Source organism: Ktedonobacteraceae bacterium (assembly GCA_035653615.1).
Taxonomy (GTDB): Bacteria; Chloroflexota; Ktedonobacteria; order Ktedonobacterales; family Ktedonobacteraceae; genus DASRBN01.
In genome coordinates this window covers 115,343-173,013 of record DASRBN010000038.1, presented here as the reverse complement: position 1 = coordinate 173,013, position 57,671 = coordinate 115,343, and the positions used below count along the sequence as shown (strand labels likewise).

At 55.1% G+C, this 57,671-nt stretch carries 44 protein-coding genes and 2 tRNA genes (2 of these 46 running past the window's edge); 20 read left to right on the top strand and 26 right to left on the bottom strand.

What is annotated here, in order from left to right:
- From VFA09_23655 to VFA09_23635, 5 genes are all read right to left on the bottom strand, one after another.
- Positions 1 to 410, bottom strand: the 5' portion of a protein-coding gene (locus VFA09_23655; GenBank protein ID HZU70286.1) for a ChbG/HpnK family deacetylase. The gene continues 310 nt to the left of window position 1, outside the view; the window shows 410 of its 720 coding nt (coding positions 1-410); its start codon is at positions 408 to 410; its stop codon lies off the left edge, out of view.
- 3 nt (positions 411 to 413) lie between these two features.
- Entirely contained in the window at positions 414 to 1,580 is a 1,167-nt protein-coding gene (locus tag VFA09_23650; protein ID HZU70285.1) for a hypothetical protein, read from the bottom strand.
- A gap of 22 nt (positions 1,581 to 1,602) precedes the next feature.
- Entirely contained in the window at positions 1,603 to 4,179 is a 2,577-nt protein-coding gene (locus VFA09_23645; protein HZU70284.1) for a glycosyltransferase, read from the bottom strand.
- Between the two features lie 163 nt (positions 4,180 to 4,342).
- Entirely contained in the window at positions 4,343 to 6,193 is a 1,851-nt protein-coding gene (locus tag VFA09_23640) for an ABC transporter ATP-binding protein (protein ID HZU70283.1), read from the bottom strand.
- A 129-nt stretch (positions 6,194 to 6,322) separates the two neighbouring features.
- A complete protein-coding gene (locus VFA09_23635) occupies positions 6,323 to 6,955 on the bottom strand; it encodes a polysaccharide deacetylase family protein (protein HZU70282.1) in 633 nt (210 codons plus the stop codon).
- A 464-nt stretch (positions 6,956 to 7,419) separates the two neighbouring features.
- Between VFA09_23635 and VFA09_23630 the strand changes: the two genes are divergently transcribed.
- The 3 genes from VFA09_23630 (at position 7,420) to VFA09_23620 (ending at position 11,442) form a co-directional block, all read left to right on the top strand.
- Positions 7,420 to 8,109 carry a sigma-70 family RNA polymerase sigma factor gene (locus VFA09_23630; protein ID HZU70281.1) on the top strand — a complete coding sequence of 230 codons (690 nt, stop codon included), beginning with the start codon at positions 7,420 to 7,422 and terminating at the stop codon, positions 8,107 to 8,109.
- Positions 8,106 to 9,482 carry a DUF5667 domain-containing protein gene (locus VFA09_23625; GenBank protein ID HZU70280.1) on the top strand — a complete coding sequence of 459 codons (1,377 nt, stop codon included), beginning with the start codon at positions 8,106 to 8,108 and terminating at the stop codon, positions 9,480 to 9,482. The genes VFA09_23630 and VFA09_23625 overlap by 4 nt, the downstream gene beginning before the upstream one ends.
- A 208-nt stretch (positions 9,483 to 9,690) precedes the next feature.
- Positions 9,691 to 11,442, top strand: coding sequence for a methyl-accepting chemotaxis protein (locus VFA09_23620; GenBank protein HZU70279.1), 1,752 nt, complete (start codon positions 9,691 to 9,693; stop codon positions 11,440 to 11,442).
- Between the two features lie 117 nt (positions 11,443 to 11,559).
- Here the strand turns inward: VFA09_23620 and VFA09_23615 are convergent, their stop codons facing one another.
- Positions 11,560 to 11,925 carry a hypothetical protein gene (locus tag VFA09_23615; GenBank protein ID HZU70278.1) on the bottom strand — a complete coding sequence of 122 codons (366 nt, stop codon included), beginning with the start codon at positions 11,923 to 11,925 and terminating at the stop codon, positions 11,560 to 11,562.
- A 394-nt stretch (positions 11,926 to 12,319) separates the two neighbouring features.
- Between VFA09_23615 and VFA09_23610 the strand changes: the two genes are divergently transcribed.
- Positions 12,320 to 13,078, top strand: coding sequence for a transglycosylase SLT domain-containing protein (locus VFA09_23610; protein HZU70277.1), 759 nt, complete (start codon positions 12,320 to 12,322; stop codon positions 13,076 to 13,078).
- A 105-nt stretch (positions 13,079 to 13,183) separates the two neighbouring features.
- Positions 13,184 to 15,319: a thioredoxin domain-containing protein gene (locus VFA09_23605; protein ID HZU70276.1), complete on the top strand. Its 2,136-nt coding sequence runs from the start codon at positions 13,184 to 13,186 to the stop codon at positions 15,317 to 15,319.
- A 39-nt stretch (positions 15,320 to 15,358) separates the two neighbouring features.
- On the opposite strand, the gene VFA09_23600 is transcribed toward VFA09_23605, so the two are convergent.
- A complete protein-coding gene (locus tag VFA09_23600) occupies positions 15,359 to 16,081 on the bottom strand; it encodes a universal stress protein (protein HZU70275.1) in 723 nt (240 codons plus the stop codon).
- A 420-nt stretch (positions 16,082 to 16,501) separates the two neighbouring features.
- Here VFA09_23600 and VFA09_23595 point away from each other — a divergent pair, with 420 nt between their 5' ends.
- From VFA09_23595 to VFA09_23555, 9 genes are all read left to right on the top strand, one after another.
- Positions 16,502 to 17,206 (top strand): hypothetical protein, encoded by a 705-nt coding sequence (locus VFA09_23595; GenBank protein ID HZU70274.1) that lies wholly within the window; start codon positions 16,502 to 16,504, stop codon positions 17,204 to 17,206.
- Between the two features lie 148 nt (positions 17,207 to 17,354).
- Entirely contained in the window at positions 17,355 to 18,152 is a 798-nt protein-coding gene (locus VFA09_23590; protein ID HZU70273.1) for a hypothetical protein, read from the top strand.
- A gap of 228 nt (positions 18,153 to 18,380) precedes the next feature.
- The gene (locus tag VFA09_23585) at positions 18,381 to 21,686 is read left to right on the top strand and encodes a CHAT domain-containing tetratricopeptide repeat protein (GenBank protein ID HZU70272.1); all 3,306 of its coding nucleotides are present in this window, start codon (positions 18,381 to 18,383) and stop codon (positions 21,684 to 21,686) included.
- A 155-nt stretch (positions 21,687 to 21,841) separates the two neighbouring features.
- Positions 21,842 to 23,923, top strand: coding sequence for a S8 family serine peptidase (locus tag VFA09_23580; protein HZU70271.1), 2,082 nt, complete (start codon positions 21,842 to 21,844; stop codon positions 23,921 to 23,923).
- Positions 23,924 to 24,028: 105 nt separating this feature from the next.
- Positions 24,029 to 24,472 (top strand): hypothetical protein, encoded by a 444-nt coding sequence (locus VFA09_23575; protein HZU70270.1) that lies wholly within the window; start codon positions 24,029 to 24,031, stop codon positions 24,470 to 24,472.
- Between the two features lie 6 nt (positions 24,473 to 24,478).
- On the top strand, positions 24,479 to 27,805 hold the full coding sequence (locus VFA09_23570) for an AAA family ATPase (GenBank protein ID HZU70269.1): 3,327 nt from the start codon (positions 24,479 to 24,481) through the stop codon (positions 27,803 to 27,805).
- A 203-nt stretch (positions 27,806 to 28,008) separates the two neighbouring features.
- Positions 28,009 to 28,653, top strand: coding sequence for a hypothetical protein (locus VFA09_23565; protein ID HZU70268.1), 645 nt, complete (start codon positions 28,009 to 28,011; stop codon positions 28,651 to 28,653).
- A 341-nt stretch (positions 28,654 to 28,994) separates the two neighbouring features.
- On the top strand, positions 28,995 to 29,252 hold the full coding sequence (locus tag VFA09_23560; GenBank protein HZU70267.1) for a hypothetical protein: 258 nt from the start codon (positions 28,995 to 28,997) through the stop codon (positions 29,250 to 29,252).
- Between the two features lie 14 nt (positions 29,253 to 29,266).
- Positions 29,267 to 30,190 (top strand): hypothetical protein, encoded by a 924-nt coding sequence (locus VFA09_23555; protein HZU70266.1) that lies wholly within the window; start codon positions 29,267 to 29,269, stop codon positions 30,188 to 30,190.
- Positions 30,191 to 30,477: 287 nt separating this feature from the next.
- Here the strand turns inward: VFA09_23555 and groL are convergent, their stop codons facing one another.
- From groL to VFA09_23540, 3 genes are all read right to left on the bottom strand, one after another.
- Positions 30,478 to 32,103, bottom strand: coding sequence for a chaperonin GroEL (gene groL, locus VFA09_23550; protein ID HZU70265.1), 1,626 nt, complete (start codon positions 32,101 to 32,103; stop codon positions 30,478 to 30,480).
- A gap of 33 nt (positions 32,104 to 32,136) precedes the next feature.
- On the bottom strand, positions 32,137 to 32,427 hold the full coding sequence (gene groES, locus VFA09_23545; GenBank protein ID HZU70264.1) for a co-chaperone GroES: 291 nt from the start codon (positions 32,425 to 32,427) through the stop codon (positions 32,137 to 32,139).
- Positions 32,428 to 32,523: 96 nt separating this feature from the next.
- Positions 32,524 to 32,760, bottom strand: a complete 237-nt coding sequence (locus tag VFA09_23540; GenBank protein HZU70263.1) for a hypothetical protein — start codon at positions 32,758 to 32,760, stop codon at positions 32,524 to 32,526.
- Between the two features lie 237 nt (positions 32,761 to 32,997).
- Here VFA09_23540 and VFA09_23535 point away from each other — a divergent pair, with 237 nt between their 5' ends.
- Positions 32,998 to 33,567, top strand: coding sequence for a biotin/lipoyl-containing protein (locus VFA09_23535; protein ID HZU70262.1), 570 nt, complete (start codon positions 32,998 to 33,000; stop codon positions 33,565 to 33,567).
- A gap of 10 nt (positions 33,568 to 33,577) precedes the next feature.
- Here the strand turns inward: VFA09_23535 and VFA09_23530 are convergent, their stop codons facing one another.
- Together VFA09_23530 and VFA09_23525 are read right to left on the bottom strand one after the other, a co-directional pair.
- Positions 33,578 to 33,883 carry a hypothetical protein gene (locus VFA09_23530; GenBank protein ID HZU70261.1) on the bottom strand — a complete coding sequence of 102 codons (306 nt, stop codon included), beginning with the start codon at positions 33,881 to 33,883 and terminating at the stop codon, positions 33,578 to 33,580.
- A 54-nt stretch (positions 33,884 to 33,937) separates the two neighbouring features.
- Positions 33,938 to 35,305 carry a M20/M25/M40 family metallo-hydrolase gene (locus tag VFA09_23525; protein HZU70260.1) on the bottom strand — a complete coding sequence of 456 codons (1,368 nt, stop codon included), beginning with the start codon at positions 35,303 to 35,305 and terminating at the stop codon, positions 33,938 to 33,940.
- A 237-nt stretch (positions 35,306 to 35,542) separates the two neighbouring features.
- Between VFA09_23525 and VFA09_23520 the strand changes: the two genes are divergently transcribed.
- The 5 genes from VFA09_23520 to VFA09_23500 all read left to right on the top strand — a co-directional run bounded on the left by VFA09_23520 (position 35,543) and on the right by VFA09_23500 (position 40,254).
- Positions 35,543 to 36,508 carry a hypothetical protein gene (locus VFA09_23520; GenBank protein HZU70259.1) on the top strand — a complete coding sequence of 322 codons (966 nt, stop codon included), beginning with the start codon at positions 35,543 to 35,545 and terminating at the stop codon, positions 36,506 to 36,508.
- 16 nt (positions 36,509 to 36,524) lie between these two features.
- Positions 36,525 to 36,764: a hypothetical protein gene (locus VFA09_23515; GenBank protein ID HZU70258.1), complete on the top strand. Its 240-nt coding sequence runs from the start codon at positions 36,525 to 36,527 to the stop codon at positions 36,762 to 36,764.
- An 84-nt stretch (positions 36,765 to 36,848) separates the two neighbouring features.
- Positions 36,849 to 38,519, top strand: a complete 1,671-nt coding sequence (locus VFA09_23510; protein ID HZU70257.1) for a methylmalonyl-CoA mutase family protein — start codon at positions 36,849 to 36,851, stop codon at positions 38,517 to 38,519.
- Positions 38,520 to 38,647: 128 nt separating this feature from the next.
- A complete protein-coding gene (gene murI, locus VFA09_23505; GenBank protein ID HZU70256.1) occupies positions 38,648 to 39,592 on the top strand; it encodes a glutamate racemase in 945 nt (314 codons plus the stop codon).
- Positions 39,589 to 40,254 carry a phosphatase PAP2 family protein gene (locus tag VFA09_23500; protein HZU70255.1) on the top strand — a complete coding sequence of 222 codons (666 nt, stop codon included), beginning with the start codon at positions 39,589 to 39,591 and terminating at the stop codon, positions 40,252 to 40,254. Before murI ends, VFA09_23500 begins: the two co-directional genes overlap by 4 nt.
- A 115-nt stretch (positions 40,255 to 40,369) precedes the next feature.
- Here the strand turns inward: VFA09_23500 and VFA09_23495 are convergent, their stop codons facing one another.
- From VFA09_23495 to VFA09_23430, 14 genes are all read right to left on the bottom strand, one after another.
- Entirely contained in the window at positions 40,370 to 41,059 is a 690-nt protein-coding gene (locus VFA09_23495; protein ID HZU70254.1) for a hypothetical protein, read from the bottom strand.
- A 312-nt stretch (positions 41,060 to 41,371) separates the two neighbouring features.
- Positions 41,372 to 42,754: a complex I subunit 1 family protein gene (locus VFA09_23490; GenBank protein HZU70253.1), complete on the bottom strand. Its 1,383-nt coding sequence runs from the start codon at positions 42,752 to 42,754 to the stop codon at positions 41,372 to 41,374.
- A gap of 19 nt (positions 42,755 to 42,773) precedes the next feature.
- Positions 42,774 to 43,925, bottom strand: coding sequence for an NADH-quinone oxidoreductase subunit D (locus VFA09_23485; GenBank protein HZU70252.1), 1,152 nt, complete (start codon positions 43,923 to 43,925; stop codon positions 42,774 to 42,776).
- Positions 43,926 to 44,011: 86 nt separating this feature from the next.
- Positions 44,012 to 44,455, bottom strand: coding sequence for a hypothetical protein (locus VFA09_23480; GenBank protein HZU70251.1), 444 nt, complete (start codon positions 44,453 to 44,455; stop codon positions 44,012 to 44,014).
- 9 nt (positions 44,456 to 44,464) lie between these two features.
- Positions 44,465 to 45,223, bottom strand: coding sequence for an NADH-quinone oxidoreductase subunit C (locus VFA09_23475; protein HZU70250.1), 759 nt, complete (start codon positions 45,221 to 45,223; stop codon positions 44,465 to 44,467).
- Entirely contained in the window at positions 45,214 to 45,582 is a 369-nt protein-coding gene (locus tag VFA09_23470; GenBank protein HZU70249.1) for an NADH-quinone oxidoreductase subunit A, read from the bottom strand. The genes VFA09_23475 and VFA09_23470 overlap by 10 nt, the downstream gene beginning before the upstream one ends.
- Before the next feature lie 107 nt (positions 45,583 to 45,689).
- The gene (locus VFA09_23465) at positions 45,690 to 48,266 is read right to left on the bottom strand and encodes a protein phosphatase 2C domain-containing protein (protein HZU70248.1); all 2,577 of its coding nucleotides are present in this window, start codon (positions 48,264 to 48,266) and stop codon (positions 45,690 to 45,692) included.
- A gap of 104 nt (positions 48,267 to 48,370) precedes the next feature.
- Complete coding sequence (locus VFA09_23460; protein HZU70247.1) at positions 48,371 to 50,197, bottom strand: serine/threonine-protein kinase; 1,827 nt, start codon at positions 50,195 to 50,197, stop codon at positions 48,371 to 48,373.
- 159 nt (positions 50,198 to 50,356) lie between these two features.
- The gene (locus VFA09_23455; GenBank protein HZU70246.1) at positions 50,357 to 51,787 is read right to left on the bottom strand and encodes an MFS transporter; all 1,431 of its coding nucleotides are present in this window, start codon (positions 51,785 to 51,787) and stop codon (positions 50,357 to 50,359) included.
- 105 nt (positions 51,788 to 51,892) lie between these two features.
- Entirely contained in the window at positions 51,893 to 52,708 is an 816-nt protein-coding gene (recO, locus tag VFA09_23450) for a DNA repair protein RecO (protein ID HZU70245.1), read from the bottom strand.
- Positions 52,709 to 52,765: 57 nt separating this feature from the next.
- A tRNA-Cys gene (locus VFA09_23445) sits at positions 52,766 to 52,836 on the bottom strand.
- Between the two features lie 23 nt (positions 52,837 to 52,859).
- Positions 52,860 to 52,931: transfer RNA gene (locus VFA09_23440), tRNA-Gly, on the bottom strand.
- A gap of 84 nt (positions 52,932 to 53,015) precedes the next feature.
- Positions 53,016 to 55,595: a helicase-associated domain-containing protein gene (locus VFA09_23435; GenBank protein ID HZU70244.1), complete on the bottom strand. Its 2,580-nt coding sequence runs from the start codon at positions 55,593 to 55,595 to the stop codon at positions 53,016 to 53,018.
- 1 nt (position 55,596) lies between these two features.
- Positions 55,597 to 57,671 carry the 3' portion of a helicase-associated domain-containing protein gene (locus VFA09_23430; GenBank protein ID HZU70243.1) on the bottom strand. 580 nt of this gene lie beyond the right edge of the window, so the window shows 2,075 of its 2,655 coding nt (coding positions 581-2,655); the start codon falls outside the window, past its right edge — the gene reads right to left on this strand; its stop codon occupies positions 55,597 to 55,599.

The following is a 57,671-nucleotide window of genomic DNA, read 5'->3' as shown; positions in this document are numbered from 1 at the left end:
TTCTGGCCTATGCCGGTAACGATTGATCGCACAGGCTCCTCGCGATGCACGTGCTGGTGCGAATCGAGATGGTCAGGTTCTCTGCCAACCAGGAAACGGAACGAGGCGAGTTGCCGCGCTACCTCGTCCTGCACTGCTCTGGCATCATCCATTGGAACCTCCTCGTACAGGGTCACCCATTCTCCATCCTGGTAAGCCCATTCGCCCAGGTCGATGTGCAGGCCGAGGCCCAATTTTGGTTGCCTGCGAGCGTAAGCAGCAGCCTCTTCTGCCCCTATGCGGTTAACCATCAGGCTGGCGCTCGTCACGATGCCATACTCGAACGCCTCGATGATGCCCCGGTTCACACCGGAACTTAGCCCGAAATCGTCGGCGTTGACGATCAGGTAACGCCTGGTTGTTCCTTCCATATATCAACATCCCAGGTCATCTAGAAGTTTCGCTAACACCGTTTCCGCTTTAAAATATTCCTCCGCGACCGCTCTTGCCGCTCTGCTGTGCCTTTCGTAGTCTGCGTTGATGGCTTCGAAAGCGGCCAGGATATCCTCCATCGCCTGGAACGCGAACAGGCCCTCTCCAGTAGGCAGCACCGCACCGAATCCGGTATCCTGCGTGATTACGGGGCGACCTGATGCCAGGTAGCAGGCGCTGCGCTCGCTGAACCAGCCGCTGCGCAGCCGCACGTTCTGATCTTTCGCCACCGTGAATTCACCGCGTGAGACCTGTACGTACTCGCGATAGCGCCAGGGGTCCAGTGAAAACGCCTGCGCGTCGGCTAAGCGCCAGCCATGCGACTCCAGCATGTTCAACGTCTCCGGTTCCAGGTAGGCCAGCCCCATTGCCAGCTCGATGGGTTGATCTACTCGCCGTGGCAGGTCAAGGATCTTCATAAATTCGTAGTGCTTGCTCCAATAATAGGTTTCGCCCTGGTAGATGATATCGTGTCCTTCCTGCTTCCAATTGCTCACGGTGGTAAACGCATCTCTTAAGGGTGACCCTGCCTGCCAGAGATCGAGCAGGACCGGCTGGCGAGTCCTGGCGCGCAGACCCGGCAAGGGCGGTATGGGGCAATCCGGCCTGCCGATATTCTCGCCATAGGTAATGATATCATCATGCTCCTGAATGAACATGCGCGTATTTTTATCGCCATTGGCATAGGCAAGTTCGTCGAGAACGGGATCGGTGCCATAGTATACCAGGCGACCTATTTTCAGTCCCTCTTCCTTCAATTTAGTTGCCCCGGCCACGTTCAGAACCAGGTCGGCATGAGCAAGCAAATCCTCGGCCTTGTCGCGGCTCAGGCCAAACCACTCTTTATCCGTGTAACTGCGCCTGTAAGCCCAGTGATCTCCCAGTCCGAAACTTTCTGTGATTCGCGCCAGGTATGGTAGAGCATAGTCCGAATCGCCCACAATCTCCTGGCGTAGAGGGTCGTATGGCCACGCCGAGGTCGTTTCGAAGTAGTAAACATCATGCCCCAGCCGCTGCAGGCCGGCGGCGATCTGCATATGCATCCAGGCCATGCCCGCGTAAGGGTTGGATGCTAGCGTGCCAACGACGATAATACGCAGCCGTTTCATGTATATCGACTCCTGTCTTGTTTCAATGGGACGATCCTTGTGGTTGCTCGCATTCAAACTTCCCGTTGTAGGGACCGTGCCTTGTGCCTGTGCGGCGCCCCGGCACCAGCACGTGTTCAACTGCTTTCTGTGGTTGCTTTAACACCCTCAACAGCGTTGCCATCGCATTGGCGCATTCCTCGTAGATACGAACCGCCAGCACTATGGCTACGCCGCCCAGAATTGCGGATACGCTCCATGCCAGCGCGAACATTGCCGCTGTTGAGAGCAGAGCAAATAGCAGCACCAGCGCGAGGCCTGTGAACGAACAGCGCGGCCATAGGCGAAAACGCAGCAATTGCCTGCCCGCGCCGTGTTCTTCAACGGCCATGCGCGTGCGAGCCTTACCAAATATGCCGCCGCATACCTCCAGGTCCCAGCGGTCATAGTCGCCCCCGCGCCGCACATTGCTGCCGAGCGCTTGAATGTTGGCTTCGATACGGCGCAATCGTTCAAGAGGGTCTTGCCAATGCTCGCTCCAGATGGTTGACGCTCGCGGCCTGAGTAGCACATGGTCAGACACGCCGCGCCATCTCCAAGGAGCTAAACCCAGGCGCAGGCGCCCGCAGAGACGCGCCGCGGGCTGCAGCAAATGCAATAACATCGTGAGACTGTACAATTTTGCGCGTATGAAACGCGAGTGAGTCGTAGTCGAGAAAGAGGCATGGGCCGCGCTCAATCCTGCCTGGACAACCGTTAGACCGCTTGCCAGTATGAGCAATATCAACGCATAGAGTAGCGGGGGCCAGAAAATACCGAGTAGAGACAAACCGGCCAGGCTTAGCAGGATCAGGTACCATTCAGGCATCAGTGCTAACGACCATAAGGTGTCCGGGGCCGGTTGGTAGACGGACTGGAAGAGCGCGCTACCCCAGGTTCCTGTATAGATGCGGCTCCTCCAGAAATTGAGGGCGCGGGTGACGCCGGGACTATAGAGCCTGCCTGTCCATGTCAGATGACCGGCGGCGTTGTACTTCTCCGGCCATTTCTTTTCCAGTAGCGCTTCTGCCTTGCCGTAGTTCTTTTGCTGCTTCCAGTACGTGCGTACCGAGTTGCGCCGGTGATGCCAGACCATTGCTGCCGGGCTGAACGCCAATTTCCAGCCGCACTGTTGCAAGCGCCAGCAAATATCGACATCGTCTCCGGCAATGCGGAACTGGGGGTCGAAGCCACCGATGGCCTGCAGGTGAGATTTCCGGAATGCCATGTTGCAACCCGGGATATGTTCCGCCTCCTCGTCGGAAAGCAACACATGGATAGGGCCGCCCGGCGCATTGGCGACACAATCGGCGATGAGTCCATCTCCAGCAGGTGCGATGTTGGGGCCTCCCACGGCTACATATTCGCTCTTCATAAACGTGGTCGCCATATACATCAGCCAGTGAGGGTCCGGACGCGCGTCGTCGTCAATGTAGGCCACAATCTCGCCTGTAGCCGCCTCCAGACCTGCGTTACGCGCCTTACTCAAGCCATGATTCGCGGTAGTGATGACCCTGACGCCGTATTCCTCGCCGATGGCCGCGGTCAGGTCGGTAGAGCCATCATTAACGAGTATGATCTCGTAGTCTGGATATTCCAGCTTCAGCAGGCCCTCGAGACAGTCGCGCAGGGTGCGCTGCCCGTTGTAGCTACAAACAATCGCGGAGACGCGTGGATAAGCTAAATCTGTCGGAAATGGTACCTCGCTGTATGCTTTGCGCGCGGCTTCCAGCGCCAGCTTCGGCTCTCGATTCCGGGTCGTGATGCCAAAGTCCCAATCGTCGATCTCATAGCCCCCGCGATACCACTCATCCGTCCAGGCAAAGACGAATGCGCCCGCGCAACCACCGCCGAATATTGTGCGGATCTGCCAGTCTAAGGTCTCGGCCTGCTTCTCCTCGCCATTCCTGCGGCTATCCAGGCCCATCTCGGCCATTAACAGCGGTCGATTGCCGGCGATGTTCTGCAGGCGCGCGAGATAAGCCTCGAGTTTCTCTTGCGACTCCAGGTAGACATTGAAAGCGACGAGATCGAGAAAAGGTAGCTCGAGATATTCGGTGGACGGAAAATTCACATACGTCACCAACCCCTTGGGGTCCTCGGCTTTTGCCGCACGGTAGAGCCGCTCAAGGAAGCGTTCGATGCGGCGATGACCATACCAGCGCACAATCGAGGAGGGAATCTCGTTGCCGATAGCATAACAAAGCACAGCAGGATGACCCGCGCAATCCCTCACTCCCTTGCGCACTCGTTCCTCTATTGAGGCGGCGCGTTTCTTCTCGTCCAGAAACGCGATATGTTGCTCCCAGGGCAAACCAACCATCACATACAGGCCATGCCGTTGAGCCATATCCAGCAGCCAGCGCGGCGGTACCGTGTAGGTCCGAATGGCGTTCACGCCGTTTGCCGCCATCATAGCGAAATCTCGATCCGTAACTTCTGGATCGTGGCACTCGTTACCATCTTCATTGAGGCGAAATGTCCCATAGGTAACCCCGCGAACATACAACTTCTCCTCACCTACAAAGAAGAATTTTCCTTGCACACAGGGACGCACGCCGGTATTGATAGAGATAGACATGTAAGCTCCCCTTTACATGTATCGTATGGAGCGATTGTAGGCGTTGTTAACTCAAATAGATTGTTTCAGCTTTCTCATGAGCAAATCTTGCTGACGGAGAGATAGTTGTATTTCAATAGCGATTGGTTACGGCCAGCCACCAGATCATTTTGTTACATCCAGATTAGTGAGAGAGAGACCCGAACTGGCTATCATACAGCCGCTGGAAAGGGCCGCCGGCCCGCCTCAGTTCGGTAAGCGCCCCCGATTCGACGACCATCCCATCTTGCAGGACAATGATCTGGTCCGCGCTGCGAATCGTCGATAAGCGATGGGCTATAATCAATGTAGTGCGGCCTTTTTTCAGGCGTTCGAGGGCTTCCAGCAGTTGTACCTCCGTCTCTGCATCCAGCGCGCTCGTCGGCTCGTCCAGGATCAGGATCGGAGCATCCTTCAAAAAGGCACGCGCAATTGAGAGACGCTGTCGCTGCCCACCTGAGAGAGTGACTCCTCGTTCGCCGATCTCCGTCTCGTAACTATTGGGTAGCGCCTGAATAAATTCGTGAGCGCCCGCGGCACGCGCTGCCTCCTTGATCTCCTCAAGCGTGACTCCTGGGCGCGCGTATTCGATATTTTCACGCACGCTGGCCGAGAACAACACCGGCTCTTGCAGCACCAGCGCGATATTGCGCCGCAGGGACTTCAAGGTGAGGCTGCGCAGGTCAGCTCCGTCAAGTGTGATGCGACCCGCCTTGGGATCATAGAAGCGGATAAGCAGGCTCGCCAGCGTCGTCTTCCCGGCGCCGGATGGGCCAACCAGAGCCACGGTCCCACCGGCGGGAACATCGATGCAAACATCGCGCAAGGTAAGCAAATCCTCCCGATAGCTGAACGAGACATGCTCGAAAGCGATATGGCCTTTTGCCCTACCCTGTAGCTCGATGGCGTCCCCCGCGTCAGCTACATCAGCAGGAGCATCCAGCACTGAAAAGACGCGCAGCGCCCCGGCTGCCGCGCTCTGCACGACAACGGCGGTCGAGGCCAGCGTCTGCAGCGGTTGATAGAGCATCGCTACATAGGCAACCAGGAGTATCACATCGCCAACGGTCAGTTGTCCTCCCAGCGCCTCTGCGGCGGTCACTCCAATCACCGCCGCGGTGCCAATCGCCAGCAGCAGGTCAATCACCGCCTGTGAGCCGCTTTCAAGCACTGTGAGCCGCAGATTCGCGCGCATGCTGGCGCTGGCGTGCTGGCGGAATCGCGCCCCTTCGAACTCCTCGCGCCCATAAGCCTGCACCGCCCGGATACTCGTCAGCGTCTCCTGCACGCGCGTGCTGATATCGCTCTCGCGCTCGTGTACGCGCGTCGAGAATTCGGTCATTGGCTTGTCTATGCGCCGGATAAAGAGTACCAGCGGCACACCGATCAGCAACGCGGCTATCGTGACCTTCCAATCAATGGAAATCATCACGAAGGCGATGCCACCGAGGGTGAAAACGGCAGTGAGAGCAGGAATCATAGCGCTGTTGAACAGTTCCTGCACGCAGTACGTATCCCAGGTGACGCGATAGAGCGAATCGCCCACAGCGGTCGCGTCGTGAAACGAGAGCGATAACTGCTGGATGTGGTTGAATAACGCGCAGCGCAATTTGAACACCATGCGCAGGCCAACAGACACGAGCAGGTAGGTACTGAACACCTCGAATATGCCCACGAGCGCTTGAATCACTAAGACCGCGAGACAAAGGATCACCAGCAGTGCGATCCTCGGGGATGTGACCGCGGTATGGGCGGTAATGATGCCGGCGAGTTTGGCTAAAGGGCCAGACAGCGGGTGATTGCTCACAACATTGTCAACAACCAGCTTCAAGGGCCATGGTTGCAGCAATGCCGCTCCCGCCGACCCCAACGATACGATGATCCCCAGTATGATCAGCGGCATCTGCCCCGGCATGCACATACGCAGCAATCGCCACATCAGGCGCGGCGTTCCTGGATTCTTATTCTCTTCCATCGTTTCGATATTCTCGTTCATCAGTTCCCTGCTCCAGTTCCACCCGTCATTCTGAGCGACAGCGAAGAATCTGCGGCCATAATCTCGTTGATTGAGTTCCCTGCTCCAGTTCCACCTCTAGATCAGTATCAGAGCCCATAGTCAGGCGAGTCAGGCGATATGGGTCAGTAATTGGCAGGCGCACAGGTCCTCCCCATACAGGCAGGCAGCAGTATAGCCGCACTCTCTCAGCAGATTCCGTTGTATGTCTGCGTCCACACCGGCATCCCCGTAAGAATATGCGAAGACGGTGACGGGTTTGCCCAGCCCTTCTTCAAGCACCGCTTTGGAGCGCAGCAGTTCCTCTTTTTGCTGGGCCAGGTCAGGCTCTGAAAATGCCCGGTGCGACACTCCATGTGATTGAACGGAAACTCCATAGCGCTCCAACTCCCGCAAATCGTCCCAATCACACATTATATCTTCTGGCTCGTTATCGATGCCGAACCAGTTGTGTCCTCCGATGAAATCAGTGGGAACGAAAACCACTGCCGGGTATCCAGGCTCAACCAGCAAGGGAAGAGCAACGCGACGCATCGACCGGTAGCCATCATCAAATGTCAGGAGCACTGATCGCTCTGGCAGGCTATCCGGCATCGTCAGGGATGTGAAGAAGTCTTCGAGGCCAATCACGTTCCAGCCGTTTTCATGCAAGTAGCTCAGCTGATTCGCAAAAATCGCCTCGGATATATGAAACCACGTATCCCAATCGGGACCGGCGGGTTTGCCTATTTTATGATAGGACAAAATGGCGAGTATTTTATCTCCCGGCCCGGGACTTCCGTTCTACTCATCGAACTCCTCTCTGGAAAAGAAATAATGGCTTTCCCCCGTGTCATGCTGAGCGCAAGAAGCCGAAGCCCTGAGGAACGCAGGGGAAGAATCCGCGTAGCGCCAGAGATTCTTCGCTTCGCTCAGAATGACATGCCCCGGGGCACTGCAAAAAAAACTCCCTGTCTAAGCTGTTGCCTGTCCCTCTGAAAGTAAGTTGCATCTTGCCCCCTGCTGGTTACGGCCAATCATCCGCGTCATGCTGAGGCAAGAAGCCGAAGCCCTGAGGAACGCAGGGGAAGAATCAGAGAACAAAATGAACAAACCCAAATGGCCCAATTTCGTTGTGTTTTCCTCTCCCCGTAACTAAAATGCACCTGATTGCAACTTAACCACGGGGGGATTTTCTTTAGTATCGTTTCTTGTAGGAGAGGCTTGTAATGTTTTCCTGGCGTCGAACGTCCGGTAGTAGTGACCCTGATGCAGGGAAGAGCTCATCTGCCTTCACCAAACTGCTTGATTCCGCTCGGCAGGGTGAGTCTGAGGCACTGAGCACGCTCTACCGTGAGTTCCTGCCCGGCGTATTCGGCTATATTGCTACTCGCGTTCCTGATCGTGCTACCGCCGAAGATCTCACTTCGGAAGTGTTTCTGAAAATGGTTGAAGGCATTGGCCGGCTGCGCACCGGCGATGAGGCCGGATTTGCGGCCTGGATCTTGCAGATCGCGCGCATCACTGTCGCAGGCTTTTATCGCAAGCGTGAGAAGCAACCGGCTCATGTTCCGCTCGAATCAACACTGGAAGACAGAGAAGGAGATACTGAAAGCATGCCAATCTCTGCCGGTCATCCTGATGGCGATCCGGTACGCTGGACAGAGGCGCGCGATGAATGGAACACGACGGTCAAAGCCATGAATATGCTCACCGAAGAGCAACGCCAGGTACTGGTAGGTCGATTACTGCTGGGATATGATGTAGCTACCGTTGCGCGCATGCTTGACAAAAATGAGAATGCCATCAAAGCATTGCAATTTCGTGCCCTGCATAGCCTGCACCGCCTCCTGCAAAAGGACGTGTCGCCCGGTGAGACATCTCCTGTAGAAACGCGAAATCGAGGAGGAGCACGATGAATCCTCTCTATGAACATCTCAATGACGAGCTGGAACGGCAAAATGGTTCCTTCTGGTCTGCTCAGACATCACCAGACCTGCCGCAATCCACACTCCCTGACTTCGACTCCGACCAGGAAGTACAGGCACTGGTTGCCATCGCTCGCCGTATTCAACTGGCTCCGGCTGTGCAGGTTGACGCGGACTTTGCCGACAGGTTGGAGCAGCGCATTCTGGTGCATAATGCTGTACAACGCATGCGGAGAGCACAGATTTCCCGTTGGAACAGGCTTTCTGTACGTTCGCTATTGAGGGCGCATCCCGTCTTTAGTATTGCCTTGAGCTGCTGTCTATTGGTTCTATTGCTGGCGCTTGGCATAGTAATAGCCTCGGCTCAGATCACCAATCCAAACAACCCGCTCTACGCGATAAATCAATGGGAGCAGGATGTACGTCTCTCGCTCAGTGGTTCGCCTGTGGCTCGCGCCGAACTGGATCTGCAATTCGCCGCCGACCGCCTCAATACGCTGGCCGATCTTGCCAACCCTTCCGATACACAGGCCTACGAGCAGCAGTTGGAAGACCTGAGCCAGCAGGTTGAAAACGCCGTTCAGGCTATCAACCAGATTCCCGCAGGAACACAGCGCAGTCAACTTCAGAGTAATCTCGCTGCGCTTGAAACACACGCGCGCCAGGTCTTGCGCGGATTTTTACCTCGGCTCAATCTACAGGAGCGCCTGGCGACGACCGATGCGCTCGCTGATCTGGGTGATACCGTGCCTCACCTGCAGAGTGTACAGCTTATTCTACCCCCTCATTCTGGCGAACTGGCTACCATTATTATCGACGGCAGCGGCCTTGAATCGGGAGCGCAACTGGTTATAGATGGACAGGTTATGGGTAACAATGGTAGCCTCAACAATGGTGTCGATACTTTCATGGTGCGCTGGAATGGTAATAACAACCAGCAATCTTACACAATAGGTATTCTTAATCCTGATGGCACCTTTGCGCAAATAACACTGGTTGGATCGTCCTGGTCAGCAGGCAACGGGAACGGCAATGGAGGAGGCAACGGGAATGGCAACCATGGAAACAATGGAAACCATGGAGGCAACGGGAATGGGAATGGCAACCATGGAGACAACGGGAACCATGGAGGCAACGGCAATGGCAATAAGAATGGGAACGGGAATGGGAATGGAGGAGGCAACGGGAATGGAAACGGAAACGGCAATCACAATGGAGGAGGGAACGGCAATGGGAATGGGAATGGCAATCATGGAGACAACGGGAACCATGGAGGCAATGGCAATAAGAATGGGAATGGAAACGGGAACGGCAATCACAATGGAGAAGGGAATGGGAACGGGCATGTAATGAAACAGGCATAATAGGATAAATGGGGATATACACCGGCCAGTCCTCAATGCGCGTGTTGTGCATCACACCGACAGTGTACCAGGCGCTTAGCGTCGTATTTTCGATAGAGCGGTTGGCCTCTTTTCCTACCTCCTTGAATAAGAAACTCCGTATATGGTATGCTCAACAAGATAAATGGACGATAGTGAATCCCGAACCACAGCAGAAAGTAGGTAGGTCATGTCTGAACGAAGGCAGCAGAACCTCTATGTCCCTTTGCGTGTCCGATTTCGCTCGCCGGCAGAACGCGCGCAGTGGGAACGCGAGCATCCAGGCGTGTCTACCATGCCCTCGATTCCAGATGAAGCGGCAGCGCAAGGGCAACATGTAACTATTTCCACCGGAAGCGAATCTCCACATACACGTCAAATCAAAGAACTGATCCGCCTGGGTAATATCTTGCGCGCCGAATTGGGCCTCGATGAGGTTTTGCAGCAAATAGTCGCCTCTATTAGCGCCTGCACCGGCTTTCGCATGGCAGTCATCAACCTGCTCAAGGATGATAGTGATTACCTCGTTGGAGCTGCCTTTACCGGCGCGTCCGAGGAGAGCGAACGCCTCATACGCGAAAGGCATATCACCGTTGAACAGGTGATGCGCTTTATGCGCCCCGAATTTCTTGTCAGCCAGAGCTATTTCATCCCCCACGAACACTTTGATGAATTTGCCGATATTCCTCGCGCCGTCGATATGCCTATGGAAAACTACGAACCCGGCGGCTGGCATCCCGAAGATGCCCTGATCGTGCCCCTGTACAGTCCGCGCAAGAAAAAATTGCTCGGCTTCCTCTCCCTGGATGATCCAGAGGATGGCAAGATACCAACCGTCGAAAGCGTCGAGATGATCGAACTCTTCGCGGGTCAGGCGGCGATTGCCATTGACAACGCGCGTATCTTTCAAGAACGCGAGGTCGAGCGCCGGGCGCTGGAAGAGGCAATTGTCCATCTACGCAAAGACCTGGAACGGGTACAGGGCGGAGATTTGCGCGTGCGCGTTCAGCCCTCGCATGAGAAACTGCAAGCCGTGGGAGAAGCCATCAACCAGATGATCGAGGCCATCAGTGGCATTGTTGGCAGCACGCAAATGGTGACGCAGGCCGTTGATGACCATGCCCAGGACGTACAGCGCAGTTCGGAAGTCCTCGTCCATGATACCAGCCAGCAGGAGCGCCAGGTTCAGCACATCGCGCATGTAATTGATCAGATGGTAGAAACCATGCAGCACGTATCGCAGCGTGCCGAAGCCATCTCCAAGGTGGCCGTAGAGTCAATGGAGGTGACGCTGGAGGGTCAGAATAAGGTGGCCCGGGCAACCGAGGGGATGCGCCAGGTTCGCGAAACGACCATGCAATCGGCTCGCATCATGAAACGCCTGGGAGAAAGCGGGCAAGAGATCAATGACATCGTCCTGGAAATAACGGACCTGACGACGCGCATGAATCTGCTGGCGCTCAACGCTGCTATTGAGGCTGTTCGCGCCGGTGAACACGGCCAGGGCTTCGGCGTGATCGCCCAGGAAATTCGCGGCCTGGCCGTCAGCAGCGCCGAAGCTGCCCGCAAGGTCGCTACACGCATCCGCACCATACAGCACGAAATGGCGACCGTCTCCCAGAGTGTCGAGCAGAACATCACACAGGTCGTGATACAGTCCGAACTCGTCTCTCAGACAGGAGTCGCGCTCGAAGCCATCAGCGTCGTTACCGAACAGATGGCCGATCTAGTTCAGGGCATAGTCAATGCGGCAGACAGCCAGGAGCGCGGTTCCCAGCTGGTGACGCACTCTATCGAACAAATCTCATCCATGACCAGCGAAATTACCCAACAAATGCGCCAGATGCAGCAATCAATGGCACACCTCGTCGAATTGACCAACTCTTTACGCTCACGGATGTCGATATTCCGCGTCTCTACGCCCCCTCAGAACGAGTCGTAGGGGCCGATTGATCGTGCCCAGCGCCGATTTATCGGCCCCTTGTTCATTGCTGGATTATTTCGTCAAAGTGCATGACCGGCCTCGTTATCGGAATCTCCATGATCGCACCCGATAAGGCTAATAGCGCCGGTAGTACCGCCTGCGCCCGCGCCATCCACGATACGTGAGTAAATGCCAGATCGCTATCAGGATAATAGCCCCGATTAGCGCCCGGATAAGCGGTACGTTATCGACGTTAATATCATTAAAACCGCTGATGATGACCACCTGGGTCATCAACCAGACGCCAATCAACCCGGCAATGATTGCCCCGACGATGCCAAATGGCAGTCGCCACCCAACAATAAATTCCGCAACCAGCCCAACAATGGCTGCAATCACGAGATAGACGATAAAAGCGCTGCTGATGGTCCAGGCATTATTGCCAATCTGGATCGTAATGCCGGAAGCAAAGATGGTATGAAATGCGAACACGTGTAGCATGTAATCATGTCTCCTACATCAATGAGAACGATAATAGCAGTGTTTAACTACAACATAGAACGTAAGATCAATGTAAGTTGTAACAACGGAGGCAAGTAGGGGCCGATTCATCGGCTTTTGCAGTTTGGCGTTATAGTGCTTATTTAATCGAGGGCCGATTCATCGTGTCCAGCGCCGATTGATCGGCCCCGCGCTCACTGCCAGGTTATTCTGTGAAAAACCATAATCTGGCCCTTATCCCCTCGATATTAACCCGATCTGGTACTTTCCTGCTATTTTTTGCGGTCTTTCAGAGAAAAGCACTTCATAGATCAGTTAGTATCAAGTACATCAATATGGCATAAGATGATGTAGTGTGACACAGCACGACATTCAAAAAGGAGGAATAGTTCGCATGCGAATTCGTGAGAGCATCAAAGCATTCTCGCACAACATTCGTCACGTACGTTTGCAGGGTCTTCCCCTGGCGGCCAGGCATCTGCTTATTCTGGCCATGCTTATGATAACGCTGGCGGGAGGCGCTATCGGCGGTCACTTACTTGGTGTTTTCGCACAGGGCGCGTGCGCGAGCGGCGACCAGGCGTATTCTGTAAGATGGGGCGATACGCTGAGCGGCATTGCGGTGCGCTATCACACCACATGGCAGAAACTTGCTTCCTACAATCACCTGGCCAATCCCAATCTTATTTACCCCTACCAAACCATCTGTATTCCCGGTAAAGGTTCCGGTGGGTCCGGCTCCGGTTCCGGTTCGGGCGGTTATCTGCCGGCATCCCAGTATGTGGCCATCGCACGACAGGATGCTTCCAATGCCGGTATTTTGCCCAATCTTTTCGTGCGCCAGATCAACCAGGAAAGCGGCTTCAATCCCTGGGCCGTCTCACCTGCCGGCGCTATTGGCATCGCGCAATTCATGCCCGCAACCGCGGCAGGCCTGGGTATTAATCCGCACGATCCAATCCAGTCGCTGCGTGCGGCTGCTCGCCTGATGGCCAGCTACGTTTATCAATACGGTGATTATGCCAAGGCGCTGGCGGCCTATAACGCCGGACCCGGCACAGTCAACTGGGCGGTACGTGTGGGTGGTGCCAACTGGTTTAGCTATTTACCCTATGAGACACGCAACTATATTGATGTAATCATGGGGTGGTGACCTTCTATCCGGCAAATCCCCTACCCGGATTTCCTGTATGATACAATGCCAAAGACAACGTATCAAAGGAAAGAAAGCTAACACAACATCGTTTCGGGAGGGGATATGTCGGATCATACGAACCCACAGGCACAATACAAACATACCAACCGGCTCATTGATGAGACGAGTCCATACCTGCTGCAGCACGCCCATAATCCTGTCAACTGGTATCCCTGGGGCGAGGAAGCGCTGGAAAAAGCCAGGGTTGAGGATAAACCTATTCTGCTCAGCGTCGGCTACTCTGCCTGCCACTGGTGCCACGTGATGGAGCGCGAATCGTTCGAAAACGAGGATATCGCGGCCCTGATGAACGCGCATTTTGTCTCTATCAAGGTAGACCGCGAGGAGCGCCCGGATATCGACAGCATCTATATGCAGGCGGTGCAGGCCTTCAACAATGGCCAGGGCGGATGGCCCATGACCGTCTTTCTCACGCCCGACGGACGCCCGTACTTTGGCGGCACCTACTTCCCGCCGCGCGACCGGCGCTACGGCCAGCAGGTGATGCCGGGATTTGTTACGGTGCTGCGCAGCATGGCCGATGCCTATGCGAATCGTCGCCAGGAGGTCGAGGAACAGGCTAACCAGGTGGCAGCATACCTGAAGCAGCGCAGTACCGCTCCCCTGCGCAAAGCAAGTTCCCTTGCTCCTGGGTCGGCGCCGCTCGCAATGCTGGAGCAGGCCAGCCGCGAACTGGCCGCGGATTTTGACGCGGTGAATGGTGGTTTTGGCAACGCGCCCAAGTTTCCTAATACGATGTCCCTGGAATTCCTGCTACGTGTGTACCTGCACAGGCAGCGCGGCGAACTAGAATCGGGGGCTTCCAGATCTGAACTGGACATCATCGAGACATCCCTACAACACATGGCCAATGGCGGCATTTATGACCACCTCGGCGGCGGCTTTCATCGCTACTCCGTCGATGCTGAGTGGCTTGTGCCGCATTTCGAGAAGATGCTCTACGATAATGCCCTGCTCAGCCGCATCTACCTGCACGCCTACCTGGTCACCAACAATCCTTCTTATAGTCGCGTCGTCGAGGAAACGTTGAATTATGTGATCCGTGAAATGACCGCGCCGGAAGGTGGATTCTATTCGACGCAGGATGCCGATAGCGAAGGGGAAGAGGGCAAATTTTATACCTGGACGGTCGATGAAATTCGCGCGCATCTCTTGCCAGAAGACGCGTCGCTGTTCATGGTCTATTACGATGTCACGACGGACGGAAATTTTGAGGGCAAGAACATTTTGCACGTCGTACAATCCCCCGAACGAGTGGCGGAAGATGCGGAGATCAGCCTGGAACGCTTGCAGGATTCCTTGCGGCGCAGCCGCGAGATGCTCTTTACAGTGCGCGAGCAGCGTGTGAAACCGGGGCGCGATGAGAAGATACTGACAGCGTGGAATGGCTTGATGTTGCGCAGCTTCGCGGAAGCGGCCCGCTACCTGGATCGTCCCGACTACCTGCAGGTTGCCCAGAAAAACGCAACGTTTTTGCTGCGCGAGCTCTATCGTGATGGCCGCCTGTTGCGTACATATAAAGATGGTCAGGCCAGGATTAAGGGCTACCTGGAAGATTACGCGTTCCTGGCCGATGGCCTGCTGGCGCTCTACGAGGCCACGTTCAATCCGCGCTGGTTCGCCGAAGCTCGTCACCTGATAGATGAGGTCATAACGCTCTTTGCCGATGAGCAGAATGGCGGCTTCTTTGATACGGGCAGCGATGCCGAGGAGCTGGTGAGCCGTCCCAAAGATATTATGGACAATGCCACTCCCGCGGGCAACAGTGTAGCCGCCGACGTACTACTGCGCCTGGCGGCCTTCACCGGCGAGGAATCGTATCGCCAACGCGCCGATGATTACCTGCAGCACATCGCCAGCGCGATGGTGCAGTATCCCTCGGCATTTGGGCACGCCCTGTGCGCGCTCGACTTCGCCATCTCGCTCGTCAAGGAATTTGCCATCACCGGCGAGCCGCGAGAAGCCGGTACGCGCAATTTACTGGATGTCATCAATGGCCGCTATCTGCCGGAAAGTGTGCTGGCCTGCGCCGCGCCTGATAATGCTGAGGCAATACAGGCAATTCCCCTGCTGGCGAATCGCCCTTTGAAGGATGGCAAAGCCACCGCCTATGTCTGCCAGAATTTCGCGTGCCAGGCGCCCGTCAACACACCTGAAGAACTCGAAAAATTGTTGTAAGGGCTTACCCTCGAAGTCGCCCTCTCTCCCTACGGCCGATCAATCGTTCACGTAGCGCATCTCACCTTTCACATCGTGGCGGCAGAGCTTGCCATCGCGCGCCAGTTGCTCTAAAGCAAGAATGGCCGCGGCGGTCTCTTTGCGTCCAGGAGCGGTTTTGTGCGGGGGAGCAAATTTCTCCGCCACTTCCGCGGGTGTGAATACCATCAATCCGCCGGTATGTTCTTGCAGGTAGCGTGTAATGGCCTCTTCATACCATGTCACCAGGTCAGAAGGTTGCTTGAGGCGAGGATAGGTGACGATCATGACGGGACAGGGGGCAAGTTGTAACACTTTACGTGAGATACTTCCGGCGAATACGCGGCGCACTCGCTGCTGAAGCGCATTGCCCCGGCTGCCGACAACAATCAGGTCCGCGAATGCATCTTTGGCCGCCTTGACAATGCCCTCGGCAGGAAGCCCTACACGCATGAGTGTTTCGATGGAGTTCGCGTCGATGCCGTGATTCTGCAATTCTAAGCTGGCTTTTCGCAGCACATGCTCCGCCTGTGCGCGCTGCTCAGTGGTGGCGGTTGTGGTTTGTAACTGCCCGGCGTATACTCCCAGTGAGGGGGATGCGATGTAGGGAGCGGGGACGACATGCACGAGCACGAATTCAACATGGGGAGAAATCTGCTCGATCAATTCACTGACTGTACGCAGCGCGTACAATGTGGCAGGGGATAGAGGAGCATCGACGCCCAGCAAAATGCGCTTACTCATAACCATTCGTTCCCATGGAGTGTGTTCAACAGCTTCATCTATGCCGGTCGGTTACACGTTATGTACGATTCTGGGAAACGAGACCAATTTGTACATATAAAGTATACATGTTTTTAGGCAAGGAAGCAAGGATAAAATAAAGTCTCGGGAATCTCACTAGAAATGTGTCGGATATCATATCCATTTCACCTCTTCATCTGGTAAGCTACTTGATAAGAGATACCGGTGAGGACAGGCACCAGACGCTGCCCCTACACGACGGTTGACGTTGTTATTTGAGATTTGTGAGCTGAGTGCGTTTAACATATGTAATACCTCTGTTTGAATCCATTCGACGAGGTGATACCGGTCGCCTGTTGTTCGTATCCCTTGAGAGAGGAAGTGACGATAGGCGAACCCTGGGAAGGTAGGCCGATAGCTATGGGTGTAGAAATGGAAGACTTATCCGATCAAATGAGCCTGGCGGCGCTCGCGAAGCGCTGTATGAGCGAGATCGAGAACTACCGGCGTAAAGAGCCATATAATGATCAGTACTGCCTGGCAATTTTCCACCGCGCCCTCTTGCAGCATGATAATGAAGCCTGGAATATCCTGGTTGAACGCTTTGGTCCATTGGTGAAAAGCTGGGTGCGCAGCCATCCCAGGCGTGATATTGCTTGCCGTCATGATAGCGAAGAGAACTACGTCGCCAAGACGTTTGATCGTTTCTGGCAGGCGGCAGCATATAATCAAGAATTGAGATTTGCCAGCCTCGCCGCCGCTCTGAGCTACCTGAAGACATGCCTCACCGGAGCTATGCTTGATACCCTGCGCAGCTACGCGCGTCCAGAACTTTCTTTGAATGATCCCGATCATCCTATTTCGGACGAACCTGCCATCGAGGATGATACGGATGATGGGAGCGAGTTATGGAGCGTTATCAAGGATCTGCTCCCCGGTGAGCGAGAACAGCGCCTGGCCTATTTGCTTTTTCATTGTGGATTGAAGGCCAGGGAGGTCGTGCAATTTTGCGGTCAGGAGTTCAGCGAGGTGAACGAGGTCTACCGCTTGCGGCGCAACATCATCGAGAAACTGACGCGCAATCGAGATCAGATCCGCTGGCGACTTAGCCCCGACGAACTGTAACCGGTGCAACATTCAGCGGCTAGAAAACGTAAAAATGATGATGCGCAAAAAACGGTTTTTCGGGCGTCTATATAGCAAGATTCCCGCGAGGGAAGTGAATAGTCGGTGAATTGCCCGGCACGATGTTGCCAGTGATGAGGAATGACGAATGATGGATTGTAAAGAATCGACGGCCCCCAATGATGAGGAGCTTTTGCGCTTTGCTCTCGATGGAGAAGCGTTGTCTGAAGATGCGCGGAATCACCTGGAACAGTGTGAAACCTGCAAGCAGAGGCTTGCCAGTTACCAGCAGGCCAATACATTCCTACTTTCGCACCTCTACCGTAGCGAGTGTCCTTCGGCAGAAGAATTGAGCATGTATTGCGCGCAATATGATTTCCTGCCGGATGAGAGACGGGTCAGGATAGCAAATCATCTCCTGGGTTGCCCGTTATGCGCTATGGAAGCCGAGGAAGCGCGGCAATTTTTGCGCATCCAGGACATACCGTCGTCGCTGCCGGCGTTTGCTCCTCGTTCCCTCGTGCGCCGTATTTTCGCTTCCCAGGTACAAAAGTCTCAGGCGCAGTTCGCTGTGCGCAGTAACGCGCCGGAAAGCTCCTGGCCGCGCCAGTACAAGGCGGAATCCATCGATCTCTCCCTGCATCTTTCGCTGGCAAGCAACGGCGAATATATGTTGCTTGGCATCCTCACTGGCACCGATCCCTCGGAAAGTGTCGAGGCGCTTGAAGGGGTAGCGGCGGAACTCTATACCGCTCCTGGCCCGCTAGTCGATAGCAGCGCGAACGGAAACGGAAACAAGACAAGGCCGGTCGCGCCACTTTTACGTACAAGTGTAGATGACCTTGGTAATATCGTATTTAAGTCCATACCCGCCGGTGAATATGTCATGATCGTCTATCTTCCCAACCGCGAGCTTGTTGTTGAAGGATTGACCATCGAACCGTAGCCATGCTGAGTGACCCAGGACATATTATGCTGAGCGCAGCGAAGAATCCAGGCCTGATCCAACCCAGATTCTTCCCCGTTCGCTCCGCTCAGGGCTTCGGCTCCTGCGCTCAGCATGACGTGGTCTGGGTGGTGAATAGGGGCACCGGGACAGGGACAAGCCGCTGTCCCTACAGACAGGAGCGTTCAAGCGTATTCCGGCGCCTATAGGACGGGAAAAACTCGGAACATGGATAACGAGCTATTTTTGCAACATCTCTGCGATTTGAGCCTGGAAGACGGGCGAATGTACCTGCAAGAACAGAGCGCGGAATTGTCCGATCATGCAGGTATTGGTAATCTCATCAAAGATGAAGCCCTCAGGCAGCAAAACATCAGTCCCATTACCTCGCTTAAGCTGGGCGAATTGCTAATCTTTTTTGGTGAATACGTCCGGCATGCCCCATCGCGTGCCCTTGGTCTGATCGCGAAAGGCGATGCGTTTCGCTGTATGGGCCAGCATCAACTCGCCCTGCAATACCTGGACGAGGCCGCACAGGAGTTTCTGCGCCTGGGTGACGAAGTTGGTTGGGCACGCACGCGCATCGGATGGATTTTTTCTGCCGCCTGGCTCGGTCGAACGGAAGAGGCCCTGGAAGAGGCCAGGCGAGCGCGCGAAGTGTTTGTGCGCCATGGCGAACACGCTCGCGCCTGCACAGTTGATAACAACGTCGCGGTCATCTACACGCGCCTGGCTCGCTATCAGGATGCGCTGGCGATATATGAACGATTGCGCGCCACCTACCCTACGCTCACCGGCGGAAGTGAAAGTTCTATTCGACGTTCCATCGCCATGGCCGAAAGTAATCAGGCCTCAAATCTCTTTTTACTCGGCGATTTTCAGGCGGCCAGGCAACTGATGCAGCAGGCCCTGGAGAACTTCATCGCCCTGGGAGAACCGCGATTCTTCATCTATACGGAAATGAACCTGGCCGAGTATGACTACGCCCAGGGGTTTTATGGCTCCGCATTACGGCGCTATTATGCCGCGCGTGATAGCGTCATACAAAACGACCTCGATGATCCCGTCTTGCTGGCCGAACTGAACGTATTTATGGCCGAGTGCCTGGTAAAACTGAATAGGGCCGCCGAAGCATGCCGGTTAGTGAGCGAGGCGATCACCACTTATCGCGCAGCGGGTATGTCGCTGGATACTGCCGAAGCGCTCTGTACCTACGCAACAGCCTTGAAAGCCGCGCAGAGATTATCTGAGGCCTTTACCGCTCTCAATGAAGCTTCGCAACTCTACGAGCGTGGCAAATTCGAGAGTTACGCATACCGCACCAGGCTCCAGCAGGCCGAACTATTACTCGAAATGGGGTCATGTACCGAAGCCTATGACTCCGCGCAAACCCTCAAGCGGCATTTTGATACGCAGGGGCTAGTGCCGCGCTCCGTTCAGGCCGCCCTGGTGATGGTCAATGCGCTTCTGGGCATCCAGCAAGCAAAGAGAGGGTCTCAGGAAGATGTAGAAGAGGCCACAAGGGTATGCAGGCAGGCGGTATTACAGGCGCGGCGGCACAACCTGCAAGAGTCGGTCTATAAAAGTCACTACCTGCTGGGGCGAATTGCCGATCTGCAAGGGAATCTTCTCAAGGCTTCCAGGCAGTATAGCGCGGCAATAGCACAGATTGAACGCATCTTGAACGACCTGGTTTCCGACCTTTCGCCCTCATTTTTGCAGAGCGCCTGGGCCGTCTACGCGGATATGATCGCGCTGTGCTTACGACGAGGCGAGGCAGAACGCGCTTTCGGCTACCTGGAGCAATCGCGTTCCATAGCGCTGCGCCGCTATCTTCATAGAGGATTGGACTTTGATGATCCTGACGAGAGCGCCCGTAGCGATAGCGGTTCGTCCCCGTCCTGCTTTGGTGAACCTGACGAGAGTGCCCATAGGGACAGCGACTCGTCCCCGTCCTCTTCGGGGATCGCAGGGCAGGGACGAGTCGCTGTCCCTACAGCATTTTCACAAGCACAATCAGTACGTATCAATGAGCCGTGTCATTCTGAGCGCAGCGAAGAATCTGCCATCCTGCCGCGTCTCCAACACGAACTCAAAGATTGGCAGGAACGTTACCGCGACTATAGCAATATGCTCGAACAGGTCGAAGCATCCGATTCCGCGGTGATCAAACGCGAAGATATCGAGCGTGAAATCCGCCGCTGCGAAGCAAAAATCAACGAGCTATTTGAACGTATATCTCTACACCAATCGGAGTCGCTAGCGGCCATGCGGCCCCAGAAGCGCGCGCGACGCAAGCAGCAGCAAGTGAGTATTCGCCGGTTGCGCCAGTCTCTGATGCCGGATCAACTCATGCTCGCATACTTTCTCCATCAAGGGAACCTGGTCATCTTCGCGCTCACCACAGAAGGCCTCACGACATGTGAAAATCCCGGCGCGGTTGAACAGTTGGAACGCCTGTTGCCGTTATTACACGCGCATCTGCAGCCGGGCGGTTGGCCCAGCATCGACTCGCCCCCTCAGCAAGTCATTCGCCGGTTGCTGAACAAGCTCTACAATCTTCTGATAGCGCCCATAGAGGATCAGCTGCCTTCATCATCGGGCTACCTCACCATCATTCCGTATGGGCCGCTGCACAAACTGCCGTTCCATGCGCTTTACAATGGCTCTCGTTTCCTGGTAGAAGACTATCAAATCCACTACCTGCCCGCTAGCAATATGCTACGACAGCTCAAAGCGCCGGACGACAATGTAGAGATTCTTCGCTGCGCTCAGAATGACATGTCCGGGGCCTGTTCGGGGCCTGTCATTCTGAGCGCAGCGAAGAATCCCCCTGGTGCCGTATCGTCACATAGTAACTCGCAAGGCCCTGATACCGGCGCGAAGGAGCGCGCAAAGCCCCCACTCGTATTTGGCTATTCGGCAAATGGGCACCTGCCCCGCGCGCTCGAAGAAGCCCGGCGACTGGCATCCATGTTGAGTGGGCACTGCTATCTGGAGCAGGAAGCAACGGTTGCCAGGCTCATTGAGCAGGCACCTGGCAGTCCCATCATTCATCTTGCCACACATGGACAAAGCCGGCTCGACGCGCCTAACTTCTCCTGTGTGCAACTGGCCGGTGGCAAGCTCAATGCCATCGACGCCTTCGGCCTGGACCTGCGCGGGTGCGAGCTTGTCACACTGAGTGGCTGCGAAACCGGGCTGGCGCTCACGGGCGGCGGTGATGAGCAGGTGGGGCTTGGCCGCGCATTCCTCGCTGCCGGAGCCGCCTCCCTGGTGATGAGCCTCTGGCAGGTAGAAGATAGTACCACCAACGAACTCATGCAGCAATTTTATACCAGGTTATTGCAGGGGGATACGAAGATTCAGGCGCTGCGTGCCGCACAATGCAGCCTGCTGCATGGTTCGCAGGCCGCTCACTCCCATCCCTATTTCTGGGCCGCCTTTCGTCTCGTCGGCGATACAGGCTCCTTCTCGCCGGATTTGTTCGCCAACATCCGCCAGAATGCCGCGTTATCCGTAAGCAGCCGGTAAAAAGAACGATCTCCGTCGTTACATAGTTAGAAACACATGTATTTGTTTCAATCCCTAAACGGATTCAGAAAAGTACCTGGCACCTGCCGTACCCTGTAGGGGCAGCTCCTTGTACCTGTCCTCACCTGAGGCGGTACAGAAAGGATTTATAACATATGCAAAGCAATCAAGGCGACAGCACAGCCTGGAGCGAATTGACCATGGCCTGGATTGAAGACCAGGTAGCGATATCATTTCATTCCACGCGCCCATTTTATGGTTCCTCCCCCGAAGAAATTATCGCCTCCTTACACCTGAACAACCTCAATCAGTTCCTCAGTCATCGTGGATTTGCGCTCAGCACTATCAGCGCCCAGGATATTCCCCATCCGCGTCCTGTAGAAGAAGATCAAGGCCGGGATGAAGAGCAGGGCGAGAAGGCGGCAAAAACGCTAGAAGTCGTGGGAGAAGAGGGCATTGAAGCGCTCAGACGAAGGATAGAGGCGCTCGAAAAAATGGTACTGCATCCCACAAGAGACGATGACGATGGGCAGTCCGAAAACGGCAAGGACGACATCAACAATCCACGCGGCAAGTACCTGTTCCCATCTCCTTCAGATAACGGCACCATTGTCATGGGTTACTTTGGCATTCAACAGGTGCCGATGCCTCATCCCATTCAAGATGCGCGCGTAGCGAACCAGACCGGGAATTGCTGCGAAGGACCTTCGAATACACGCCAGGTCGTCAACCTGCTGAATAGCAATCTGAACGTGCTCAGGCGGCTCGGAAAAGTTCCTATCACCGCTGCTGCGCCCAACTGGCTTGGAGATAGCGCACCCCACTGCCATGGTGGTGGCGGGCCTGGCTCACCCCCCATTCCGGTACCGGTGAAAAATACATGTAGTTCCACTCCCGGCTACTGGCCTATCACTCTTCCTGACCTCGATTCTCCCCATCCATCCCCCATCGCGGGCATGACCGGCGAAGGCGTCACCATCTATGTGCTGGATACCATGCCCGAATTGCACCCGGATGATATTCTAAAAGCTGCCGGAGACGCCGGCGCCAGTAACCTGCTGCTGCAAGAGATCGCCCAGGAGATGACACGCTCTACCTCGCCTTTTATTCGCAGGGAATATCAATACCTGCCGGATCATCTTAAGGAAAATGCCGACGATAAGATCATAACCGGCTACGACATCTATGGGCAGCCTTATGGCTTCAACATGGAAGATCATGGCCTCTTTGTTACCGGCATCGTCCGTGACCTGGCTCGCCGCGCCGACATTCACTATATCCGCGTGCTGAACGACTACGGCACATTCGACACGCTCACCCTGATTGCTACCCTACAAAATATCCTGAAGCTTATGCTGAGGGATGCCGAAGATGGCGGACTGCGCGGAAGGCCGGTCGTGATTAATCTGAGCCTTGTCCTCGCGCCCCCTCAAGAGGAATTAACCGGTTTCTGGCTTGGAGATGATGGCAGCTTCCCTCCAGATTCCACCAGCAAGAAATCGTCAGGACCAGGTCTGCTCTTGATAGGTTTGCACAAAGTCATCCAGAGTCTGACCGCGCTCGGAGCCGTCGTCGTAGCCGCCGCGGGCAACGACTCGAATAGCCCCAGCACGCCCTATCGCCGCGGCCCCCGTTTTCCCGCCGCTTTCCCGGAAGTCATCTCTGTCGGTGCCGTCGATAAATGCTATCGCGCCGCCTCCTACAGCAACTACCCGGCCTTGCCCCCGCATCACAATGGAGTCGCAACGTATGGGGGCAGCAGGCCCATCGCCGTGCCTCCCGTAGGTCCACAGGGCACCGTTCCTCCAGGCACTATCGGCCCCGATCCGCACTACTGGACCGCGGCCAGGGACATCGACTCGCCCATTGGCGTCTTCAGTTCGCGTCGCTATCCCAAGCTTGTAGCAGAGGAGCAACCGCCGGAATATAAGGAACCCAACGCGCACGCCTGGGCATATTGGTCGGGAACATCCTTCGCCACGCCCATTATCAGCGCCGTCGCCGCGCGCCTGCTACAGAAATTCCACGCCCTTGGAATTCCGCATCATCTCTGGTCTCTCGAAGCCATGCGAGCCATCACCACCTCAGCCGGGCAATATCAATGGTTGACCGGAGATCATGCCCTGGAAACGCAAGCAGACTTCACCACTGGCAGCAATGTCGGTATTGGCTTGCTCAAAGCATATCAATGCATGGAGGCCCAGGACTGCCCGGATAGGGAAGATGCGCAGGTCTAACACACGGGCCATAATAGGTTCAACATGCAGCTTTTCTACCGATTTCTTCTCGTCCCTGTGGTTGTATAATGAATGCGGTCGAGTATGGCCGGAAAGGAGGGAGTCATGAATCGCCTGACATTTAGCCCGCTAGAGCGTGTACTGGCATTGCTGGCAGGAATTTTTAATCTGCTGGTGGGACTGGGATTTTTCTTTTTGCCGGAGCTGCGTCTTCCTCTCTGGCCTACCCCTACCCCGCCCCTGCTTGATCGTTTTATCGGGGCCATCGTCCTGGGTAATGCGGTCGGCGCTCTCTGGCTCTCTACAGAACGTGATTGGACGCGTGTCCGCCCGCTGGCCCTGGTCGCTGCTGTGTACGGCACGCTCGTCGCGGGCGCATTGCTCTACCATCTGCTGTGGCTCGATGCCTCGCCGTCCTTCTGGCTCTATTTTTTGTTCGATGCGCCGTTCCTGATCGTCTTTTACGCGCTGTTCGTTTATCACGATATCGCGCCGCTCTTTCGCAAGCGGCGCGCTCCGGAGTATCCAGGAGAACCATTCTTGCGTTGAACACGTATGCAGATACCCTTTCACGATCCACTTACAATAGAGGCGACGCGGGACAATGAGCATGACGCGCTGCCACTGGTAGGACGCGAGACCGAACTGCAGGTGATTTCGCTGCTGCTGGAAACGGTGGCGCGGGATAGACCGGCAGGGGCGCGCGCCTTGACGATCAGTGGCGAGATGGGCGCGGGGAAGACCCGCCTGCTGGCCGAGATGCATAAGATGGCCAGAGGACGCGGTTTCTCTGTGCTGGAGAGCAGCGCGTATGAATCTGGCCGCCTGTTTCCCTATTTTCCGTTTATTGAAGCCCTGCGCCCGGTTTTGCGCTCGTCTACGCGCGTGCAACTCTCACGTTACCTGGGATTAGACGTGGTAGAGAAGGATGCCTCGCCTGATGGCGAAAGAGGGGAGATTGCATTTCCTGGCATAGCAATGGTGACGGCGCTGGCCGATCTTTTCCCCGAACTGCCAGGAAAGCTGAGCGTTCCCATCGCGACCCCGGAACGTTCTGCCGGGCAGGAGAAATTCCGCCTGTTCGATACGATTGCCACATTGCTGGAACGCCTGGCCCTTGACCGGCCCCTTTTGTTGAGCATTGATAACCTGCAATGGGCCGATAGCGCGAGCCTGGAACTGATGCTGTACCTGACGATACGCCTGCGCGGGAGCCAGGTCGCATTGGCCGGCGCGACACGCCCGCCCGGCCGTTTCAATGCCACAGGGCATACACCTGAGATGGGAGTGTCGGTGGCGGCAACCGCTGCTGCTGCCAGGGCTTTGAGCGATTTGATGCGCCAGGGATTGCTGCGCGTTTTACCACTTAGCCCATTGAACGAAGAAGCTATGATACGACACCTGCACGCCCTACTCCCTGGCGAGATTGCCGCAGATCTCATACAATCATTGGTCTCTCGCGCCGGGGGAAACGTTTTCTTTCTGGAAGAGTTGGTACGTGTACTCGCCCAGGACAAACGACTCGCGCTACAGGAGGGCGCCTGGCAGGCAAGAGGCGTTGACGCACCGTTGCCGGAGAGTATTACAATCGCTGTGGAGCAGCGTCTGCAAGGATTGAGTACGCGGTGCCGGGAGCTTTTATGCGTCGCATCCCTCTTCGGCTCTACCTTTCCCCTGGCGGCCCTGATGCAGGTCGTGCAGCAAGACGAGGAACAGACCCGATTTTTGCTGGATGAGGCGCGCGGGGCGCAGGTGATTAAGAGGATTCCTGGGGCCACTTCTCACCAGGCGCTTGATGCCTATAGATTTTGCCAGGGGGTCGTTCAGGAGGTAATGCAGGGCGCGCTTCCGGTAGAGCGGACACGATTCCTGCATGGTGCGATAGGCCGCGCTTTAGAGGCTTCGTATGGAGAGGCTGCTGCTGCACATGCCGCGGAACTTGCCAGACACTTTGTCTTGAGTGGAGAGAAGGAGGCCGCGCTTCATTGGAGCCTGCTTGCCGGAGAGGATGCCATCCGGCAACAGGCGCTACGAGAGGCTATAGCGTACCTGCGAGTAGTGTTGGAATTGCTTGAGGTATCGAGGGAGCTTGACGCGGGACAGAAGGCGATTCTCGCCATTCAAACACGCGTGGCTCTAGGGGAGAGCTGGTCTAAGCTGGGAGAGCTTGAGCAGGCGCGTGAGGCGTTCCAGGGGGCGATAAGCGAGTTTCAGCAGGAAAGGGTATCTGGCCGGCAACTGCATGATGCGTTTCCTTTCTTGCTTGCAAAGGCGAATCGATTACTGGCCGATGTGTACCGTATGCAGGGCAGGTACGACCTTGCACTCGCTCATTTGCGGGCGGCCCAGGACGCAATCGCGGCGGAAAATAACAAAAACGATAGTCAGGCCCATACTCAGCTTTCCGTGCCATGGCTACAGGGACGCAGCTTTTCAAGTGGCAGGCGTGTGCTGAGTCCTGAGCGTGTTACTGCCACCGAACGCCTGTTGCTCTTACAGGCAAGCGCCATGCTCGATATCTTCCTGAACCGCGGCAAGGAAGCTGAAACGGCGCTCTGGCAATCGCACCAGCTGGCGACCGCGATTGGTGATCAAAGCAGTCAGGCGTTTGCTTTGCATCTAATCGGTTGGATTCGTGGTTGGGGCGAGCATATTTTCGAGGCTATTCGTTTACTGAAACAGGCATGCGAGCTGTACATAGCCGTTGGCGACCCTTATCGCGCGGCGCTTGGCGAGCAGGGATTGGGCATCATTTACCTGACGCTGGGCGAGATAGAGCAGGCGCGCCTCTATACAGAGCGTGCTCTTCACAGGGCGCGTCGTTACGGCGTGCGTTATATCCTGGGCTGGCTCTACTGGAACGAAGCGGAAATAGCGCTCACCGCCGGCGATTGGTCGAGCTGCGAATCGCAACTGCAACAGGCTATGCAGGAAGCTGAGGAATTGAATAATGTGCGCCTCAAGCCGGTTGTGATACAGTCCCAGGCCCAGCTTCATTTTCGTCGTGGCAACTGGGATCAGGCGGAGCGGCTTTTCTCCGCCGCAATCCAGGCGGCCAGTAATACGGAATGGTATCCCAGCACGCTCGCGCTCTATGGTCATTTCCTCGCCGTTACGGGTCGCAGGGGGAAAGCGGCGGCAAGGGCGCAGCTTGATCGCGCGGCGGATTTTCCAGAACCCGTCGGCTTTAGCGGCCACTTCTACATACCTTTTCTTGCCGAGGGCTACCTGCACCTTGAGGACCGCGCGTGTGCGGTCCTTTATAGCGAACGTATTCGCACGCTGCGCGGCTTTATGCATTATGGCGCGTCGGTTGATCGCATCCTGGCAGAGGTCGCGGCCTCAAAAGGCGAGTGGGAAGCGGCGGAGCAGGCATTTGAAGATGGCCTGACGCTCTGCCGGCGCGCCAATAATGGGCCTGAAGAGGCGATGATCCTGTATGAACAGGCGCGAACGGCCTTGATGCGCGGCAGGGTAGAGGCAAACCATGCTTCCTCCTCATCGCAGCGTATGCACGCGTTATGCGAGCATGCGCGAACGCTATTTTTACAGTACGGCATGCAGCGTGCCGCCAGCCTTGTCGATACCCTTCAGGAAGGCGTCCGCCAGCTGGAGCAGCAGCAGGATAGACAGGCCCAACAGCGTATTTCGCCTGAACATATCTCACATCCGGGCTATCAGCTTGATCTCCATCTCACCAGGCGCGAACTGGAAGTGCTGCGACTCGTTGCCCAGGGCCATACCGACCGCGAAGTGGCGGAAATACTGGTAATCAGCCCGCGCACCGTCAACCGCCACCTGAGCAACATTTTCGTCAAGCTCGACGTTCCAGGAAGAGCCGCCGCCGTCGCTTACGCCATTCGCTGGGGACTGGTTGGCTGATCGCCACACGCATAAATGGGTAATCTTACGCATACGCTCATCCTTTCCTTCCAGGTAATCTTCACACAGGATACATGCAGAGGATACGTGCTGGATGGCAGCACCGGATAAAGGATTTCCTGTATCCAACCTGTCCTCGGCAGTATGTAGCAAACTAGCAGCAGTTCTCGCTTGTACGAGAAGAAAGAAAAGGAATGCAGCATATGCAGAAGTTGTTTACTCGTTGGTCCAAAGTGTCAGGCCTTGTAGCATTGGCAATCATAGCGATAGCCTCGTTAAGCGCGTTCACCATGCATGCCTCGGCCTCCTCCATCTCCGCCAATAGCGCGCATGCGAACGTCCAACCCGACAAAAGTTCGTTCACCTTTAGCATGGTGCCCTCTCCGAATATTTCGGCATGCCTGCCCCATGCAAGCGCCACCGTTACCATCAAGCCGAACTCCTTGAACGACAAAATGACGATCAAAGCCTCAGGCCTGGCTCCTAACACCGGCTATGACCTCTTCGTCATCGAACTTCCTAACAAACCTTTCGGCGTTGCCTGGTACCAGACCGATTTACAAGCCAATCAGTATGGGGCGGGTAGTGTGACCGTGCAGGGCATCTTCAACGTTGAGACCTTCTCGATCTCACTTGGAGATAACAATAACATCACCTTCCCGGCCACACACCAGTATCACCTGGGCCTCTGGTTCAACGATCCAAAGGTGCCGTTCAATCTGGGCTGCGAACCCGGACAGACCCAGCCAATCGTCACCCCTTTCAACGGCGAGCAAAACGCAGGCATCCAGGTGCTTAATACCAGCAATTTCCCGGATAATGCCGGCCCGCTGTCGCACGTCAAGTAGGGACAGTGCCTGGTGCCTATCCTGCGGCCCAAAGAGGACAGGCACAGGAACAGGGACTGTCAGAGATTCTTCGCTCCACTCAGAATGACATGCTCCCGGACTGGTCTGGACAGTCCGGGAGCATGTCATTCTGAGTGGAGCGAAGAATCTCCGGCCAGAAGCAGCTGTTCTTAACACGTCCCGAGAAGAGGAAGATCAACCATTCCCGCCCTATAGAGGTGGGGTGGTTGATCTTCCTCTTCTCACGCGCATAAAAATAGTCCTTACAAAGGTTGACATTTTCTTCTCGCTCCACTATATTTCATGCAAATATATGCTTTGATACTAAGGAATACATCTGTATGACACGTTCCGGTACCTTATTGGAAAAAGAGCCAGGGTTAAAAACCATATTTCAGGGCAGCGAACACAATTATGTGCGCTGTGTGATTGCCGATATCAATGATTCGGAACGGCATTTTGAGTGCCGCGTCTTAGATGAAGTGGATATTCCTTACGCCACCGGCGATCAGATTACGCTTGAAGTGATAAAAGTTGTAACAGAGCGACGTAGTGGAATAGTACGGTTCGATTGTCGTCTGGTTCCAACAACAGCATAAGATGGGAGATCCCTATGAACTGTCCTCGATGCAGCGCAGAATTGCCTGACTCGTCTCTATCCTGCTCCAGGTGCGGCTACCAGGTGCGCCCGGTCTCATTCTCATACTTACCGGCGGGATCACCTCCCTGGCCGGCAACTGTGCCGCAGAATGTTTCCTACTCGACCGGAACGGGCATACAAACCATCCAGGCGGCCAGGCCAGCGCAACTCTCGCCAGCCATTCCGGCCACGGGAAGTAAGAGCGTATCCAAAAAATCAACGCTCAGCATTCCGGCCATGCTGGGACTCTTTTTTCTCAGCATCCTTATCGGGGGTGGTGCAACCCTCGGTATTCTCTATGCCAATGGGCGGTTTTCCACCAATAATAACGCGCCAACCTCAAATAATATAGTGCTACCGGCGCCGGATTCCACGCCTGTGCCATCGCCAACAACAGGGACGCAGTTACCTCCGCCAGCCTCATTTAAAACGCTGAACAGCTCTGATGTGGGCGTCTCTTTGAAATATCCATCCGATTGGGCGGTGCAGCCAGTACAGAAATCTAGCGATAGTTCATACTTTACCATCGCGCCGCAGCAAAACAATGGCCTGTTTATTACTATCGAACGATTCACAGCCACCGGCTCGGCAAAAATTTCAGGAACGAACGACGTTAATTCGGGTAATCTGGCAGGAATCCAGGGAACTCAGGGGATAACAAATTTCCAGGTGATCCAGCCGACAGCGCCACAGCGTACCGTTGGCGGGGTTCCATGGGATGAAGTAGATGCCACGTTCGACAATTCAAATGGCGTCACTTTCCATATGACGAGCATTGCCGTGCAGCGCAATCACCTGTACTACGACATTTCCTTTTTTGCGCCCACAGAAATTTATGACCAGGCCGTCCAGGAATACTACCTGCCCATGCTCAATTCGTTCAAGTTCCTGTCATAAGGAACAGTAGATCGAACAAGATAGCACAAGGTCATGTCATTCTGAGCGCAGCGAAGAATCCCGGCCTACCCCGGCACAGAGCGATGTCATTCTGAGCGCAGCGAAGAATCTGTGTCCTGCCGCACTGAGATTCTGAGCGCAGCGAAGAATGACATGGCCTGGGGTACTTACCAATTTTGCAGGTAAAAAATTCATAACCTCGATGGGCGCAATAAATTGGCCCCTACGCGTAGGGGCCAATTTATTGCGCCCATTGCCGATTTATCGGCCTTTTCTGGTGGGAAGAACTAGTACTCGGGCATTGCCGGAGCAGCGGGCTTCTCTTTCTCAGGCAGATCAGTGATCAGGGCCTCGGTGGTCAGGATCATGGCCGCGATGCTGGTAGCATTCTGCAGCGCGGAACGAGTCACCTTGGCGGGATCGGTGATACCGGCCTGGAACATATCCTCGTACTGGTCGGTGAGGACGTTATAGCCGTAGTTCTTGTTGTTATGCTCTTTCTGACCGCGACGCACGCCTTCGACGATGACTGAGCCATCTTTACCGCCGTTGATGGCGAGCTGGCGCAGGGGCTCTTCAAGAGCGCGGCGCAGGATGTTGACGCCGGTCGCGGCATCGCCCTCAAGATGCAGTTTATCCAGGGCCTCGATAGCGTTCAACAGCGCGACACCACCGCCGGGAACCATGCCCTCTTCTACGCCAGCGCGGGCAGCGGAGAGCGCGTCCTCAACGCGGGTCTTGCGATACTTCAACTCGACCTCGGAGCCTGCCCCAACCTTGATCAAGGCAACGCCACCGGAGAGCTTCGCCAGGCGCTCCTGCAACTTCTCACGGTCATAATCGCTGGTGGTCTCATCGATCTGAGCCTTGATCTGGCGGATGCGGGCCTGGATGTCGGCCGGATCGCCATGACCTTCAACAATCGTGGTGTCATCTTTGGTAGACACGACGGTACGGGCGCTACCGAGATCGGCCAGAGTTGTGTTGTCTAGGCGGCGGCCCATTTCTTCGCTGATGACCTGACCGCCGGTTAGTACGGCGATATCGCGCAGCATCTCTTTGCGCCGATCACCAAAGCCAGGGGCCTTGACTGCCAGTACGTTCAGAATACCGCGCAGCTTGTTGACGACCAGTGTGGCCAGCGCCTCACCATCGACATCCTCGGCGATAATCACGATATCGCGGCGTCCCTGCTGGGTCATCTTCTCAAGAATGGGCAGGATGTCCTGCACGGCGCTGATCTTCTTATCGGTAATCAGAATATAGGGGTTATCAAGCGAGGCTTCCATCTTCTCGGTATTGGTGACAAAGTAAGCGGAGATGTAGCCCTTGTCGATCTGCATACCTTCGACATACTCGGTCTCGAAGTTGGTGCCGCGCGATTCCTCAACGGTGATGACGCCATCTTTACCGACCTTGTCCATCACTTCCGCAATCAGGTTACCAATCGTCTCATCGGCGGCGGAGTTCGTAGCAATCTGCGCGATATCTTTCTTGGTTTCAACCGGTATTGCCACGGAGCGGATATATTCGACGACCGCCTCGGTGCCCTTGTCGATACCATATTTGAGCTGCATGGGGTTGGCGCCGGCGGCCAGGTTCTTCAAGCCTTCATTGACAACGGCCTGGGCCAGTACAGTAGCAGTGGTGGTGCCATCACCGGCTACATCGTTCGTCTTGGTGGCAGCTTCTTTGAGCAGCTGCGCGCCCATATTCTCAAAAGGATTCTCAAGCGAAATCTCTTTGGCGACGGTCACACCATCATGAGTGACGCTGGGGGCGCCGAACTTTTTATCCAGCGCGACGTTGCGCCCCTTGGGGCCAAGAGTTGTTTTGACCGCTCCGGCCAAAATATCGATGCCCTTTTTCAGGGATCGACGAGCTTCCTCGTCGAACATCAGTTGTTTTGCCATAGCTCTTCTTTACCTCCTAACAAACAAGCATATTTAGCCGATCACGGCCAGAATGTCATTTTCTTTCAATACAAGATATTCTTCGCCATCGAGTTTGAACTCGGTGCCGCCATACTTGGCGAACAGGACGCGATCACCTTCGCGCACATCCAGCGCTGCGCGATCACCATTGTCCAGCAATCGGCCACTGCCGACGGCGATGACAGTCCCCTCCTGGGGCTTCTCTTTGGCGGTGTCAGGAATAACGATGCCGCTTTTGGTCACTTCTTCTTTAGCGGCGGGCTTTACGACCACGCGGTCGCCAATTGGATGAATCTTTGCCACGACTAACACTCCTTTTCAAAGAAATTTGGGGTTAACGGGTATGTGTAGTATTCAGCCTCTACGCGGGAAACAGGCCACCCGTGCCCATTCCCTACTCTATTCTGGGGGCGGGCCGTAATGGATGACACCCGCGATATTGACCGAACGGTACTGCGAATAATCACAGTTGCAGGGACCGCCCGCTGCACATCCGGTACAGCAGTAGGTCTTCCCCTGCGCTACTGTTGGCGGCCAGAGGATTTCGATATCACAGTTCGCGCAATGCGGCGTTTGCTGTGCATGCCGCATACTCTTACCATTATGGTGTTGTAGGGAATTGCTCTCTGTGTTCATATCCTCAAACCTGCATGTCGTTCTGAATGCTGCCCGTTCAACTTCTGCCTACAGTATTGCATAGCATCTGTTAGAACCGCATAGGAGAAATGTTAGAGATGTATTAGAATTTTGGCATAGTGGCGCCTGTAATTACTCCCGAATCACGTTCTCATATCGAGAGGGTGATATAATATTGCTTGTAGGCGGCGTGGACAGCCATCGAACCCATCTTCACACATCAAGAGGCAAAAGCATATGGCATATATTTCTACTGTCAATGACCGATCACACACCATTGATACCGGCGAAAACAGCGATCAACGCGAAATTAGCATTGATGGCACGAGACTGAGCATCGATTGGCGGCACATCGCGCCTCTGGCAGCCGATGCAAAAGGGCAGGTAGGCACGGGTGGGCGCTATAGCCTGCTCATTGGGGGTAAATCATACGAAGTCTTCGCCCGCCGCATTGCAACGCCCGGCGAGAAAGATGGGATCACCTATGAAGTCCAGGTTGCCGGGCAGCGTTTCGAGGTGCATGTCGAGGACGAACGCGAGAAGGCCCTGGCCGGTTCGATTAAGACACACGAGACGGGCGAGGCAATGGTACGCGCTCCTATGCCTGGCCTGGTGCTCGGCATAACGCTAGAGGTAGGCCAGAGCGTAGAACGTGGCCAGACGGTCGTGGTCCTCGAAGCCATGAAGATGGAGAACGACCTGTCCTCCCCCATTACCGGCAAGATCAAAGAAATCCGTGTGAATAAGGGCCAGACCGTGAATCAGGGAGATGTGCTGGTCGTGGTGAGCAGCGAACAGGATAAGTGACGGGAAGAGGTCAGCCGGCCTCCGACCTGATCTCCTTCAGTTTGCCCTCCTGCATCCTTGCCTTCTTACGTTCTTCCCATGCAGTTTCCGCCGGAGAATCTACCGCGCGCTTGAAGTAATAGAGGGAGTGATTGGCCGGTCGTGCAGGCACCACGCCTACCAGTTCCCAGCCATCGGCGCCCAATTGGGTCAGTAAAGCTCCCCATTCTTGAGGCGATTGGATACCTTCATATGTTCCATTTTCACGATTGCTATACACATGAATGATGATCTGTTTGGGCGTCCAGGCAACTTCACAATACTCCCATTGCGGCATTCTTCACATCCTTTCTCGATCAGTCCCCGCACTTACTATCAATAGTGCGGTCTTTTATTGCCCTAGATACATGAGCATAGCGGCCCCCGTCTTGATGCCCATAAAGAATCGTGCCACTTCCATATTCTCATTTGGCGCGTGGTTGGACTCGTCGGGATTGGCGTAGGGAACGCCAAAGACCGGAATACCCAGCGTTTTCGTAAAGACATAATTGGGCAGGCTGGCCCCTTTAGCCGGTACGAGTAGGGGTTCAGCGCCCTGGGCGGCGGTGATAGCCTGTCGCAGTGGCTCGGTAAACGGCGAATCCAGTGGCGTTTTCGACGGGTCCATTCCACCATAGCTTGTGACGCTAACCTCAGGGGCGTGACGCTGCACGTGCGCTTTGACCTTCGCCAGAATCTCTTCGGCGGTCTGCGCCTCTACCAGGCGGATATCGCACTTGGCAACAGCCTCGTGTGGCAAAACAGTTTTGGAGCCTGGACCGCCGTAACCGCCATGAATGCCGTTGATTGTCAGTGTAGGCCATGCTGCCAGGCGTTCAAAATAGCCACGTTCCTGTGGCTCATCCAGGCGCTGCAAACCCAGTGATCGCTTGACTTCATCCACATCAACGGGCAGCTTTGCCAGCGCTTCACGTTCCAAATCGGTCAAGGGCTGCACGTTATCATAAAAACCCTCGATGGTGATCTCGCCGCGCTCATTTTTCATCGAGGCCAGCAGGTGAACCAGCGTCCAGAGCGGATCGGGCACTATTCCTCCCCAGTGGCCGGAATGCAGGTCGCGATTGGCGCCACGAGCGCGCAATTCTATATCCAGCACCCCGCGCACGCCAAAGCTGATCGTAGATTGTCCGTTCTCATGTACCGGTCCATCGCTGACAATCATCAAATCGGCCTTTAATTCATCTCGATGCTCGCGCACAAAATCCGGCATATGCGGACTGCCTACCTCTTCCTCACCCTCGAGCAATACCTTGACATTACAGGGCAGCGTGCCACGGCAGACCATAATACTTTCCAGCGCCATGAGTTGCGCAAAGTGCTGTCCCTTGTTATCACCTACGCCCCGCGCATAGAGACGACCATCGCGAATAGCAGGCTCAAAAGGCGGCGAGATCCATTCCTCAAGCGGATCAGGCGGCTGGACGTCATAATGCCCATAAAGCAGCACTGTTGGAGCATCCGGGCGCAGGTGATACTCGCCAAACACCATCGGCCAACCTTTCGTTGGCAGAATGCGTACCGCCAGCCCCATCTGCCGCATCACCCCGGCAATATATTCCGCGACCTCAGCAATTCCTTCGCCATACGCGCTAATGCTTGGACGCCGTAAGTAATCGATCAATCGCGCCAAAAATGCCTCGGAATGGGCGTCGATGTAGGCAAAAATATCGCTCAGGTCAGGTCTGGATTGAGCATTCATGAAGCTATTTCTCCCTTGATTTCTAGTGATGCAAGCCGGTCAATCTCATAGATTATCACTATATCGTTCTGGCAACACATCGAGGCCTCTTTATTTTAGCATAAGAAAGAACCACCGGCTGAGTAACGTCCAGCATAGTCTAATTTTTCTTAGCCCATCAGTATTAGTACCCTCGACAGGCGATTTCCGCCCTGCTACACTACTGGCAGAAAGAAACAGTAGGAGGTCTTGTTTGAAATGGCAGGACTATGGGATAACATCATGAAGCGCATGGTCAAAACCTACGCGCCGCACTTTACTGACTGGTTAGTGGCTAATGCTACGTTTGTACGCACCCTGAATGTTGAATTGCAGAGCCGGCAGCTCTTTGTGGATGCGTTAATCGAAATCGTTGCCTATGGAGAGCCGGGACTGCTGCTGATCGAGTTTCAGACCTATAGCGACCCCGAGATGGGCCGGCGGGTGACCGAATACAGCATCGAGGCCTCGCGCGAATATAACCATTATCCAGTCTATCCTTTTGTAGTGTATCTGCGCAAGACGGGAGCCATTGCCGAATCCCCCTATATCTACATCCGGCCCGATGGGCGCGAGGGCTACCGTTTTTATTTTGACGTGATACAATTATGGGAGATACCGGCCGAATTCTTTTTGCGTCATCACTGGTTAGGTTTACTGCCGCTTGCCATTTTGAGCAAAGGTGGTAGGCAACCAGCAGTAGTCGAGCAGGCGATTGAGCAACTGACTCAGGCGCAGGAATATGATCTGCTGGCACTGACCCGGCTGCTGGGTGGGCTGGTGTTCAAAGAAGGCTCGGACGAAAGCGAATGGTTCAAGAGGAGGTTTCACATGTTTCAGGATATTCTACGCGAGTCTTGGGTCTATAAAGAAATTGGACAGGAATACTTTAAGGAGGGCCGAGAGCAAGGCATTGAGGAGGGTCGAGAGCGAGGTATTGAGGAGGGTCGAGAGGAGGGCCGTGAGGAAGGCCGTGAGGAAGGCCTCATTCGAGGGAGACAAGATATGCTTCTGAGCTACGTCCAGAAGAAATTCCCGGAGGTTGCGTCGTTTGCTCAACAACAGGTTGAGAAGATCACGGATGCGCAAACCTTGCAACTCCTCTTCTTCAAACTGGTGGACGCTCAGAATACTGGGGAAGCAAGGCAAGTGCTCTTGAGCCTGGACCAGAATCACCACCACTAAACTGGAGTACATCGTATTGTATTGCAGTAAGGAGGTTGCCGAGAAACGAGCAGAGGACGAAGCCAGGTCCAGGCTCTTCGCCGAGAAACGAGTCCAGATTGAATTGCAGGCCAGGCAGGAGGCGGAGAAGCGTGCTCAGGCCGAAGCTCAGGCCCGGCAAATAGCTGAGAGACAGGCCCAGGCCGAAGCCGAAAAGACCAGGTTGATTCTCGAGAAATTGCGCGAGTGCGGTATCGACCCGGAGCAGTTGCTTTGAGATGGAGGGCCAAAAAACTCATAGTGTTCTCCGCTTTCCCCTCAATATGCTATAATTTCTGTGGGACATAGTGAGGAGTTATGCATGGAACCGCATCAGAGCAAAAACATCCAGGAGTGGCGCGACACCACCGCCCGCAAAGCAAAAGAAAAGACTGCTGAACGACAGGACAGCTTCGTGACCAGTTCAGGCATCGAAATACCCGACCTGCCTACCGGGGAAGACCTGCAAGAATTCGACACCCACGATAAATTGGGCTTTCCTGGCGAATTTCCCTTTACCCGCGGCATTCATCCAGGCATGTATCGCTCCCGCCTGTGGACGATGCGCCAGTATGCCGGTTTCGGAACCGCAGAAGAATCCAACAAACGCTACCACTTCCTGCTTTCACAGGGTACAACTGGCCTTTCCGTCGCCTTTGATCTTCCCACCCAGATGGGCTATGACGCCGACCATCCCCTCGCAGAAGGAGAAGTTGGTAAAGTCGGCGTGTCCATCTCCAGCCTGGAAGATATGGAGACCCTGCTCAATGGCTTACCATTAGAGCGCATCAGCACGTCCATGACCATCAATGCCACGGCCAGCATCCTGCTTGCGCTCTACATTGCCGTCGCTAAAAAGCAGGGCGCGGATGTGCGCAAGCTCTCCGGTACGGTGCAAAATGATATCCTGAAAGAGTATATCGCCCGCGGCACCTACATCTATCCGCCGCAGCATTCAATGCGCATCATCACCGATATGTTCCGTTATTGCGCGGAGAATCTGCCGCGCTGGAATCCCATTAGCATCAGCGGCTACCATGTGCGTGAGGCAGGCTCGACCGCAGTGCAGGAGGTCGCTTTTACCCTTTCCAATGCCATCAGCTACGTGCAGGCTGCCCTGAACGCTGGTCTCGATGTCGATACTTTCGCGGGCCGGCTCTCTTTTTTCTTCAATAGTCATAATAACTTGCTTGAAGAGGTAGCCAAGTTTCGCGCGGCGCGACGCATGTGGGCGCATATTATGCACGACCGCTTCCATGCGCAGGACCCGCGCTCGATGATGCTGCGTTTCCATACCCAGACTGCCGGTTCGACGCTGACGGCGCAGCAGCCCGATAACAACATTGTACGCACTGCATACCAGGCCCTCGCCGCGGTACTCGGCGGCACGCAATCGCTACATACGAATTCTAAGGACGAGGCCCTGTCGCTGCCAACGGAAGAGGCGGTGCGGGTTGCCCTGCGCACGCAACAAATCCTTGCCTACGAAAGCGGTGTTGCCGATGTGGTAGATCCCCTGGCCGGCTCGTATTATATCGAGTACCTGACGGATAAAATCGAGGAGCAGGCCTGGGAGTATATCCGGCAGATCGATGCACTCGGCGGCAGCGTGCATGCTATTGAGAAAGGCTTCATGCAGGCCGAGATCGAACAGGCCGCCTACGAATACCAGCGCGCATTGGAAGAGCAAAAAGCCATTGTGGTTGGTGTCAATCGTTTCACTATAGAAAACGAGGAGCGCCCAACGCTGCTGCGCGTCGATCCTGAGATCGGCAGGCAGCAGGCCGCGCGTCTGGCGGCTTTGCGCCGGCGACGCGACAACGAACGCGTGCAGCAGGCCCTGGCCGCTCTTGAACGCGGCGCGGCGGGATCGGAAAATCTGATGCCCTTGATTATCGCTGCTGTTGAGGCATATGCCACACTGGGAGAGATCAGTGACGCTATGCGCCATGTATTTGGCGAACAGCGCGAGTTTCGTACTGTGACAATATAATTTCAATCCCCATCGGGAAGCCGGGAAAAGGTCCGGTTCCTGCTGCTTCCGCGTGGGGAGGGTATAGTAGCCAAACCCAAAAATGTCAAGTGTAAATGCAATAAGCTGTAAACCCGCTTCAGGTGCATATGGATGATTGGAATACACAGGATGCCGTATCTACACGCGAAACACATCCTGCTCGTGATGCCGAACGTAGTCAAAGCAGTCTCGATAATGAAAGGTCAACATTGCCAGGCAAAGCAGCAGCCCCAATAGGGGTTTTTGATTCGGGAGCGGGAGGGTTGACCATTCTTGCGGCCCTCTTGCAAGAGCTTCCAGACGAACAATACATCTACTTTGGTGATACTGCGCATTGCCCCTACGGTATGCGCAGCGATGAAGATATTACAGACTTATCTATTCAGATCAGCCGTTTTCTCATTGAGCGAGGGGTAAAGTTGATCATTGTTGCCTGCAATACTGCCACTCAAGCAGCCATCGGCACTCTGCGGGCCACTTTCCCGTCAACCCCTTTTATCGGGGTCGTGCCGGCGGTAAAACCTGCCGCGCGCGCTACCAAAAAAGGCCGCATTGGCATTGCTGCCACCAACCAGGCGGCTAGAGCTTTGTATCTCCGCCAATTGATTGATGAGTTCGCGGAGGGCATTCAGGCCTATGCCGTTGGCTGTCCAGAGTTGGTAACGCTGGTGGAACGCGGTGAACTCGATGGCCCTCTTGTAGAAGCTACGGTTCAGCAGGCGTTGCAGCCATTGCTGAAACAAGATGTTGATGTAATTGTGCTCGGCTGTACTCATTTCCCTGCTTTACGGGACATAATCGAGCGTGTTGTCGGACATTCCATACAAATTATCGATAGTGGAATGGCCATTGCGCGCCGCACCCACGCGGTTTTGGATGCGGAGGGCTTGATGCGCGCGAGAAGCCAGAATCATGCACGCCCTGGAGACGTTGAGAGGCTTGAGGTACTCTGTAGTGGAGACGCCGGGGCATTTAGCGATGTTGCCAGTAAAATCATAGGCCATAGAATCATTGCTCAACAGGTCGATCTCAAACGAGAAGGAGTGCTATGACGAACCAGGGACGCTCACAGGTGTCAGCGCTGCAACAGAACAATCAAGATATCGTTATCCAGACTCCTGTGGTAAAATCACGGCACGTACGTTTTGCCCGCGTTGTCTCGACGGTCCTGACTCCCGTCTCGGTCTCGCTGCCATTTGTCTTGCTGGTCGCTTTCTATCATGCCCGCGATCAACTGGCAGCCCTCATCTATGCATTGATTGCGCTCTTCTTTCTCAGTGTCGGTCCTCTGATCTACGTCGTAATCGGCGTGCGTACCGGCAAGCTTTCGGATTTTGAGATGAGTCGCCGCTCAGAGCGCGCCGGGCCATTTCTGTTCGGCATCATTTCTACCAGTATTGGGCTACTCGTCCTATCGCTACTGCATGGGCCAAGGGATTTACAGACAGCCTTAATTCTGACGACCATCAGCGCTGTGATCCTGATGGTAACCACCCTCTGGTGGAAGATCAGTATTCATGCCTCAACCATGGCAGGAGCTGCTACCATGCTGACCGTTCTCTATGGCCTGGCCCTGCTGCCCTTGTTCTTGCTGCTGGTGCTGGTGAGCTGGTCGCGCGTCGTTCTGCGCCGTCACACCGTAGCGCAGGTAGTGGCCGGATCGATCCTGAGCATTTTCCTCGCGCTGGTGGTATTGAAATTAAGGGGAATATAAATCTTCTCCGATACCGATCCTCCGGCTATAATTCAACTATTGCAAATGATCAAAAACCCGGCAGGGCAGGCTCATCTGTTGGCCCTGCCGGGGCTTGCCGCTCAATAATGTTGCGCTAATTTTTGCGCAGCGTCAGTACTGCCGGCAACCGGTTGAGCATGATTAAGCCAACTGGCAGTAGGAAGATCGACAAACAGCAGAAATAACCAAGCACAGCCCAGATGTAACCGGCCCACCAGCCAACTAAGATAAAGTAAAGAGCCCGGGCGAAGAAGTTGAGCTGCTGCGTCCCTCTTATATCCACTGTCACGTTACTCCCAGAAACTGATACCGTCGTTTGCTGGCCAGCAGGGCGCAACGTCAATACCGTTGGCAGTCGATTCAGCATTACAAGACCAACAGGCAAGAGTACTACCGTAAAACAAAAGAAAAAGCCCAGGTTCAACCAGAAAAACCCGGCCCACCAGCCAATGAAGAGATAATAGATGACGCGTAGCAAAAAATTCGGACTCGACTGGTGAATATTGACCGTCACCACCGGCTGCGGCTGGTAATTATGCACATTTACATTTACTTGCCCCGCTATCCCTTGCGGCGCCGGTTGAGGGTACTGCATAGGATAACCCTGCTGTTGGGGATACGGCATCGCACCAGGTTGCGAATAGAGCTGCTGTTGGGGATACGGTTGTTGTTGTGGGTACGGCATGGCGCCAGGTGGTTGCAATTGCTGCGACTGGGGAGGTTGCTCTGGATAGGGTTGCGATGAACGCGATGGCGGCTCAGGATAAGGCTGGTAGGGCTGCATACTCGTGTGTCCTTTCACTGCTGTTAAGTAAACTGCGCATGAATCAATACTAAAATCTTCCGAGTACACGGCGACAATCGCAGAATGATTGATCCTGTTTGACAAAAATGCCGTTACTCGTACTGATTATTATTATACTTTATTTGATTGCTTTTGCAAATAGAAAATCACCTGGAAAATTGCTCAGGTGAATTTATTTTAATCATTCATCAAATAGCGGGCTTTTTTGAGGAGAACAAGGGAAGGAAAAATGAGGGAGCAATGCATCATGCATTGCTCCCCGGCAGGTGATAGGTAGGTTCGAGATTCTCTCTATTGTCCCCGGCCACTGGAAACCGTAGCGCGCTCAGGTAATTGCACAGGGGTACCGGCCAACCGCTGCGCGCGAATAGCAGGTGCCTGAGCTCTACGTGTCGTGGCAACAGTTGCGCGCCTGACCACCTGAATGAAGCCAAACACTAACAGCCAGTTGATCACGCCCAGGATGACCAGGAAGATGATATTCGATGCGCCCAGGGCATTGAGAATGAGGAAGATCGCCGCGGTCAACACGATATTACCCAGTGTGGTGGGAATGAGGATCAACCACGCGAACTGCATCAACTGGTCGGCACGCAGGCGCGGCAGCGTACTTCGTACCCAGATGAAGACGCCGCAGAGCAGGTAGACTTTGAGAATAAAGTAAGCAATACCCAGCAGGTTGCCAAGCAGTCCCCAGCCAGGAGAATTCAGCCCTGTCAGGTAGGCAACGCCCGGGCCGGACCAGCCGCCAAGGAACAGCGTCGTTGCGATTGCCGAAACAATCGTCATATTGCCATATTCGCCCAGGTAGAACAACGCCCAGCGCATGCCACTATACTCGGTCAGATAGCCGGCAACCAGTTCCGATTCCGCTTCGGGAAGATCGAACGGCGAGCGATTCGTCTCGGCGAGACCGCAGGTGTAGTAGATGATGATCATCAAGGGCTGCACCAGGAAGAACCAGGCCCAGGGTGTAAATCCTTCGAAGATAAAATCGAAGAAGCCGATGCCCTTACCAGGCCACGCGGCCGCATTCTGAAAATGGATAATCTCCCAGATTGAGATGGTGCCGATGCCCTGGCTGCCAGGATAGCCGAGTGTGCCGGCCAGAACGCTGGTAAGCATCACGACACCGATAAGCGAAAGAACTAGTGGTAACTCGTATGAAATCATCTGGGCGGCGGAACGCAGGCCACCGATCAAAGCATATTTGTTATTGGAACTCCAACCGGCCATGACAACGCCTACCACGTCAATAGAGCTCATTGCTACGTAATAGACAATACCGGTAGCCAGCGCCGTTCCGGGCAGGGTTACATATGGCGAAAAAGGTATGACGGCAAAAGCCGCGATGACGGGTGCCAGAAAGACGGATGGGGCGAGCAGGAATAGCAGTTTATCCGTCAAAGAGGCATGAATATCCTCTTTCATCAACAATTTGCCGACATCAGCCACGGTCTGTAACAGTCCCCATGGGCCGGTATGGATTGGTCCGACGCGATCCTGCATCCAGCCCATAATCTTGCGCTCGGCCAGGATCAGGATGATCGCGCTTGTCAGCACAAAGCCGAAAAAGGAGAGGAATGCAACCACGAACTGCAGAAACTGCCAGGATAAAATGCCGTTATACAGTTGCGTTCCCAGATCAGGGCTTGTAGAACTTAATACATACATAAGACAACTCCCAGAGATGCTATCTATCAACCTCGCCCAGCACAAGATCAAAGCTGCCAATGATAGCTACCGCGTCACTCATTTTGTGGCCGCGCAGTATTTCGGGCAGGATTTGTAGATTGACGAAGGACGGACCGCGTATCTTCCCACGCCAGGGATATTCACTGCCATCGCTGATAAAGTAGATGCCGAGTTCGCCTTTGCTGCTCTCAATGGCAAAGTAGGTTTCACCACGAGGAGGACGTAGCGCGATGGGCGTGCGCGTGCTGATCGGTCCACCGGGCATCTGATCAATTGCGACGCGGCAGAGACGGATACTTTCGTAGATTTCCTGGATGCGCACCTTGTAACGCGCAAAGCAATCACCCTCCTGGCGTACCTGCACGTTCACCGGCACTTCGCGATAGGCCATATACGGGCGATTGACGCGCAAATCCCAATTCACACCCGTCGCGCGCAACATCGGCCCGGTCAATCCATAGGCGATGGCCTGCTGGGGATCGATGTAACCGACACCCTGCGTGCGCGCCTCGAAGATCTCATTGCCGGTGATCAGTCCTTCCATCTCGCTCATGTTCTTCTCAACGCGATCAAGGAACGCCTCGCATTCGCGGAGCCATCCCTTGGGGAAGTCGTGCAGCACACCACCGACGCGCATGTAATTGACGTTGAAGCGACTACCACCCAGCGCCTCAAAGAGCGAAAGAATTCCCTCGCGGTCTCGGAATGCCCACAGCACAGGGGTGAACGCTCCCAGGTCAAGCAGATAGGTGCCAACTGCTACCAGGTGGCTCGCCATACGTTGCATTTCCCCGACCAGCAGGCGGATATATTGCGCGCGCCGCGGCGGTTCAATGCCCATCTCCTGCTCGACCGCTCCCGCGTAGGCGATTTCGTTGAGCATGGGAGACAGGTAATCCGCGTTATCCATATAGCGGATGCCGCCCATAATCGGTCGATTTTCCAGGATTTTCTCGATGCCTCGATGCAAGTAGCCAATCACCGGCGTACAATCGACGATTGTTTCGCCTTCCAGCGTCAGCACCAGGCGCAAAACGCCATGTGTGCTGGGGTGCTGTGGCCCCATATTGAGCAGCATTTCCTGCGATCTAATTTCCTCGGGCGCTTCCGCCACGTGCGGATTTGCACTTGTACGTTGATTTGTTGCCATAGATTTCCTCTTTATGTAAAGGTGGCCTTGTAGGGACAGCGCCTTGTGCCTGTCCACCGTAGCCGATCAAATGAAAACCCCGTCTGTTATGCCTTTCGTTGCAGTGAGAGCAATTTGCGCGTGCGCGTGCCAAAGCTGTACGTCCACATCAGGGCCATCAGCACGGCAATACCACCGAACAGGTTGCGATTCGGATCGGTCGAGAGAAAGAACATCGTGAAAGCCATCAACCAGCAGCCCAGAGCTACCATGCCCGGCATAATCAGGCTCTGCGGCCCTCGCACAACAGGTGAAATGAACGGACGATAGACCTGCGGAGCGCTTACTGTTTCTTGCGAGGGAGCCGTCGCGTTGCCTGCCCGGGCTTGCGCTTTAGTATTCGAATGCTTCTGTAGGGGCCGATTCATCGTGCCCATTGCCGATTCATCGGCCTGCAAAAGTAGGGGCCGATTCATCGTGTCCACCGCCGATTCATTAGCCCTGCGAGCTGTGGCCTGTGATCTTCCTGTTCGTTTTCTTGCTTTTGGCATAGTACTTACTCAACTTCCCGGGGCTGTTTTACCGGGCGGTGTTTGGCCCGGCGCCGATTCGCCTGCTGCCGTCGCGTTTTCCTGATTTGCTTCTTCCGTTGCCCCGTGGAAAGCGTGACCAAAGGTCGGCGTACCGGGGTGCAGGCGCTCTTCCATGCCCTGCCCCAGCTTTTTCTGCACCACGTGTTCCACGCCCTTCTGCTGGTATGGCCCGGCAACGGCTACATTCGGGTCAACCTGCGTCGTCGCGGGCGGCTTGGTGGTTAATGGCACCTGGTGGAAGCTCTTGAGCAGGGGATAGCCTTCAAATTCATCATCCAGCATCATGCGCCTCAGATCGGGATGCCCTGTAAAGCGAATGCCGAACATATCGAACGTTTCGCGCTCCAGCCAATTGGCAGTAGGCCAGACGGATACAACGCTATCCACTTCGGGCTTCTCGCTATCTATGCGCACTTTCAGTTGCAGCAGTTGCCCGCGAGTAAGCGAGCGCAAGTTGTAGACGGTTTCCAGGTGATCGACCATATCGACGCCCGAAATGCAGCTCAGCATATCAAAACCCAGCTGGTCGCGTAGGAAACGGCACACAGCCACCAGGTTATTACGATCAACATCCAGGCTGAGATAATCGCCTCTCAGCGTCTTTGGATTGACCGGTTTTCCGGTTATTTGGGCTATTGGAGCAAGGTCCCGGGCGAGCGCTGCGTTCTGGTCGCGATATCCACTCGTAGAGGTAGTGAGACTTCTTGGACGTGGTACTATATCCATCGCACAACTCCCTTGCGCCACGCGTAAGCCAGACCAATCGCAAGCACAATAATAAAAAAGAGAATTTCAAAGAAGCCAAAAACGCTTAATTGCTTAAAGATGACCGCCCAGGCGATAATAAAGACAATATCTACATCAAACGCCACGAAAAGTAGGGCAAAGATGTAGAAGCCCAGCGGATATTGAACCCAGGCGGAACCTATCGGAGTCTCACCGGATTCATACGTCTGTAGTTTCTCTTTGGTTCTACTATGAGGGGCGATGATGTTTGCCACGGTGGTCGTCAGCATCACGAATATGAAACCGGCGGCAAACAGGATGCCCGCGTATAGATAATTGAGGTTAACAGTCGTTACCAAGTGCCTTCCCTCCAAATAACTGCCTTCGTTCTGTACGTGGATGAATAAAGGCAAAATGTGCTGTCTTGATTATAGCACAGGAGAGAAGCATCGACCAGAGTCCGCCCCTACGCTCCTGGTAGAGGCAATTCTGGTAGGGTAACGTTCTCGGGCTTGGCGATCAACTGGACGTTTGATATGGTGGGCTGGCTACTCATTTCATTGATGTAGATCACAATCACGCTTACATTGTCCTCACCACCGCCATCCAGCGCCGCCTGGATCAGCGCCTTCCCCGTCTTATTGGGATCGGGCGCAGGGGCACTCATCAGACGTTGTATCTCCGGATCGCGCACCATATCCCACAGCCCGTCAGAACACAGCAGCAACTTATCGCCTACCTGCAGTGGCACCTTGAATGTATCGACCTCTACAAACGGCTTCTCGCCCAGGCTGCGATAAATCTGGTTGCGTTTGGGATGCGTATAGATATCATCGGGCTTAATAATACCCGCGTCAACCAGGCTCGCCACCACCGAATGATCGTGTGTGATCTTGATCAGTCCTTCAGGCTCGCGATACAGGTAGGTACGACTATCACCCACATTGGCAACATAGGCGATTGCCCCCACGATTAAGGCAGCTGTCATCGTGGTTCCCATATCAGCTCGTTCTTCCATATTGCGCTGGTGAACGGCCTGATTTGCGCGTTGCACTCCCTCGTTGAGCAGGTTTTTAAAATCGTCCTCGCTCATCGGCTCATCGCTGGCAAGTTTCGGTAGCATGAAATCGATAATCGTCTGAATCGCCAGCCGACTGGCATCCTGTCCATTCGCGTGCCCGCCCATGCCATCCGCCACCACAAATAATCCGAACTCCTGCGGCTGCGTATTTGTGGGCCTTGGCGCCTGTAGCGCGAAGTAGTTATCCTCATTGGGTTTGTGCTTGCGCTTAATACCGCGATCGGTACGCGCCCCCACTGCCAGGCTCAGATTCATGCCCTGCAACTGTTGTATATCGTAAGGCTGCGTCCTATCGGAATCGTTCGCGTTTCCGTTGCTGGGCGGGAATTGCAGCGTCGGCATCTCGCTAATAGAAGGCGCGGCGGGCGTACCGGAATAAACCTGTGCGGGACTCATCTGAGCAGGTGGCTCTACTGGAGGAGGCGGTACAGCGCGCAGGTGTAATCCAGAATCCGAAGCCGAGAGCAAGTAATGGCAGTTCGGGCAGACGGAATCATCGGTAGTGACCTGTACGCCGCAGTTCGGACAACGCACCGTGCTGAAGGGGGATTGCAACCGCGCTGTAATCTTCTGCTGGCGCTGTGCCTCTATCTCGGCCAGCCGCTGCGCCTCAGCCTGGTCCGCCTCGAATTGCGCCAGTTCTTGCTTGCGTCGCCCTCGTGCCTGCCCGAACTTCAGGCTTACCAGGATCAATAAAAGTGCCAGCAAGATCACCACGCCGATAATTCCTACCAGTATCACCTGCCCGGCAGGGAAGCCTAAAATTGTGCCGCTGCCACTATTTCCAGCGCCGGAACCACCAGTAGTACTCTTGCCATTCTTTTGCAGCGCTGGCACCACGTGCTGCTGGTCATAATTCCCCGCGGCCTTGAAATCAGGGTTGACAGGGGGATTCGCGTGGGCTATGGCAGTGAGGGCCGTATGCGCCCCCTGGAAATTATTGGCATAGTAGTCCGAAATGCCGATGTGCCAGTTCCCCTCTAAGGGGTTCTGGCTCTGATGGCGGACCTGCGCCGTCGGTGAAAATTCTGGCTGCCGGCTCAGCAACACGTTGATCTGCGTTGCGGTGATCGTCGTGTTCTCGTTCACATACAGGCCGCTCAAGCTTCCATCCGGCGCTATCAGGGGCATCCCTGGCTCGTAGGTTCCAGCTGGCGATGGAGTAGCCTGGATGGGAGCAGTAGCTGTTGGGGTGGCAGTGGAAGAGACGTTGCCGGGCGCATGGCCCACCGGCGAAGTGATAGCATCGGGAACCAGGTAGTGCGCCAGCGTGTTGGGGTCGGTTACCGCAACCGGCGTCGTCGGCCAGGAACTACTCGCGCTCGCCAGTTCGATGCCGAACGAGGTGTCGTCGGTATTCGCATTAGGAGTAATGGTCAGAAATGGTTGCAGGTGCTGCGCATCGCTATGGAAGGAAAAGAGTACCGCTCCTCCAGGGCTTGCCATGCCATCCAGTGTTTCAAGTGTACCGGTAGCGGCGTCACGGCAGAACGATTGCGCGCAGTTGAGCTGTCCGATGGGCTGGCTTAAAGGGGGCAGACCGCTATAGGTGGTATTGGCCAGCACCTCAACGGTCGTCAGGATACCAAATGTCCCCGGCCCCTTACAGCTGGTGCCGTTGGTTGTCACCAGCGAGCTATCGGTCACCACCCAGGTATTCTTGTCGGTTGGGCTATTGGGGAGCCAGCTGCCAACAATCGCGCCTAAGCCAGTACAGAGCATCCTGGAAGAGCTTCCAGGCACCGTATAGGTGACGACCAGGCGTACCACCGCAACATCGGCCAGGTCAAACGCTTCTTGTTGTGAGGAAGAGAAAGCATGGTCGCTCGCGCTCCTGCTTGTCGAGGCGAACGCCAGCGAGGGAATCAGCAGTTGGAGGGCTATGAGCAGCCCACCACATATGGAGAGTACAAGCAAACCTGTATTTTTGCGCATACCAGCTACGAAGCCATGCGCGCTCAAATGTTTTTCTCTCCTTACATCCGGCCTGCATCGAAGTGTTGTCGTAGTATTTCTCATCGTCCCACTCAGCTCCGCAAAAGAATGTATGTTTGTCCCGCTCTGGCTTAACGCCTCAACTGAATACGCAATCGTTGCAGCATAGCCTGGGCCGCCGTATTCGCCGGCATCGCCTCGACTACAAATCTGCATTGTTCGAAAGCCTCTTCGAGCTTATTTTCGCGTTCGTAGACCTGGCTTAACAAAAACCGCGTCTGGTGATCGGCGGGGTTGATCGTTAGCACCTGAACAAAAGCCCGTTCCGCCAATGGCAGTTGATTCAGGCGCCAGGCAAGCTGGCCGATCGTGTAGTGAATGCCTGGTTGTTTGGGATCGAGCCGGGCCGCTTCCTGGTATTCGCGCAACGCCGGTTCCAGTTGCCCCGTCTCCTCGAAACACTTCGCCAGCCGCATATGCGCCTCGAGGTCATTGACGTTCAAACGCAGCGACTCTGTGTAGGCGGGAATGGCTTGCGCCGGTTGCCTTCGAAGATAGAGATAGACATCGCCCACCAGTTTGTGCGTCTCCGGATCGGTATTATTCAACTGCAAGGAACGATTGTACGCCTGCATTGCCTGCTCAGGCTGGTTGCGGCGCGCAAAGACCTGCCCATAGAGTTTATGCACCAGGGCATTATTCGGCTCAAGCGCGTAAGCCTGGCCGGTGACCGCATATGCCGGATCGATGCGACCGGCCCGAATGTGATCCTGCGCTAACCGGATCAAAGCTCCCGCCGGGCCGGTTAATCCGTTGCCGCTCGCAGCTGGTCTTGATGGAGTATTGCGATCTCCCCCCGGTACTGTGGCTACCGGCGCTACTGCCGGTGGATTCACCCGAATTGGCGGCAGTTTGATAATCGCCTGCCCCATCTCGGCGGCGCTGGCCCAACGCTGTTCTAAATTGGGGGCCAACGCCTTCATCAAAATTTGTTCGAAAGCGGGCGAAATATCCGGTCGCAGCAGGCGAACGGGCGGGAATGAGAAGATGCTCGGTTTATTATTGGCCGCGTCATGGCGCGTCAGCACTTTATGCAGGGTTGCGCCCAGCGCGTAGATATCGCTGCGCGGTTCAGGCATGCCGTGAAGTTGTTCGGGGGGAGCGTAACCAATCGTCATGATAATCGTCGATTGGCGCTGTGATTGCACCGTGCGGGCAATGCCGAAGTCAATCAGCTTGATCTCGTCCTGGTCGGTAACCATGATATTGGAAGGCTTGAGATCACGGAAAATTACCGGCGGCTTCTGATTATGGAGATAGGTTAAGACACTGCATACTTGCTGCCCCCAGCTGCGAGCGCGCGCCTCGGAAACGCCGCGCGCTCCATTCACGCCGGGAACATTCCCCTCTTTTTCCAGCACCTCGGCAAGCGTTCTTCCCTCAATAAAATCCATCACCAGGTAATGTCTCTCACCCTCCGCGAAGAAATCACGTACACGGGGAATGCAGGGATGATTCAGATCGAGCAGGAAGGTTGCCTCGCGTTTGAACCACTCAACAGCTTTTCCCCGTTCTTCATCCGTCGAGAAATCGTCCAGCATCTCTTTGACCGCGCATGGACGATCAAAACGCAAATCTATCGCGCGGTAGACGGCGCCCATACCCCCGGCGGCCACCAGTTTCTCAATGCGATATCTTCCGAACGAAAGCTCCGTACCTGCAGGTAAACGATGATGACCTCCCTCACTGAACTTCGCACCGCTATCCGCGTTCCCATTGTTTTTTGCGCCAGGTGCTACCTGCTGCGCGGATTGCGCGGAATTGGGAACAGAAAGCGCCTGTGGAGACACGGGCGGCAAAGGATATTCCGGCGGATTGCCTCCCATACCACTTTGTGGGGTGGCAGGATTACTAAGAGAAGCCGGATTGTTAGGGTCAAATGGATAATTATTCACCATATTTTTTCATCGCTCTTTAGTGCATGTCCAGGGCAGAAACCTGGGTGACCGCAAGAAATCGCCTTAACCATAATCTGGCCGCATTATAACATATTCTTCAATAAAGGGCAGTAGGAAAGTACACATCCTCAATGCGACCTGCTCCACAAATGTTGCGTGTTAACCGGCATTATTCAGTGCCCGGTCTGCTTGCTCCGCTGCATCCACATCCGCCTTCATCCAACGAGCGCCGAAAATGCCAACCAGACCGGCAATTACCAATGCAGGTGTACAGGTAATCAATAGGGCATGGCTCAAGTCCTGGCCACCTACGCTGTTCTTGAAATGCAGTCCATGTGTCGGATCAAAGACGGTCGCCAGTGTTCCTACCAGCGAGGGTGCAAAAGCATCACCCAGCAGGTGAGCAATGAGCAGTGTGAGGGCCACTGCCGATGCTCGCAGGATCGATGGCACGACATCCTGTGTGGCCGCCGTGCTGGGACCCTGGTAAAACAGGATCAACAGCGTGGTAAGGATAAAGAAAATACTGAAAATTCTGAGATCATGCACGGTAACTGCCACCGCAAAAGACGGGGCGCTCAACAAGAAGCCAATGCCGCATACCAGCACGCGCGCTCCCGGATGACGCCGGTTCAGAACGTCAGCCAGGTAACCTCCAAGAATCGTGCCCGCCATGCCCGCGAACACGATCACCGCTCCAGAGAAGAGACCTGCCTGCCCCGAAGTCAGACCAAACGTATCTTTCTGCTGCAAATAGGTCGGCAAAAAGACAACGTTTACCCCCAGCACAAAGAAGGCGAATATCTGCATCACAATCAATACCACCAGCGTCTTGATGCTCAGCAAGGTTCTAAATTGAGCAAAGATACTCGAGGTAATGTGCAGTGTATGCGGTGGCTCCTCTAACTCGGTCGCGTTGCCAAACGAATGGGAGTCCGGTCCTACGGCCTCATCGGCCTGGTTGCGGCGAGGTTCGCGCACCCTCCATGCCAGAAATGCCAGGATCAGACCAGGAATGCCGGTAAAGATGAATGCCAATCGCCAGCTGCCTATAAAGAGACCGGCCACTGTGCCTCCAACCACAAAACCAACCAGGATGCCAACGAGCTGGCCAACACTCCACCAGCTCATGACGCGCGAGCGTGTAGAGCGTCGAAAGTAATCGCTCATGAGCGCAGTACCGGCAGGGAAATAGCCCGCTTCACCAATACCCAGCACCATGCGTGAAAGGAAGAGCGTGATAAAGCTGTTTGCCAGAGCGGTGAGGGCGGTGGCTACACTCCAGACGGCCACACAGATGGCAACCACATTTCTGCGCTTGGCTCGATCCGCCCAGATGCCCAGGGGAACCGTTCCAAGCGTGTAGACGATCAGAAAAGCCGATGCGATGTACCCAATGCCATCAAATCCAAACCCCAGTTCTTTTGCCACCACATTAGCCGCGCCGGTCAATACATTGCGATCAAGATAGTTCAGGAAGTTGATGCTGAACATCACCCAGAAGACATAAGCGGGATAGCCACTCAAAATGCGTTTCGGAACACGGGCGTTGACTTCCGAAGAGTCAGGAGAGGTCGTGATGTCACTCATGTGCGCCTCCACGTCGAGGATAAAAATAAAATAATAACGAGGTCCGCCTCGGATACAATGCGTATTGTACCATGAGCTTATTGAGTTGGCTAGAGAGTACTCTACCTACATCTTGACGCTTAACATCTCCAAAAAGCTCCACGATTTTAAGTCACGCTCCAGGTGGAAGCGTAAGAGGCTGTGCATGACCATCTCTAACTCGATCTGCAATTGCTCGTCCAGGCGCAGGCGTGAGGCCTCTATCCACTTGCTGCGCTGTAAGAAGCGCAACACCTTGAGGGCATTCAATGAGAGACGACGCTCCCAGAAGCGCGAGCATTGCGGGCACAATACACCACCTGAAGAGGCTTTGAAGCCGTTCTCTTCGGGCAGCAGCTCGTTTCCACAGTGGGCGCAGTTCTGTAACGCAGGCTCATAGCCGATTGCGGAGAGCAGGCGCAGTTCAAAGTAGCGCAGTAGCAACCTGGTATGTTCATCCGCGCGGGCTGTGGAAGGCCCGGTATCGTTGGCTCGCTGTTGCTCCAGCGCCATAGCGTCCGCGTCCAGGTAGCGCAAGGTTTCAAGCAGCAGGACATAGATATCGAGGTGGGGCGTCGAATCTTCAACAAAGCGATCAATCAGCTCGGCGAGATAGAAGCCGCAGGTCATATGCCAGAGATCGGATCGCAGGTGCAGGAAGTTTTCGCGTCCCTCGGCCTGTGTCACGATATCGAGGTTGCGACCCAGCGCCACCTGTAACTGGCTGCGGCTGAGCAGTTCAAGATGGCCGGCCAGTTTGCTGACGGGGCGGCGCGTGCCCTTGGCGATGGCATGATATTTTCCCTTGCCCGGCGTAAAGAGGGTAACGATACGGTCGGCTTCGCCCAGGTCGATGCGCTTGAGGATGATCGCTTCTGTGGAATAACTATGTTGCTGTCGCATGGGGAAAACCATCACTACTCAATAAAAAGACGTGACTCCGAGATCACGTCTGATGGGAGGCGACGAGCGGATTCGAACCGCTGGTGCAGCTTTTGCAGAGCCGTGCCTTACCACTTGGCGACGTCGCCGGAAAAACCATTGGATGATGGGGAGCGGGAGACGGGGATCGAACCCGCGACTTTCTCCTTGGCAAGGAGATGCTCTACCACTGAGCCACTCCCGCTTATATTGCCTTGCTTTCGTAACACTAAGATATCATACATCAGGTGATTTGTCAACAGGTTTTTGCGGCGAGAGATAATCTTACCTACTCTACCGTAAATCCTCGTTCTTTCAATAGCGCCATCACCTGCTCCAGTACTTCTGGTGCTACACGAACCAGGCGATTTTCCTGGGAGACCTCTGCACCCAGCAAGGGTCCAAGCTCCTCATCTGCCTGGATATCGCGTAGGGCCTGGGCTGAAAGACTGAGCAACGGCGAGCGTTCGACCTGTATCGTGTCGCGTTCCGCATAGCCGCCACCCCATAATCTGAGGCGTATCAAGAAAGAGGCCGGGATGCCGCCCTCACAGTAGTGTTGTAGGAAGCGTATAAGATTTTCTAACGCGAGACCGGAGTTGCAAGCCGCCGCGATTGCCGTTGCCGTCAGCTTGCGCCATCCGGTGCTTTCATCCGGCTCGCTAAAGCGCTCAAGTTCGGCGGCGAGGTAGAGGTCAACCAGGGGATGGCAGGGTTGTAAAAGGCCATCGTTTTGTAGTCGCCACTGCGGTTCGAATGTCGGCAGGCGCCCGCTTTCCAGGAGATTCTCATGTATGGGTGCGGAGACGAGCGCGGGCAGGTAGTTGCGCTGCCAGAGAAGCTCCTGGATGTTTGCCAGCTGGTTGGCGGCTACCTCCGCCAAACGAGGAGCAAGGCGGCGCCCCAGCATAGAACGAATTGACTCATCGGCATAGAGCGCATCCAGCAGGGTTTCATCATCGACTTCCAGCAGTGTCATGCCCCTCCAGAGTTCGATGCGGCGTGCCTGGCGTTCCCACTCGAGCAGCGAATAGCGCACGTTTTGGGGAATATTGCTATCGTCCCCGGCTGCTTGTTCCAGTATCTCCTGGATGGCAGCGGCCTGCATGCCGACCTGGATGGCGCGTGTAACGCTTGCCCTTGTGAGACGGTACTGTGCGATACGTTCCAGGCGCACGCGCTCGGCAAAACGGTCCAGGTTGACCAGTAGCGCCTCAGAAACGGGCGCCAGCGCTACCAGTTCGAAATTTGGCTGCACGATCAATCGCCCCCATTCCGGCTCTTTCATCTCAATGGGATGATCGGCGGTGACCAGCTCGATATCCCTCGACAGGCGGAAAGCGCCGGGATGCTTCTCATCGTTTATTTCGACCAGTCCCAGCCAGCGCAGAGGCCCGGATACGATGGAACGAATAAATCCGCCCTCAACCTGGTGCCAGCCTTCACGGTGTGTTAACCAGCCGCGGCGCAGGCGAAAATCCCACCCGTAGGGATTGCTGCCAATCGAATAGCGATCGACACGCGACCCGTACTGGCGCGGAAAGAGCAGGTAAGGAACGTAGAGCTTGGTACGTGCAATAAAAACAGCCAGTTCGTGCCATGTTTCCGGCTGCGCGTGAAGAACGCGCTGCACAACGAACTGCCTGGCTCGCACGGACTCTTCGTGAGCCGGTTCGAGAGGAGCAGGAGCGGGACGCAAGACCACATCCGGCAAATAAACAAGTTCGTTCCAGAAAGAGCTTTCGAGCCAGAGGCGATAGCAACGCCGCGCCCGTTCAAGCAAAGGCAAGGCAAAAAAAGCATCCGCGGGAGCCGCGTACAATACGCCGCGCCGTTCGTAGAGCAAGCCCAATTTTATCAGCAATAACCTGATGAATAGCAGGTGGGGGACATCGGATTCGGTGCGTATGCGCTCTATAAGCGGCATCGTGGATGACCATGAGAGACTGCCGGTGGGCGAGCGGTAGAGAGTCGATTGTTCGCGCTCGTGGTCACTCCTACGGTGTGCCGTTGCAGCCTGGCTTTCTTCGGGCAACTGGATGCCGCCATTTTCTACCAGGTGCGTCATGCCCGCAGCCTGTACTTGCTCCAATACCTGGCGCAAGGACGAGCGTGCGAGTAATTTATTGTTGATTAACGGTAACCCTTCGCGCGTTCCAGCGACAATTGACCAGTAGAGATATAACGTGCGCTGCAAGCCCTGCACCGCTTCACCCAATTCCACACCTTCGAATAAAGAAGCTGTTCCTTCCTTCTCATCTAGCTGCCACTCTTCATTCGCGATCTCCATCACAGCCTGGGGTACAATCAGCACACCATCATAAACGCCACTGGCGTAGTCACGCCCGACAAAATTCGTCTGTTTTCCCCAGAACAACAGCCCCAGGACTAGCAGGCGGTGTACCGCTTGCTCAAAAGTGCCATGTGGATGAGGAGCCGGATATTGAGGCGGCCCGCCTTGCGATGCATGACGTACAACTGTACCATGTTCGCCCGTTGGAGCGCTGCTGGACGTGCCGGATGGAGCAGGTTTTGATAGGGGAGTCGTCTCTCTTTTACTTTTAGGAGGATGGAGCAGGCCGGCCATGGTGAGGTATAAGGCCAGGTCGCGGCTGTTGGCACGACCGCCGCACGAAACCAGTTCCTTCAAAATGATGACTTCTGACTCGCTCAGGCTTTGTAAAGTGTCGCGGATCGCTGTAGGATCGAAAAGATGTTGCGCAATTTCAGTGATTTGTGCGGAGGCGGGATCGATGACGAATTCAAGATGCAGGTCTTTGAGCGGAAATAATGACCGGCGTGCCTTTACTAACGCCTGTAAGTGATAGGGAGGCACGCTTTGTAAGAGGTAAAGATCGCTCTGCTGCATATCACCCCGCCTCATCATGTAGGAGTGGGGCCTGCCCGCGCCGCTTCAGCTCGTCAATGAGACCTTCCGCACCCTGTTTTTTTACTATCATCAACGTTGGATGCACCGGACGCACAATCGCATCGTTTATTGAGGTCACGGCAGCGAGTTCACGCAAGACAGCACTATCGGCAACTTCGAGCAAGGTTGCATCGGTGTAGAGGCGAATGCGACCATAATTTGCTATTCTACTTTCAAGTTGCGCAAGCCAATTCGTCACGGATGTACTTTCACCATAAGCCGGGGTTGCGACATTACGCAGCAACTCTAGTAAAGGAGCAGGCGATTGTCCGCAGCTGAACGCCGCGCTCAATGATGCCGCGGTGAGTCGATAGCACAGTTGACACGCCTGAACACCGCAGATTTCCGCGAAACGTTCGATCAGCTCAATCACTTCCCAGTTCTCAGGAACAGAGGGTAACAGCAGCCTGCCCTCTTCAGACACAGTAATCGTAGGCGCCAGACTTACCGGGCCGTTCTCCTTGAAGGCCAGATTTTTTTGGTTCATGCCGGCCCCAACTCTGTTCGTTTCAGGAGTGTCATTTAAAAGCGCGCCAGCCATTGACGTCAGGCGGAAAGCAAGCAGGCGCTCGTCAGCTGATAGCACAATATCTACCATACCCCACCAGTGCAGAGGGCCTTGTAGTAAGCGAGCAAGGTAGCGTCCTTCCCCACGCAACCACTCGGACAACTGGCCGGGGCGCAAGGGCCGTCCCTCTTCCTGCTCTATCCACCAGTGCGGTGATGAAAATTGGCGCTGCCTTCGCTGCAAAAAGTACGGATTTAAGCGGTAGATAAAGCGCGCAAAGGAAGGAAAATTGATCCAGCGATCTCGTGGCGCCTGTGCTATCAATGCGGTAAGTGTTTGCCGCGCCTCACTATTTTCAGCTTCCAGTTCCCCGGCTCGCAGCGCCGCCTGGCCTAACGGTGTGCTGCGACAGCACAATCGCACTCCCTCGTCGTTCAGATCGAACAGCTCGCCATAACTGGCCTGCTTTAACCAGTGAGTGAAGAGTTCACGTAAAACATCGGCTCTTCCGGGGCCAAGCAATAACTGCGCGGCATTGGGCAATACACGCAGGCATGGCGCCGGCCCGTCACCTGGATAGACGATCTCAGCCATTCTTAGCAATCGGACCGCGAAGCGCAAAAATGCCAGCGAATATCGATTCATCGTCGCGGCCTGCAATGATTCCAGCAGCGAAGGTTCCGGCAAATCGCCAGGAGATGGAATCACTATTGACCCATCGCTCGCCACCGGGTCTCCTTCTTTGCGGGGAGTTGTTGACGAGATCCCTGCTCGGTTAACGGTTCCTACCCCGGTGCGATATAACTGATCTCTGGCCGATAAATCGGCGCTGGGTGCGATAAATCGGCCCCTACGGGTATCGCGACGCTCTTCCCGTTCAACCGGATAGCCATCCAGGGCGCGCGCTACTAATAAAAGATCGGCCAGAAGCCTGTATGGTTCCGTCGCCTGGACATTGAGCGCCTCTCCATTTCCATCACCGGATGATTCGACATCAAAAGTGGTGACGGGAACCGTTACATGTAAGGCCCTGCGGACTTCCAGCGGCACCTGCCAATGCAGGTCGAGCGATGATCCACTCAGTCCGACACGCTGTTGTAGCGAGGCATTGAGGCTGGTTCGCAGGATAAATGCTTTACTTGAGAGGGTGAGCAGTGTTGCTTGTAACTGGCCGGGGCCACCCAGGGAGAAGCGTTCGCACAGGCCGCGCAGGTCTTCATCGCTCATGCTGCCGCCGGCGAGCGTGAGGGCGGCTAACAATTGGCGCTGCGGCTTTTCGAGGGTTGCCGCCATGCGTCGCACCACTTCCGGCTGCTGAACCATATTCGTGATTGCTTCAATTAACTGTTGCTTGTTCAGACCAACCGTTGTTAAATCGTATTCGCGAGCGATACTACGCAGTTCACTCAGGCTTAATGGTGCAAGCATTTCGGCAATAGTGCCTGCCTGCTCGGTGATCCTGGACGCCTGCGTGCTGAAACGTGCTGCGCTACGCTGCGCCGAGGTGG

Coding starts and splice junctions, on each gene's coding strand:
- VFA09_23650 (HZU70285.1), bottom strand. CDS start 1,580: ATGAAACGGCTGCGTATTATCGTCGTTGGCACGCTAGCATCCAACCCT.
- VFA09_23605 (HZU70276.1), top strand. CDS start 13,184: ATGTCGGATCATACGAACCCACAGGCACAATACAAACATACCAACCGG.
- VFA09_23590 (HZU70273.1), top strand. CDS start 17,355: ATGATGGATTGTAAAGAATCGACGGCCCCCAATGATGAGGAGCTTTTG.
- VFA09_23645 (HZU70284.1), bottom strand. CDS start 4,179: ATGTCTATCTCTATCAATACCGGCGTGCGTCCCTGTGTGCAAGGAAAA.
- recO (HZU70245.1), bottom strand. CDS start 52,708: ATGCGACAGCAACATAGTTATTCCACAGAAGCGATCATCCTCAAGCGC.
- VFA09_23535 (HZU70262.1), top strand. CDS start 32,998: ATGGCATATATTTCTACTGTCAATGACCGATCACACACCATTGATACC.
- VFA09_23625 (HZU70280.1), top strand. CDS start 8,106: ATGAATCCTCTCTATGAACATCTCAATGACGAGCTGGAACGGCAAAAT.
- VFA09_23580 (HZU70271.1), top strand. CDS start 21,842: ATGCAAAGCAATCAAGGCGACAGCACAGCCTGGAGCGAATTGACCATG.
- VFA09_23575 (HZU70270.1), top strand. CDS start 24,029: ATGAATCGCCTGACATTTAGCCCGCTAGAGCGTGTACTGGCATTGCTG.
- VFA09_23475 (HZU70250.1), bottom strand. CDS start 45,223: ATGGATATAGTACCACGTCCAAGAAGTCTCACTACCTCTACGAGTGGA.
- VFA09_23500 (HZU70255.1), top strand. CDS start 39,589: ATGACGAACCAGGGACGCTCACAGGTGTCAGCGCTGCAACAGAACAAT.
- VFA09_23485 (HZU70252.1), bottom strand. CDS start 43,925: ATGGCAACAAATCAACGTACAAGTGCAAATCCGCACGTGGCGGAAGCG.
- VFA09_23600 (HZU70275.1), bottom strand. CDS start 16,081: ATGAGTAAGCGCATTTTGCTGGGCGTCGATGCTCCTCTATCCCCTGCC.
- VFA09_23480 (HZU70251.1), bottom strand. CDS start 44,455: ATGCCAAAAGCAAGAAAACGAACAGGAAGATCACAGGCCACAGCTCGC.
- VFA09_23560 (HZU70267.1), top strand. CDS start 28,995: ATGACACGTTCCGGTACCTTATTGGAAAAAGAGCCAGGGTTAAAAACC.
- VFA09_23555 (HZU70266.1), top strand. CDS start 29,267: ATGAACTGTCCTCGATGCAGCGCAGAATTGCCTGACTCGTCTCTATCC.
- VFA09_23435 (HZU70244.1), bottom strand. CDS start 55,595: ATGCAGCAGAGCGATCTTTACCTCTTACAAAGCGTGCCTCCCTATCAC.
- murI (HZU70256.1), top strand. CDS start 38,648: ATGGATGATTGGAATACACAGGATGCCGTATCTACACGCGAAACACAT.
- VFA09_23570 (HZU70269.1), top strand. CDS start 24,479: ATGCAGATACCCTTTCACGATCCACTTACAATAGAGGCGACGCGGGAC.
- VFA09_23525 (HZU70260.1), bottom strand. CDS start 35,305: ATGAATGCTCAATCCAGACCTGACCTGAGCGATATTTTTGCCTACATC.
- groL (HZU70265.1), bottom strand. CDS start 32,103: ATGGCAAAACAACTGATGTTCGACGAGGAAGCTCGTCGATCCCTGAAA.
- VFA09_23620 (HZU70279.1), top strand. CDS start 9,691: ATGTCTGAACGAAGGCAGCAGAACCTCTATGTCCCTTTGCGTGTCCGA.
- VFA09_23565 (HZU70268.1), top strand. CDS start 28,009: ATGCAGAAGTTGTTTACTCGTTGGTCCAAAGTGTCAGGCCTTGTAGCA.
- VFA09_23585 (HZU70272.1), top strand. CDS start 18,381: ATGGATAACGAGCTATTTTTGCAACATCTCTGCGATTTGAGCCTGGAA.
- VFA09_23495 (HZU70254.1), bottom strand. CDS start 41,059: ATGCAGCCCTACCAGCCTTATCCTGAGCCGCCATCGCGTTCATCGCAA.
- VFA09_23595 (HZU70274.1), top strand. CDS start 16,502: ATGGGTGTAGAAATGGAAGACTTATCCGATCAAATGAGCCTGGCGGCG.
- VFA09_23615 (HZU70278.1), bottom strand. CDS start 11,925: ATGCTACACGTGTTCGCATTTCATACCATCTTTGCTTCCGGCATTACG.
- VFA09_23490 (HZU70253.1), bottom strand. CDS start 42,754: ATGTATGTATTAAGTTCTACAAGCCCTGATCTGGGAACGCAACTGTAT.
- VFA09_23540 (HZU70263.1), bottom strand. CDS start 32,760: ATGAACACAGAGAGCAATTCCCTACAACACCATAATGGTAAGAGTATG.
- VFA09_23610 (HZU70277.1), top strand. CDS start 12,320: ATGCGAATTCGTGAGAGCATCAAAGCATTCTCGCACAACATTCGTCAC.
- VFA09_23520 (HZU70259.1), top strand. CDS start 35,543: ATGGCAGGACTATGGGATAACATCATGAAGCGCATGGTCAAAACCTAC.
- VFA09_23630 (HZU70281.1), top strand. CDS start 7,420: ATGTTTTCCTGGCGTCGAACGTCCGGTAGTAGTGACCCTGATGCAGGG.
- VFA09_23510 (HZU70257.1), top strand. CDS start 36,849: ATGGAACCGCATCAGAGCAAAAACATCCAGGAGTGGCGCGACACCACC.
- VFA09_23640 (HZU70283.1), bottom strand. CDS start 6,193: ATGAACGAGAATATCGAAACGATGGAAGAGAATAAGAATCCAGGAACG.
- VFA09_23455 (HZU70246.1), bottom strand. CDS start 51,787: ATGAGTGACATCACGACCTCTCCTGACTCTTCGGAAGTCAACGCCCGT.
- VFA09_23530 (HZU70261.1), bottom strand. CDS start 33,883: ATGCCGCAATGGGAGTATTGTGAAGTTGCCTGGACGCCCAAACAGATC.
- VFA09_23460 (HZU70247.1), bottom strand. CDS start 50,197: ATGGTGAATAATTATCCATTTGACCCTAACAATCCGGCTTCTCTTAGT.